The sequence below is a fragment of the Achromobacter sp. GD03932 genome (assembly GCF_029839485.1).
Classification (GTDB): domain Bacteria; phylum Pseudomonadota; class Gammaproteobacteria; order Burkholderiales; family Burkholderiaceae_B; genus Achromobacter; species Achromobacter bronchisepticus_A.
Map to the genome: position 1 here is coordinate 1 of NZ_JAOCAT010000041.1, position 53,123 is coordinate 53,123.

Sequence of the window (53,123 nt, forward strand, 5' to 3'; positions counted from 1 at the left end):
TCATAGGGTTTGCCGGCCGCGGCGCGGGCCGCGGCCGGCGGATGGCGGTCGGCCAGAAAACGCCGGGCCGCGTCATCCAGCATGCGCTGGTCTTCGGTCGGATGCAGATCCATGAGGTTCAAGCCTTGGGCAGGCCGAGCATCTGCTCGGCAATGATATTGCGCTGGATTTCGGAGGTGCCGGCCAATATGGTTTCGGCGCGCGACCACAGGTAGGCGTGCGTCAGTTCGGCGGCATGCGCGTCGCTCGCGTCGTCCGCCAGGCAGGCATCCTCGCCCAGCAGTTGCAGCGACAGTTCCAGCAGCCGCTGATGCGCCTCGCTCCAATGGATCTTGGTGGACGACCCCTCCGGCCCCGGCGGATCGCCGCGCATCGCGCCCGCCAGCGCGCGCTGCGACTTCAGCGCCAGCACGTGGCTGTCGGCCGCAAGCCGCGCCCACTGATGGCGCACCGCGGCCGAAGACGCCGGCACGTGGCCGTAGGCATCGGCGCGCAACGCCAGTTCGCGCACCTGGCGCAGTTCCTGCGCGAAGCGCACCAGCCGCGGGATGAAGTAGGTGCCGCGCTCGAAGCTGGCCGCGGCCATGGCGATCTTCCAGCCCTGGTTCGGCGCGCCCAAGAGGCAGTCTTCAGGCACGAACACATCCTCGAAGAACACCTCGCAGAATTCGGCCTCGCCCGTGATCTGCCGGATGGGCTCGACCCGCACGCCCGCGCTGCGCATGTCGACCAGCAGGAAGCTCAGCCCCTTGTGCTTGGGCGCCTGCGCATCGGTGCGCGCCAGCACGAAGCACCACTGCGCACGGTCGGCGAACGAGGTCCAGATCTTGTGGCCGTTCAAGCGATAGCCGCCCGGCGCAGCCTCCGCCCGCGTGCGCACCGCCGCCAGGTCGGAACCTGCGCCCGGTTCCGAATAACCCTGGCACCAGACCTCGCGGTTCGACAGGATGCCGGGCAGAAAGCGGCGCTTCTGCGCCTCGGTGCCGAAATGCAGCAGGGTCGGCGCCAGGATGCCGTGCCCGATCAGGTTCACGCCCAGCGGCGCGCCGCAGCGCGCGTGCTCTTCGTGGAACACCGCCTGCCGCGACAGCGGCAGGGCGCGCCCCCCGTGCTCCTTGGGCCAGCCCAAACCGGACCAGCCGTTGGCGCACAGGGTGTCTTCCCATGCCCGCCGGAAATCGAGGCTGCGCGGCTCGGCCCCGCCCGGCCAGTCCTTGACGAAACCGGCGTAGGCCACTGCCAGCCAGCCGCGCAGGTCCAGGCGGAACGCCTCGTCTTCCCGCGCGGCGCTTTCCAACTGCGTCATGCCATTACTCCAGGCGGATGTTCGAATCGCGCGCGACCTTGGCCCAGGTGGTCACGTCCTGGCGGATGAAAGCGGCGAAGGTCTTGGGGTCGCTGCCGATGATGTCCAGCCCCAGGCCCGTGAACTGCGCCTTGACGTCGGGCTGTTGCAGGATCTGCGCCAGGTTGCTGTAGATCTTGTCCACCACCGGCTGCGGCGTGCGCGCCGGCGCCACCAGGCCCAGCCAGGGCATGGCCGAATAGCCCGGCAGGCCCGAAGCCGCGACGGTCGGCAGGTCCGGCACCGAGGCCGAGGGCTGGGCGGTGGTCACGGCCAGCACGCGCAGCTTGCCGTCCTTCACAAAGGGCCCGGACGAGGCCCAGGCGTCGAACATGACCTGCAGGCGGCCCGCCACCAGATCGTTGAGCGCCGGCGCGCTGCCCTTGTACGGGATATGCGTCATCTGCACGCCCGCCATGCTGTTGAAGAGTTCGGCCTCCAGGTGGGTCGAACTGCCCGTTCCGACCGAGCCGTAGCTGACCTTGCCCGGATTCGCCTTCAGGTAGGCGATCAGCTCGCCCACGTTCTTGGCCGGCACCGAGGGATGGACTTCCAGCACGTGCACCACCGAGGCCACCTGGCTGATGGGCGCGAAGTCCTTGATCGGGTCGTAGTTCACCTTGGCGTAGATGCTGGGCGCGATGCCCAGCGACGACGCCGCCATCAGCAAGGTATAGCCGTCGGGCTCGGCGCGCGAGACGTAGTCGGACGCGATCATGGTGCCGCCGCCCGGCTTGTTTTCCACGATTACCGGCTGGCCCAGCTTGCCGCTGAGCTTTTCCGCCAGCAGGCGGCTCATGATGTCGGTCGCGCCGCCGGGCGAGAACGGCACCACGATGCGTATCGGGCGGTTGGGATAGCTGTCCTGGGCCATGGCCGGACCCGTGACGCCGATGCAAGCCAGCGCGACGCCGGCCAATATTTTCTTCATCATGCTTGTCTCCTCCTGGGATGGATTGCGCGCTAGGCGCTACGGGTTGCGGGCAGGATCAGCGCGTCCAGTACTGCAACGCCCTGTCCCGCCTCTCTGATCAGCAATGGATTGACTTCGATTTCCGCCACATGCGCGGGCGCGGCAAGCAAGGCATTGCCCACGGCCACGATGCTGTGGCACGCGGCCGCCACGTCGGCCCGGGGCTTGCCGCGATAACCGTCCAGCAACGCGTAGGCCTTGAGTTCCCGCAGCATTTGCAGCGCAATATCCTCGTCCACCGGCAACAGGCGGTGGCTGGTGTCCTGGTACAGCTCGGTCAGCACGCCGCCCAGCCCCACGGTCAGCACCGGGCCGAAGACAGGATCGCGCGTGGCGCCGACGATGATCTCGGCCACGCCGCGTTCCATCTTCTGCACCATCACGCCGTCGATGCGCGCGCCCGGCTGCGCCGCGGCCGCCGCCCGCGTCACCTCGCCGTACGCGCGGCGCACCGCGTCGGCGTCGGACAGGTTCAGCGCCACGCCTCCCGCCTCGGTCTTGTGCGCGATGTCGGCGCTCAGTACCTTCAAGGCCACCGGATATCCGGCCGCCCGCGCCTGCGCCACGGCGTCATCCGCGTTCGCGGCCACGTTGACCCGCGCTTGCGGCAGTCCGAAAGCAGCCACGTATCCGCGCGCATCCGCTTCATTGCAGGGCAAGGCCGGCACCGCTGGCGCGTCCAGTTGCGGCGCCGCCGCGATGCGCTTGACGCCGCGCGCCTCGCACCACAGCAGGTAAGGCGCCAGGGCCGCGACCGCGAGACCCAAGTCCTCGAACACGGCCACCTCGGCATCGCGCAAGGCTGCGCGGCTCTGGGCCAGGCCGGTGTCGATGGCGACGAACAGGCGCTGGTGCCGGCGCGACACGTCCGTCAGCGCGTCGGCCATGCGGTCCAGCATGTAGCCGGGCGCATAGACGACGACGGCGTCGATCGCATCGGTGGTGGCCAGCGCTTCCAGCACGGTGTGCACGAACGCGGGATCGTTGACCACGTTGCCGGTCACGTCCACCGGATTGCCGACCATGCCGTAGTCGGGAATCCCGCCGCGCAGCACCGCCTGCAGTTCCGGCGGCAGATCGGGCAGGTCCAGCCCCGCGCCGATGAACTTGTCCGCCAGGATCGCACCCAGCGCGCCCGACATGGTCAGCACCGCGACGCGCTTGCCCGCCATGCGGTGGCGCAGCGTGGCCAGGCTGGCCAGATGCGCCATCTGCGCGAAATCGGTGGCCTCGATCACATTCAATTGGCGGAAGGCCGCCCCGTACACGCGCCGGTCCCCGGCCAGCGCCGAGGTATGCGACTGCACCGCCTGCGCGCCCTTGTCCGTGGTGCCGGCCTTCAGCGCAATCAGCAGCTTGCCCTGGCGCTCCAGCTCGCGGCAGGCGCGCTTGAAGCGGTCGCCGTCGCGCAGCTGCTCGATATAGCCCAGCACGATTTCCGTCTGCGGATCCGCCGCCAGGTATTCCAGGTACTGCGAGAAATCCAGGCAGGCTTCGTTGCCGGTATTGATGAAATGCGAGAACGGCAGGTCCAGCCGGCGCGCGATCGCGTACACCGCCGCGCACACGTTGCCGCTCTGCGTCAGCAGGCTGACCTTGCCCGGCCCCGTCTGCGCCGGCGCGGTCTTGAAGACCGAGGCGAACGCCGTGTAGGCCTGCGTGTTCAGATTGGCGAAGCCCATGCAATTCGGACCGGCCACGGCCATGCCGCTTTCCGCCACGAATGCCTCCAGCTCGTCCTGCAGGCGCGCGCCCTCGCCGCCCGCTTCGGCAAATCCCGCCGCGTAGACGATGGCGGCGCGCACGCCCTTTGCGTGGCAACGGCGCAGCATGGGCGTGACGTCCGCCGCCGCGATGGCCAGCACCGCGAGGTCCACGGGCTCGGGCAGGGACTCGATGTCGGGCCAGCAGCGGCGGCCGAACACTTCCTGGTACTTGGGATTCACGGGATAGATGCCGCCCGCGTAGCCGAAGCGCGTCAGCAGGTCCAGCGGCATGCCGCCGATGCGTCCGGCGTCGGCGCTGGCGCCGATCATCGCGATGGAGCGCGGGTTGAGCAAAGGGTCCAGAGAGAGGGTCATGCGGCTTCACCCTTCTTGTTGCGCTGGATGGCCTGGGCCAAGCCGCGGTCGCGCACGGCCTGGAACTCTTCGCTCATGTGCGACAGCTGGTGCGTATCGAAATGCGCCGACAGGGCGGTGCGGAAACCCTGCGCGTCCGCGGTACGGTTCAACGAGCGCTTGATAAGACGCAGGCCGAAAGGCGGCGCCTGGGCGATGCGCTGCGCCAGCGCCAGGGTCGCGGCGTCCAGCTCGGACTCGGGCACCACGCGGTTCACCATGCCGATGCGCAGCGCTTCCTGCGCATCCACCTTTTCGCCGGTGTAGAGCATTTCCTTCGCCTTGCGCAGCCCCATGACCCAGGGATGGATCAAGACCTCGGTGGCGGCGGCCGCCAACGTGTGACCGACGGGATCGGAAAAGTACGCCGTGTCGGAACACACCACCAGATCGCACATGTTCGCAATCATGAAACCACCCGCCACGCAGGCGCCCTGCACTTGCGCCACCGTCGGCTTGGGAAAGTCCCAGATGCGCATGCAATAGCCGTAGTAGCGGCGCGACTCGTAATCCCAGCGCTCCTCCACCGTGAAATCGGCGCGCTTGGCCTGGGCTTCCTTCAGGTCATGGCCCGCGGAAAAGTGCGCGCCGCGGCCGGCCAGCACCACGACCCGCACCGAGTCGTCCTGTTCGGCGCGCGTCAACGCGTCATCCAGCTCGTCCAGCATTTGCTGGCTTTGGGCATTGCGCGCGGATTCGCGCGCCAGGCTGATGCGGCATACCGAGTCGTGCCGCTCGACGGCCAGGGTGGCGTATTCCATGGTCTCCTCATCCTTGTTCTGCCGCGCCTTGAGAGGCGGCGCGGTCGACTGGATTGAATTAACGCACCTTGAATCCTAAAATACAAAATATTCGATCACTATTTCCCATATTATGAACAACAGCGGTTCTACAGGCGGTACCCAGAGCATGCGGCGCGCCCTGGGCCTGCTGCGCGTACTGGCGCAGCACCAGGAAGACGGCATAGACCTGCAGGGCGTCATGGCCGAGGCCGGGCTGGAACGCTCCACCGCGCACCGCCTGCTCAGCTGCCTGCTGGAAGAACAATTCGCCGAGCGCGACGCCAAGACCCGGCGCTACCGCCTGGGCGTGGATTCCATGCAATTGGGATTCGCGGCGCTGCGGCGCACGCCGCTCCTGGACGCGTTGCGTCCGTTCGCGCAAAAGCTCGCGCGCCTGTCGGGCGACACGGTGTTCCTGGTGATACGCCAGGGCGACTACGCCCTGTGCCTGCTGCGCGAGGCTGGCTCATTCCCCGTCAAGGTATTCACCATCGACCAGGGGGAGCGGCGTCTTTTGGGCGTGGGCGCGGGCGGCCTGGCGCTGATGGCCGCCCTGTCCGACGAGGAAATCGCCGCGCTGTACGCGCGGCACTCCGCCGCCTACGCGCAGATCGGCGCATCCAGCGCCGGCTTGATGAAATCGGTCAGGCAGGCGCGCGCAGCGGGCTATTCGGAAATCGTGGACACCATCACGCCCGGCGTGTCGGGCGTGGGCGTGGCATTCCGGGTGTCGGAACTGACCTGGGTGGCATTCAGCTTCGGCGCGATCAGCAGCCGGCTGGACGCGCCGCGGCGGGCGCAGATGGGCGCGCTGCTGCGCGCCGAGTGCCAGGCGTGGGCCCAGGATTACCTGGAAAAATAAAGCCCCCTCGCGCAGCGAGGGGGCTGACTAGCGACTGGGCGCCCCAAGGCGCCCCCTGCCGCTTCAGATCCGTTCGAAGATGGCGGCAATGCCCTGGCCGCCGCCGATGCACATGGTGACCAGCGCATAGCGCCCGCCCACGCGCTGCAGTTCGTGCAGCGCCTTGACGGTGATGATCGCGCCGGTGGCGCCGATGGGGTGGCCCAGGCCGATGCCGCTGCCGTTGGGGTTCACCTTGGCCGGATCCAGCTTCAGCTCGCGCGACACGGCGCAGGCTTGCGCCGCGAACGCTTCGTTGGCTTCGATCACGTCCAGCTGGTCCACCGTCAGGCCGGCGCGCTTGAGCGCGGCCTGCGTGGCCGGCACCGGACCGATGCCCATGATGTTGGGGTCCACGCCCGCGTGGGCGTAGGCCACCAGGCGCGCCAGCGGCTTGACGCCGCGCTTGGCCGCGACCGAGGCGTTCATCAGCACCACGGCGCCCGCGCCGTCGTTCAGGCCCGAGGCGTTGCCCGCCGTGACCGTGCCGTTTTCCTTCTGGAACACCGGCTTCAAGCCCGCGAGGTTTTCTGCCGTAACGTCGCGGCGCACGTGTTCGTCAGTGTCGAACACCACTTCGCCCTTGCGCGACTTCATCACCACCGGCACGATCTGGTCGCGGAAGTAGCCCGCGTCGATGGCGGCCGCGGCGCGGCGATGCGATTCCGCCGCCACGGCGTCCTGGTCCTGGCGGCTGATGCCGAACTTGGCCGCCACGTTCTCGGCGGTGACGCCCATGTGCATGCGGCCGAACGGATCCGACAGCGCGCCGGTCATCATGTCCAGCATGACGCTGTCGCCCATGCGCGCGCCCCAGCGCTGCGCCGGCGCGATGTAGGGTGCGCGGCTCATGCTTTCAGCGCCTGCGCCGATGGCGATTTCGGCGTCACCCAGCATGATGGTCTGCGCGGCGGACACGATGGCCTGCAGGCCCGAACCGCAAAGGCGGTTGACGTTGAAAGCGGGGGTTTCCTTGGCGATGCCGGCGTTCATGGCCGCCACGCGCGACAGGTACATGTCGCGCGGCTCGGTGTTGATAACGTGGCCCACGGCGACGTGGCCGACCTCGTCGCCCTTGACGGCGGCGCGTTCCAGCGCGGCCTTGATGACGGTGGCGCCCAGGTCGCAGGGCGGCACGTCTTTCAGCGCGCCCCCGAAATCGCCGATGGCGGTACGGACTGCGGAAGCGACGATGACTTCATTCATGGTGTTTCCTCCTTGTAATGCGTTCCATCATACCGCCGCCGTCTTGTGCCCGGGGCATGCGCGGCCTGAACGCCCGATACCGAAGGGATAGCACCAATACCCCCATTGATACGAACTTCATATCATCCATGCCCAACGCCATCCGGAGCGCCCCCATGGATTTCCGTCATCTGCAGCAGTTCCTGGTCCTGGCCGAAACGCTGAATTTCCACCGCGCGGCCGAAAAACTGCACATGTCGCAGCCGCCCCTGTCCGTCTCGATACGCAAGCTCGAAGAGATGGTGGGCGTGCCGCTGTTCCTGCGCGGCCGCCAGGGCGTGAAACTCACCGAGGCGGGCCTGGCCGCGCTGGACGAGGCGCGCCGCGCCCTGTTCCACGCCGAGCAGTTCCGGCAGGCGGCGCGCGCCGGCGCCGCGGGCGAAGGCGGCACCGTGCGCATCGGTTTCGTGGGGTCGGCCACGCACGGCGTGCTGCCGCGCATTCTGCCGCAGTACCGGCAACGCTATCCCGGCGTCACCGTGGTGCTGCGCGAAGCCACTTCCATACGCATCATGCAGGAACTCGAAGAAGACACGCTGGAGATCGGCATCGTGCGCGTGCCGGTGGCGATGGGATCGAACGTGCGGCTCGCGCCGCTGACGACCGAGAACTTCGCGCTGGCCGTGCCCAAGACGCATCCGCTGGCGCGGCGCGGCCGCATCCGCCTGGCGGACCTGGCCGACGAAGCCTTCATCATGTACACCGCCACCGAGGCTGCCGGCCTGCGCATGGCCGCCATCAACGCCTGCCAGCTGCGCGGCTTCACACCCCGCATCACGCAGGAAGCGGTGCAGGTACAGACGCTGCTCAGCCTGGTGGAAAGCGGCCTGGGCGTGGCCCTGGTGCCCGCGGGCGGGCGGCGCCTGCCCGGCACCAACGTCGTCTACAAGACGCTGGCCGATTTTCCCGCGGATGCAACGATCGGCATTTCGATGGCATGGAACCCCGCGACCGAACGCAGCGCCACGCGCAACCTGCGCGAAATGGCCAGCCAGGCGTTCCGGGACAAGAATGCGAAATAAGCGCGCCGCTTGCGGCAACACGGCCGCCAGGCTTAGGATGGAGCATGGGTTTTATCCTCACCAGCGATCCGGGAGCGCATCGTGAAGACAGTTGCTGAGATACTCAGGGAAAAAGCCAATCATTCCGTCGTGACGGTTTCACCAGACGCGTCGGTTTTCGAAGCCGTCAAAATCATGGCGGAACGCAGCATCGGCGCCGTGGTGGTGGTCCAGGGCGACGCGGTGCTGGGCATGCTGACCGAGCGCGACTACGCCCGCAAGATCGTGCTGCAGGACCGCTCCTCGCGCACCACGAAAGTGCGCGACATCATGACCGATTCCGTCTATTACGTCAGCCGCGCGGACACGCGCGAACACTGCATGGCAATGATGACGGAGCGCCACTTCCGTCATCTGCCTGTCATCGAGGACGGCAAGCTGGTCGGCCTGCTTTCCATCGGCGACCTGGTCAAGGACGTGATGAGCGAACAGAAGTTCATCATCCACGAGCTCGAACGCTACATCACCGGCGAACGCGGCTGACGCCGCGCGGTCCAAGCGACGGACTCGCGGCTAGCCCGCCGCGAGCGCCTTGAAGGCCGGCACGATCAAGCCCATGCCGGCCGCCAGCAACAGCACGAACACCATGCGCTTGACGGTCTTCATCGAGCCGGCCGTGCTGTAACGGCGCGCCACCCAGGTGACGCCGATCACAATCGGCAAGGCCAGCAGGCTCAACCAGAACGACGAGGCCATGAAGGCCCCCTGCCCGGTCACGAGCGCCAGGCGCACGATCGCATTGAGCGAAAACAGAATCAGCAGGCTGTTGCGGATGGCGGCCAGCGGCAGGGGCTGGCGGTACAGGTGATAGACCATGGGCGGCCCCGCGCTGGAAAACAGTCCGCCGAGCACGCCCGAAATCGCGCCGAAGAACACGAACGAACCGCGCGAGGACACATGCGACAGCGGCTGCGCGCGGGCGATCAGCAGCACCGCGCAGCCCAGGATGGTGCAGCCCAACAGCAATTGCAGCAGCACGCCCATGGAGCCGCTGATCCAGGCCAGCGCGGCCACCCCCGCCCCCACGCCGACCAGGCTGCTGGCCATCGCGGGCCGCATCAGCGACCAGTTCACCTGCGGCTTGGCGCGCGCCAGCGTCACGGCCGCGTTCACCAGCGACAGCACGCTGACCACGTTGGCCACTTCGGATACGGAAGCCAGCTGGAACACGCCCGACAGGCCCAACAGCACCAGCCCGAAGGCGAAGCCCGTCATGGTCTGCGCATAGGTGGCGAGCGCCACGCAGGCGAGAAACAGCAAATATTGGGAAATGCTCATGCTAATGGGAGAGCCTGACCTGCCTCGGCTCTGCCCGGGGCGGCGCGTTGCGCGGCGCGGGAGCGGATCGACGGGGAACAGCGTTAGGGGTTTCGGATCGGTTTTTTCCGCCGGCGATCATAGCACCGGGACGCTCGGCCACACACTTTGTCACAACTGGATGCGCTCGTGCACCATGACTGGCGCGCCCTGCCGCTATCCTTGCCGCCCTGTAAATCCCTTGCGCCTTGCTCCCGCCGCGCCGTCCGCCGCGCCGTCTGGATACGGCGCGCACGGCTGCGAGAATGACGCCCAAACAGACCACGATCAACACGGTGACGCTGACCTGCTCGACCTGCGGCAGCGCCCAATTCACCAAGCTGGACACCAACGAATACCGCTGCAGCCATTGCCATGCGGTCACGCTGGTCGAAGACAACGTCGCCCAGCGGCTGGAGAAGATCCTGCGCGGGATGCAGCAGCCGGCTCCCAAGCCGCAGCTCGGTCCGCGCGCCATCGCGGCGATCGCGGTCGCCGTCGCCGCCGTGTTCGTGGTCCCGCTGGTTGCCTCCATGCTCGGTTCCAAGCCGACCATCACGCGGCAGCCGCCGGCGCCGCCTCCCATCGACGCGTCGCTGGTCAAGCTGACGGACGTGCAGGAGATCCGGGTCCGCGACCGCACGCAGCTGGTCATGATCATGCGCAACGAGACCGGCAAGAAGATCGACGTGCCGCGCGTCACGGCCTCATTCTTCCAGGGCGACCTGTCGCTGCCGTCGAACTCCGGCTCGGCGCCGGCGCGTTCGCTGCAGCCGGGCGAGTACACGCCCGTCATCATCTCCACCCCCAGCCAGGCCTATAGCCGCTATACGCTGCAGGTCTCGCAGCCGACGCTGGCGCGGGACAAGAACAACGACGTGGCCGCCAGCAAGATACAGCTGGTGCGCAACGACGGCACATATCGCCTGGTCGGTCTCTTGAAGAACAACGGCGCCACCGCCGCCAACAGCAGCCAGATCACGGTGATGCTGTACGGCGAGGATGGCAAGCTGATCGGCACCGGCAATGGCTACGGCGCCGCCAGCCCGCTGGCACCAAACGCGCTGACCTCCTTCGACGTGCGCTGCGAGATGCTGGCCGAGGGCCGGGTCGCCTCCTACGATTACATGGTGCAAAGCGAAAGCCACGCCACCTCGCCAGGCGCGTCCAAGGAGGAAGCGCTCCCCAGCCGCATCGTGCGCGTCAGCCCGGCCGACGCTCGAATCATCGAACACGTGCGCCTGACCACCGAGGAGCTGCTGGATCCGGACTTCGCCCTGTTCGACGCCAGCGCGCTCAAGCTGTCCGCGCCGCGCCGCCTGCTCGACGAGATCGAGCGTCCGGTCCTGTATGCCGAACTGGTCAACACCAGCGACCAGTTCGTCGCCCTGTCGCCCAAGGCCAACATCGCGGTGTTCGATGGTTCCAACCGGCTGGACCTGCGCCAGGCCTGGAGCCTGCCGGCGCGCCTGTACCCCGGCGAACGCGTGCCGGTGGCACTGACCGGCCGCGTCGACCGCTACACCGAGGTCAAGACCGACTGGCTGCCCGCCAAGCGCGCCGCGCTGCCCGGCCCCCGCCCCAAGCTGGCGATCACGGTCGAGAACACCGAGGCCCAGGTCGGCACCGGCACCCTGAACTTCAGCTACCGCTTCCGCTACAAGTACGTGACCGTGCACGGCCGCGTGCGCAACGACAGCCAGGCCGAGGTCGAGAACGTCAAGGTCTGGATCAGCCTGTACGACGCCCAGGACAAGCTGACCGGCGCGGTTTTCCAGGAATTGCGGCTGCCCAGGCTCAAGCCGGAGGAAAGCGCGCCGTTCCAGGTCGACGTCAAGCAGTACGGCGGCAATTTCGCGCGGGTGGGCGTGGTGTACGACGCCGGGCCGCGCTAGGCCGCTCTGACGGAACGCTCCCGGCCGGCGCCGCCCGCCGGCCTTCCCGGCGCCGCCCCGGGCGCACCGGCCCGTCGCCCTTAAGCAACAGCTATGGACCCAAGTCTTATATAAGATATAAGACATTTGCTTGCGTCCCCCTGTTCCCTCTACAATTCGGCGAACAACCCTTCTTCCAACCCGACTTTGAGCAGGCCTCACATGCTGGATAATTACCGCCAACACGTTGCCGAACGCGCGGCTCTGGGGATCCCCCCGCTGCCCCTTACGGCCAAACAAACCGCTGAACTGATCGAACTGCTCAAGAACCCGCCCGCTGGCGAAGAGCAGAACCTGGTCGACCTGCTGACCCACCGCGTGCCGGCCGGCGTGGACGACGCCGCCAAGGTCAAGGCTTCGTACCTGGCCGCCGTGGCCCTGGGCAAGGAAGCTTGTGCGCTGATCAGCCGCGCCAAGGCGACTGAACTGCTCGGCACGATGCTGGGCGGCTACAACATTGGCCCGCTGGTCGACCTGCTGGACGACGCTGAAATCGGCACCATCGCCGCCGATGCGCTGAAGAAGACCCTGCTGATGTTCGACGCCTTCCACGACGTGAAGGAAAAGGCGGACAAGGGCAACGCCAACGCCAAGTCCGTGATGCAGAGCTGGGCCGACGCCGAATGGTTCACCAGCCGTCCGGAACTGCCGCAAAGCCTGACCATCACCGTCTTCAAGGTGCCCGGCGAAACCAACACCGACGACCTGTCGCCGGCTCCCGACGCCACCACCCGCCCCGACATCCCGATGCACGCCCTGGCGATGCTGAAGAACAAGCGCGACGGCGCCGCGTTCGAACCGGAAGAAGACGGCAAGCGCGGCCCGGTCAAGTTCATCGAATCCCTGAAGGAAAAGGGCCACCTGGTCGCCTACGTCGGCGACGTGGTCGGCACGGGTTCGTCGCGCAAGTCGGCCACCAACTCGGTGCTGTGGTTCACCGGCGAAGACATCCCCTTCGTGCCGAACAAGCGTTTCGGCGGCGTGTGCCTGGGCAACAAGATCGCCCCGATCTTCTACAACACCATGGAAGACGCCGGCGCCCTGCCGATCGAACTCGACGTTTCCAAGATGGAAATGGGCGATGTGGTCGAACTGCGCCCCTATGAAGGCAAGGCATTGAAGAACGGCGAAGTCATCGCCGAATTCGAAGTGAAGTCCGACGTGCTGTTCGACGAAGTGCGCGCCGGCGGCCGCATTCCGCTGATCATCGGCCGCGGCCTGACCGCCAAGGCGCGCGAAGCGCTGGGCCTGCCGGCCTCGACGCTGTTCCGCCTGCCCAAGGACCCGGCCGACACCGGCAAGGGTTACACGCTGGCCCAGAAGATGGTCGGCCGCGCCTGCGGCCTGGCCGAAGGCAAGGGCATCCGCCCGGGCACCTACTGCGAACCGAAGATGACCTCGGTCGGCAGCCAGGACACCACCGGCCCCATGACCCGCGACGAGCTGAAGGACCTGGCCTGCCTGGGCTTCTCGGCCGACCTGGTGATGCAGTCGTTCTGCCACACCGCCGCCTACCCGAAGCCCGTGGACGTCAAGACGCACCACACGCTGCCTGAATTCATCAGCACCCGCGGCGGCGTGTCGCTGCGTCCGGGCGACGGCGTGATCCACTCCTGGCTGAACCGCATGCTGCTGCCCGACACCGTCGGCACCGGCGGCGACTCGCACACCCGCTTCCCCATCGGCATCTCGTTCCCGGCCGGCTCGGGCCTGGTCGCCTTTGCCGCCGCCACCGGCGTGATGCCGCTGGACATGCCGGAATCGGTGCTGGTCCGCTTCAAGGGCAAGCTGCAACCCGGCGTGACCCTGCGCGACCTGGTCAACGCGATCCCGCTGTACGCCATCAAGCAAGGCCTGCTGACGGTGGCCAAGCAAGGCAAGAAGAACATCTTCTCCGGCCGCATCCTGGAAATCGAAGGCCTGCCCGACCTGAAGGTCGAACAAGCCTTTGAACTGTCGGACGCTTCCGCCGAACGTTCGGCCGCCGGCTGCTCGGTGCGCCTGAACAAGGAACCGATCATCGAGTACATCAACAGCAACATCGTGATGCTGAAGTGGATGATCGCCAACGGCTACGAAGACGAGCGCACGCTGGGCCGCCGCATCAAGGCCATGGAAGCCTGGCTGGCCGACCCCAAGCTGCTGGAGCCGGACGCCGACGCCGAATACGCCGCCGTGATCGAGATCGACCTGGCCGACGTGCACGAACCCATCGTGGCCTGCCCGAACGACCCCGACGACGTGAAGACGCTGTCGGAAGTCGCCGGCGCCAAGATCGACGAAGTGTTCATCGGCAGCTGCATGACCAACATCGGCCACTTCCGCGCAGCCTCCAAGCTGCTGGAAGGCAAGCGCGACATCCCGGTCAAGCTGTGGGTCGCTCCCCCGACCAAGATGGACGCCACCCAGCTGACCGAGGAAGGCCACTACGGCGTGTTCGGCACCGCCGGCGCCCGTACGGAAATGCCGGGCTGCTCGCTGTGCATGGGCAACCAGGCGCAGGTGCGCGAAGGCGCGACCGTCATGTCGACCAGCACCCGCAACTTCCCCAACCGCCTGGGCAAGAACACCAACGTGTACCTGGGTTCGGCCGAACTGGCCGCCATCTGCTCGAAGCTGGGCCGCATCCCGACCAAGGACGAGTACATGGCCGACATGGGCGTCATCAACAAGAGCGGCGACCAGATCTACCAGTACCTGAACTTCGACAAGATCGCGGACTACAAGGACGTGGCTGACGTCATCGAAGTCTAAGCATCGGGCACAGCAGCCTGGCTGCATCGCCTGCAAGACGGCCCCGGAGCAATCCGGGGCCGTTTTTCTTTGCCTGGCGCATGCGGCACAGGTCTGAAAATTTCAGGGACGGAACTTTTTCTGCGATACGTTTTCATACAATCGCGGTAACTTGTGACATCCGCCCCCCACCCCTGCCCCGATCTCCGGAGGAAGACCGCCAATGACCCGGCTTTTGCTGCCGCCGCTGCTATTGCTGGCGCTCGCCGGCTGCGCCACCGCGCCGCCCTCGAATCCCGAGAACATCTGCGCCATCTTTCGCGAAAAGCCGGACTGGCACGATGCCGCCTTGAAGGTGCAGAAGAAATGGGGTGCGCCCGTGCCGGTGCCCATGGCCATGATGTACCAGGAATCGTCCTTCAAGCATGACGCGGTGCCGCCGCGCTACTACTTCCTGGGCTTCATCCCCTGGGGCCGCGTCAGTTCCGCCTACGGCTACGCCCAGGTCAAGGACGAGACCTGGGACGATTACAAGAAAGATGCGGGAGGCTGGGGTTCCAGCCGCGACGACTTCGCCGACGCGCTGGATTTCATGGGCTGGTACATGAACAAGACCCAGCGCATCAACGGCGTGTCCAAGTCCGACGCCTACGGCCAGTACCTGAACTACCACGAGGGCTGGACCGGCTACCGCAACCGCAGCTATGACCGCAAGGCCTGGCTCAAGACCGTATCGCAGAAGGTGCAGGCGCGGGCCCAGAAGTTCGCCGCGCAGTACAAGAGCTGCGAGAGCGATCTCACGCGCGGCGGCTGGTTCTGGTGAACGCCGCCGCCTGAACTCAGAAGTCCATGCTCGCGCTGAGCGAGAAGGTACGCGGTCCGCCCAGCACCAGATAGCCGTTGCCGGGATATCCGCCCACCGACGACCAGTAGTTGCGGTTGGCGATGTTGTCCACGCGGGCGCGCAGCGTCACGACGTGGCCGTCCACGTCCATCATGTAGCGCAGGCCCGCATCGAAGCGGGTCCAGCCCGGCACCTTGAGCGTGTTGGCGTCGTCCGCGTAGGACGCGCCGGTATAGACCACGCGGCCGTCCACCGCCAGGCCCGGCACGCCGGGAATGTCCCATTCCACGCCCATGTTGGCCTGGAAGCGCGGCACGCCGATCACGCGGTTGCCGTCGATGGACGGGTTGCCGGTGGAGCGCTGCGTGGCATCCAGCCAGGTCAGGCCGCCCAAGAGGCGCACGCTCTTGATGGGTTCGCCGTACATCGTGAGTTCGACGCCCTGGTGGCGGTCCTTGCCCGAGGTCGTCAGCTCGTTGCTGGCGTTATACATGGCGCGCGGCTTGTCGGTGGAGAACAAGGCCAATCCTGCCCCCATGCCATCTCCCTCGTACTTCGCGCCGATTTCCTTCTGCTTGGAGACAAACGGCGGCAGGCTCTGGCCGGCGTTGGGCACCGGCTTGCCGCCGGCATTGGCCGGAGCGGTCGGCCCCGCGACCAGCGCCTCGATGTAGTTCGCGTACAGCGAAACGCTGGGCGCGACCTTGACGACCAGCCCCGCGGCGGGCGAATTGTGGCTGGCGTCGTACGCGCCGTTTTCCTTGCCGGTGTTGTACGCGTAGTCGCGTTGCGACAGCCGCTGATGGCGGATGCCGGCCGTGAGCAGCACCTTGTCGTCCAGGAACGACAACGTGTCGCCGATGGCGTAGCTGCTCAGGCGGGTGCGGCCTTGCAGCGCCGGATCGTCCAGGTCATTGCCGCGCAGCGCGGTGGCGCTGAATGGCGGCTTGTCATACGAAATCGGGTTGTAGATGTTGGTGGGATACGTGTTCTGCCAGTCCATCACATAGGCATTTTTCTTCTTCAGGTCGAAGAAGGATGCCGACACGACGAACTCGTGGCCCACCGGCCCCGTGCGCAGTTTGCCGCGCAGGCCCAGTTCGCCCGTGTTCACGCTGTCTTCGCGGGTATTGTCAAAGCGGTAGAAGGTGCCCGCGCCCGTGCTGCCGTTGGTCAGCGTGACGTTGCCCAGCGAATTTGCTTCGTCGCTGCGGCGCATGCCAAAGGCCGCATAGGCGGTCAGCTTGTCGCTGAAATCATGTTCGCCGCGCACGGTACCGAAAACATCGCGCTCGTTCGAGTACGACCAGGGCTGCGCATAGTTGGAGCTGGCGTCGGGCGCGTCCGGCACCTTGGTGACGCCGGCGCCCAGCGTCACGTTGGGCCGCGCGCGCTTGAGCTTGTTCTCCTGCCAGCCGATGTCGGCAGACAAGCGCGTATCGGCCGAACGCCAATCCAGGCCCAGCGATACCAGGCTGGTGCGCGAATGTTCATCGTCGATGCCGGTGTCGCCGCTGCGCTGCGCGGCGTTCAAGCGGATGCCGGTGCTATCGCCAGGGCCAAAGCGCCGGGCGATGTCGGTGGACAACTGGAACTGCCCGCCGCTGGACACTCCGGTGGTGACGCGGGTCAACGGTTCGTTCGGCGCGCGCTTGGGTACCAGGTTGATCACCCCGCCGATGCCGCCGCCGCCGGGAGCCGCGCCCGTCAGGAAGGTGGAGGCTCCACGCAGGACTTCCACGCGCTCGAACAGTTCGGTGGCGATGTACTGGCGCGGCAGCAGGCTGTAGAGGCCGTTATAGGCCACGTCGTCCGAACCCAGGATGAAGCCGCGGATGAAGTACGACTCCTGGAAGTTGCCGAAACCGCGCGCCACGCGCACGCCCGGGTCGTTCTGCAGCACGTCGCCCACGCTGCGGGCCTGACGGTCCTGGATCAGTTCATTGGTATAGCTGGTGATGCTGAACGGCGTGTCCATGATGTCTTGGGTGCCGAACAGGCCGATGCGGCCGCCGCGCGCAACCTGTCCGCCGGCGAAGGGCTCGGCCAGGCCGCCGGCCGAGGCATCGGCGCTGGCCTCGACCTTGATGGCGTCCATGGAAACGACGGAGCCGGCCTGATCGGACGCGGATTGGGCTTGGACAACGGGGAGATAGCACGGCAGCGCGGCGGCCATGCAGGCAAGAGTTCGGATTTTCATGTCGGGAAGTTCGCAGGCAGAGATCAAAATCCCGATGGGGTCACGCGCGCACTAAGAATTACGGATGCGTCTGGAATGTGCCGGAAGGCCGGGGCCTTGCCGGGCCGGCTGCACCAAAGGGGACTGGAATTACTGAGCGCCCCATTCTACGACAAACGGAATCATTCTCATTTATGTTACTTTTTGTTTGAGAGTGTCCGTTGCCCGGGCGCCACAGCTGCAGCGTGCGGCGCCCTCCTCTTTCCGGCGGGTTTATCGGCCGCCCGCGCGAGGATCGTAGTCCGCCGCCGCCATGGGTTCCAGCGGATACAGCGGCCGCGCGCGCCTGCGGAATTCGAACAGCGACCAGTCTGAGCTGGTCACGCCAGGGCTGTCGCATTCGACCAGCGCCTGGGAGATCGGCACGAACACCGGGCGGCAGTACATGCGCGACTTCACCAGCACGTAACGGGCGCGGGACGGATCCAGTCCCAGGCTCTGGAACACGCCCAGATCCCAGGGTTCGTGGGTCTGTTCGGTCAGCACCAGTTGCGCAGCGCCTATGTCCAGCACCGCGCTGCGGCCCATGCAGGCCAGTTGCCCGGTATAGGTGGGACCGGTGATCACGTACTCGCCATTGCTGAGCGCGCGCACGGTGCCGCGCAGCGTGACGGGCTGCGCCGCCCGGCCGATCTCGCCGATGGCGCGCTTGTTGCCCACCGGCAGCTCGACGGTGGCGCCGACGCCGGCGCGGGTCAGCTCGGCCACGGCTTCGGGGTCGCAAAACAGCCCGGCCTGAATCCCTTCCAATCCGGCATCCAGCGCAGCCATCAGCACGTCCAGGGTGTCGCAGGTACCGCCGCTCATGCAGTTGTCGCCATGGTCCAGCAGCAGCACCGGCTTGCTTGCGCCTTCGGCCAGGACCTTGGCGCGCGCCAGCGACTCGGCCAGCGGCTCGCTGTCGTAGAAGAAGCCGTCGCGCTGTTCCCAGATCAGGGCGGCGATCTCGCCCGCCACGCGCTCCGCCTCGGCGCGGTCGCCGTCGGCCACCACGACCACGCTGACGCAGGGATGCGGGATGTCGGCCAAACCGAAGCCCGCCAGCACCGATACGCCCAGCGTCCCCGCGGCCTCGGCCTGGCACGCCGCTGCGACGGCTGCGCGCATGGCGCCTTCGGCCGTGTTGCTGCGCAGGGAATGCGACACCAGCGGCAGACGCCGCCATGCCATGACCGGCTTGCACCCGCCGTCCATGCCCGCAAGCAGCAGCCTGCCGGCGTGCTCGCCGGTTTCGTACATGTCGATGTGGGGATAGGTCTTGAAGCTGACGATGACGTCGGCGTTGTCCATCATCTTCTGCGTGACGTTGCCGTGCAGGTCCAGCGCCACGGCTACCGGCACGTCCGGCGCGGCGGCGCGCAGCCGTTCGAGCAGGTCGCCCTCGCCGTCGTCGGTGGTCTCCACCGCCATGGCGCCATGCAGGTCCAGCAGGATGACGTCGCAGCCCCGGGCGGCGGCCACGATGCGGTCGCATAGCTCGGCATAGGCTTGGCCGTCGACGCGGCCGCTGGGATAGGCGGTGGCCGACACCGGCGTGACCAGCTCGGCGCCGCGCGCTTCGGCCAGGTCGATGAACGCCGACATCGCGGTGCGCTTGCCCTTGTTCTCCTCATAGGCCGCCGCATCGTAGGCGGGGCCGCCGTTGCCGAAGGCGGATAGCGGCGTCGGCACCGGCGAGAAGGTGTTGGTCTCGTGATTCAGCCTCGCGATCAGCGCCTTCATTGCGCGCCCCCATCAGAAAACTGGATATGCCCGCAACAGCGCAACATGGCATGCAGCAGCACATTGCAGCCCGCCTCCAGATGCTCGGGCTGCGCGTCCTCGATCTCGTTGTGGCTGATGCCGTCCTTGCACGGCACGAAGATCATGGCGGTGGGCGCCACCCGCGCCATGTAGACGGCGTCATGGCCCGCGCCGCTGATCACGTCCAGCGCATCCAGGCCCAGCGTGCGCGCGCCGTCGCGGATGGCCTGCACCAGCCGGGGCTCGAAGGGCTGCGGCGGGAAGTACACGACCTCCTTGCTGTCGACCTGGAAGCGGCCCGGCTCGGCCAGTTCCTCGCAGGCGCGCGCAAATGCCGCGGCCATGCTGTCCAGCGTGGCATCGTCGGCGGCGCGCAGGTCCACGGTAAGCGCCACGCGGCCCGGGATCACGTTGCGCGAGTTCGGGAAGCTGTCGATGCAGCCCACCGTGCCGCGGCCATGCGGCGCATGCTCCAGTGCAATCCGGTTGACCTCCAGCACCAGCCTGGACGCGGTCAGCAAGGCGTCGCGGCGCAGTTCCATCGGCGTGGGCCCGGCATGCGCCTCCTGGCCGGTGATGGCGACGTCGTACCAGCGCTGCCCCAGGGCGCCCTGCACCGAACCGATGGTGATGCCGCGGTCTTCCAGGATGGGGCCCTGCTCGATGTGCGCCTCGAAGTAGGCGCTGACATCGCCGGGCCGCGCCGGCTCCGGCCCGGCATAGCCGATGGCGCGCAGCGCTTCGTCCACGCTGACGCCGTCGCGGTCGCGCGCGGCCAGCGCGTGCTCCAGCGTGAACGCGCCGGCGTACACGCCGGAACCCATCATCACGGGCACGAAGCGCGAGCCTTCCTCATTGGTCCACACCACCACTTCCAGCGGCGCTTCGGTGGCGATGCCGCGCTCGTGCAGCGTGCGCAGGACCTCGATGCCTGCAAGCACCCCATAATTGCCGTCGAATTTTCCGCCGGTGGGCTGGGTGTCGATATGGCTGCCGGTCATCACGGCGGGCAAGTCATCGCGCAGGCCGGGGCGGCGCATGAAGATGTTGCCGATGGCGTCCACGCGCACGCTGCAGCCCAGCTCCCGGGCCCAGGCGCAGACCAGGTCGCGGCCCTGCCGGTCCAGTTCGCTCAGCGCCAGCCGGCACACCCCGCCCTTGTCGGTGGCGCCGATGCGGGCCAGCTCCATCAGCGAATTCCAGAGGCGGCTGCCGTCGATGCGGATGCCGCTGACGGCCTCCAGTGCGTTCATTTCCATGGTGTTTCCCTTGCTTCGGTTGCGCGGCGCGGGCGGTCCCTAGACGCCCACGCCCAGGTATCGGTCCTTCACGTTTTCGTCCGCCATGAAGTCTGCGTTGCTGCCTTCGTAGACGATGGATCCCTGCTCGATGATGAAATGGCGGTCGGCCAGCTGGGTGCAGACTTCCAGGTTCTGCTCCACCAGCAGGATGGTGACGCCGGCCTGCTTGATGGACTTGATCTGCGCCACGATCTCCTCGACGATCACCGGCGCCAGGCCTTCGACCGGCTCGTCCAGCATCAGCACGCGCGGATGGTTCATCAGCGCGCGCCCGATGGCCAGCATCTGCTGTTCGCCGCCGGACAACTGGCCGCCGCCGTTCTTGCGGCGCTCCTTCAGGCGGGGAAAGATGCGGTAGATGTCTTCCAGCTGCCAGGGCGAATCGCGGCGCATGCCCAGCTTGAGATTTTCCTCGACCGTCAGCAGCTTGAAGATGCCGCGGTGCTCGGGCACCAGGCAGACCCCCATGGACGCGATCCTGTGCGCCGGCAGCCCGGCGATGTCGCGCCCGCCGTAGCGCACCGAGCCCCCCTTGGGCGCGATCACGCCGGCGATGGTCTTGAGCGTGGTCGACTTGCCGGCGCCGTTGCGCCCCAGCAGCGTCACCACCTGGCCCTGCGGCAATTCGAGCGACACACCTTGCAGGATATGGCTCTTGCCGTAAAAGCTGTGTACGGCGTCGACATGCAGCATCATGCCCGGCCTCCCGTGATCATGTTGCCCAGGTACGCGGCGCGCACCCGCTCGTCGCTGCGGATCGCGGCAGGCGTGCCCTCGACCAGCACGCGGCCCTGCTGCATCACCGTGATCGTGTCGGAGATATCCATCACGATGTTCATGTTGTGCTCGATCAGCACCACCGTGTGATCGTCGCGCAGGCTGCGGATCAGGCGTTTCATCTCATCCAGGTCGTCCACCCCCATGCCGGAGGTGGGCTCGTCCAGGAAGATCGCGCGCGGCCTGGCGGCCAGCGCCATGCCCACTTCCAGCCGCCGCTGCTGGCCGTGCGACAGCGCGCCCGCCGCCACCTGGGCCAGCCGCGACAGGCCCAGGCGCTCCAGCGCCGCGTCGACAACCTCACGCTGCGCCCGCGGGCCCGTGGGCGGATGCCAGCAGTCGAAGGCGCCGGCGCGATGCGCGCCCTGAGCCGCCAGCCGCAGGTTTTCCCGCACCGACAGGTTGGCGAACAGGCTGGTGACCTGGAAGGAGCGCGCGATGCCGCGCTGCACCCGTTGATAATCGGCTTCCTGCGTCACGTCATGGCCGTCGAACACGATGCTGCCCTCGCTGGTGCGCAAGGTGCCTGTCAGCGTATGGAACAGCGTGGTCTTGCCGGCGCCGTTCGGGCCGATGACGGAATGCACCGTGCGCGGCTGCACCTGCAGATCCACCCCATGCAGGGCCACGAACTTGCCGAAGCGCTTGACGATGCCCCTGGCCTGCAGCAGCGGCGCGGAATGTTGCGGATTCATGCGCGTCCCTCCTTGGCGGCCGGCTCGGCGCCGGCAGGCTTGCGCCGCAGCGCCAGCCAGATGCGTTCTCCCAGCCCCCACAAGCCCTTCTGCATGAACAGGCTGACCGCGATCAGCAGAAAGCCCAGCAGCATCAGCCAGCGCGGCCACAAGGTGGAAAGCCAGTCCGCGAACAGCACGTAGAAGGCCGCCCCCAGCACGGAAGCGAACAGGTTGCCGGTGCCGCCGATGACCGTCATGACCAGGATCATCTCGCTACTGTGGTATTCGATGCTGGACAGCGGCGCGATGCCGGTCATCATTGCCAGGAAGGCGCCCGCCAACGCGGTCACGGCGCCCGAGATCGCGAAGGCCGACAACTTGAAGAGGCGCACGTTGTAGCCCACCGCCATGGCGCGCGCCTCGTTGTCGCGGATCGCCAGCAGCGTGCGGCCGAACACCGAGTTGGTCACGCGCAGCAGCAGCCAGAATATCGCCAGGAAGCACACCGCCACGAAGGCGTAGAACTGCCAGGGCGTCGCCAGCGGCATGAGCTGCAGGCCCGCCACCGACAGCGCCGGACGCGGCACGTCCAGCAGGCCATTGTCGCCCCCGGTCAGGTCAGGCAGGCTGTACGCCAGGAAATAGAACATCTGCGCGAAGGCCAGCGTCAGCATCACGAAGTAGGTGCCGCGCTGGCGTATCGCGAACCAGCCCACCAGCGTCGCGCCCAGCGCGCCCACCGCCATCGCCGCCAGCAACGCCAGCGGCATCGGCAGGCCGGTGCGCGTCAACAGGATGCCGACGGCATAGCTGCCCAGGCCGAAGAAGATGCCCTGGCCGAACGACAGCAGCCCGGTGAAGCCCAGCAGCAGATTGCAGCCCAGCACCGCCAACGCGTAGATCAGCACTTCCGTGGCCAGCGAGCCCGACTGCATGCACAGCGGCAACAGCAGCACCACCGCCAGCGCCAACAGCAATTGGGCATGAGATTTCAAGCGCGTCATCATCCTCTCCCCATCAGGCCGTGGGGACGCAGCAGCAGCACCGCCGCCATCGCCACATAGATCATCAGCCGCGCGCCTTCCGGCCACAGCGTGCTCATCACGCTCTGCACCACGCCGATCAAGAGGCCGCCGACCAGCGCGCCGAAGAAGCTGCCCATGCCGCCCACCACCACGATGACGAAGGCGATACCCAGAGCCTCGATGCCCATGAACGGCTCGACGCCGCGGATCGGCGCGGCCAGCACCCCGGCCAGCGCGGCGGTCGCCGCGCCCAGCGCGAACACCAGGCTGAACATGCGGAACACGTTGATGCCCAGCATGGACACCATCTCGGTGGATTCGCTGCCGGCCCGCACCGCGCTGCCCAGCCGCGTGCCTTCCAGCACGTACCAGAGCAGCAGCGAGAAGACGGCGGTGAAACCGATCACGAACAAGCGGTATTTGGGATAGATGAAGCTGCCCCACATGACCACGCCCTGCAGGGCCGAAGGCGCGGCGACGTTGTCGCCTATCGGCCCCCAGATCACGATGACCAGTTCCTGCAGGACCAGCGCCAGCCCGACGGTGATCAGGATATGGAATTCATGCGCCTGCGCGTAGACGTGGCGCAACAGCGCTTTCTCCAGGACCCAGGCGCCGGCGCCCACCAGCAGCGGCACGATGGCCAGCGCGAGCCAGAAATTCAGGCCCCACTGGATGGCCTGGAAACAGAAGTAGGCGCCCAGCAGATAGAACGCCCCGTGGGCGAAGTTCACGAAGCGCAACAGACCGAAGACGATGGACAGGCCGACTGCCAGAAGGAAGTACAGCATGCCTACCCCGATCCCATTGATGATCTGGAGGAGATAGACGTTCATGGGTATGCCCGATGGAGGTAACGGAAGGCCGCGGGGCGCGCGGCGGCCGCGGACGCAACGCGCCCACGGCCGCCCGCCTCAGGGGCGGGCTACAGCTTGCAGCCGGTTTCCGCGGGCGGCAGGAAGGAGCGGCCGCTATGCACGATCTCGGCGTAATCGTCCTTGTCCTTCATGTCCTTCTTGGCGCGGCCTTTGAGCAGGTAGTAATTCTTCAGGACCTGGTGGTCTTCCTTGCGGATTTCCTCCTTGCCCGTCAGGCCTTCGTAGGCCATGCCCTCCATGACGGCAATCACCTTGGCCGGGTCGGCGCTGCCGGCCTTGACAATGGCGTCCAGCATGATGCGGGTGCAGATGTAGGAGCCTGCCAGGCTGTAGTTGGGATTGGCGCGCGTCTTGTCGCGGGACAGCTGCACCAGTTCCTTGTTGAGCGGCGAGTCGATGCCGTGCCAGTACTGCGCGCCGAAGTACACGCCTTCGCACAGGTCGGCGCCCAGGCCCTCGAATTGCTCCAGGCCCGAAGCCCAGGCCACCAGGATGGTGCAGTTCTGCTTCATGCCGAAGCTGACGGCCTGGCGCAGCGTGTCCGAGGACTGCGAGCCGAAGTTCAGGATCAGCAGCACGTCCGGCTTGGCGGCCATGGCGTTGGTGAGATAGCCGCTGAACTCCTTCTCGGTCAGCGAGTGGTAGCTGTTGCCCACATGCTCGATGCCCTTTTCCTTGAAGATCGCCTTGGCCGCGCTGAGCAGGCCGTCGCCGAATACGTATTGCGGCGTGATGGTGTACCAGCGCTTGGCGTTGGGCAGCTTTTCAAGCAGGGGACGCACGGTCTGCTCGATGGCGCCGAAAGTGGGCACGGACCAGCGGAAGGTGGCCCGGTTGCAGTCCTTGCCCGTGATTTCGTCCGCGCCCGCCGTGGTGATGAAGACGCCGCCGGCGCGTTCCACTTCCTTGCCCATGGCCAGGGCTTCGGACGACAGGATGCCGCCGGCGAAGAATTTGACGCCCTTCTGTTGCGAGACTTCCTGGACCTTGCGCACCGCCGTGGCCGGCTTGCCCTCGGTGTCCAGCACGGTATAGGCCAGTGGCCGGTCGAGCGCGCGGCCATACTGCTCCAGCGCCAGTTTCATGCCCAGGTCGGCGTATTTGCCATTGGCGGCAAAGGCGCCCGACATGGGCACCGGACACCCGAACTGTATGGCGTCGGCTTGCGCCAGCGCGGACCGGGCGGTCCAGAGTGATCCAGGCACGGCGCCAAGCGCGGCCAATTTCAGCAGGTTGCGGCGATTCAAGATGGTTCTCCCTGGCTGCCGCTGGCGGTGCCGCGGCATATTGACGATGTCGAGCGCGCACCATGCGCGTCCCCATTCCGACTCTGTCTGCTCCAAGCTCCCGTGCCAGGGCTGCCGCCGCGTGGGCGTACTCGCAAGTCCTGGCCTCATGCCTATACTGCGACTACCATCCTATTTATCATGATAAATAGGATTATTATCATGATCAGTTTGGCGAGCCGGATCTGTCAATAGAAGGCGCATCAGGTATAACCCGGGGTCCGCGCAGAACCCGCCCGGGGCATGCCCCGCGCACACCACGCAGCAACGGAGGAACGCAATGGCGTTCAACAGTCACGACCTACAAGCCGCGGGCGCGTCGAGTCCGCCCAAGCGCAGCGACCTGGTCGCCGAAGAGATCAAGCGGTTGATCACGGCCAAGAACCTGTTGCCCGGCGACAAGCTGCCGCGCGAGAGCGAGCTGCAAAGCATGTTCTCGGTCAGCAAGAGCACCATGCGCGAAGCGCTCAAGTCGCTGGAGGTGCAGGGCTTGGTCAAGGTCAGCACCGGGCCGGGCGGCGGCGGCACCGTGGTCGAGGTGCCGCTGGACCGCACTTTCCAGCTGATGCAGAACTACCTGTTCTTCAAGGAAGTGCGGATCGAGGACATCTACCAGGTGCGCAAGCTGCTGGAGCCTGAGCTCGCCGCCAGCGCCGTGCCGTTCCTGACGGAGGCGCATTTCGCTGCGCTGGAGGAGAACATCGCCTGCTGCGACCCGTCGGCCGAGCACGTCGATGACCCGCTGGCCCAGCGTCAGGAAGAAATCAATTTCCACGACATCTTCGCGGCGGCCTGCCCCAATCCGTTCCTGCGCTTCAGCTGCGAGATGACCAATGAAATGATCCGGCAGCTGACCGTGTTCGACAACGAGATGCCGCTGTCCGAGCAGCAGCGTTTCGGCAGCGCCAACACGGGCTTTCACCGCAAGATCCTGGCCGCGGCGCGCGAGCGCGACGTCGAAAAGGTGCGCGACTTGATGAGCGAACACATGCAGGACGCGATGCGTTCGGTCAAGCGCATGCACGGCAAGCTCGAAGGCCGGCTGATCCTGGATTCAGAGATGTCCCGGCGCAATGTCACGCGCAAGGCGCGCCGCGGCGGCAAGAAGGCCTGACGGCGCCGGCGGCCAGGCGGCGTGGGCCGGCCGGCCGTTGCCGCCTCAGTCCAGCTTGATGTGATTGGCCTCGATCACCGCGCCCCAGCGCTGGCGGTCTTCCTGCACGTAGGCATCGATTTCTGCCTGGCTGCGGGGCGCCTGGATCACCAGACCCAGCGGCTCGAAGCGACCGCGAAACGCCGGATCCTTCAGCACCTTGTCCAGCGCCGCCTGCAAGCGCTGCGCCTCGGCCTGCGGCACGGCGCGCGGCACGGCCAGGCCGAACCATGTGGCGGCGCGGAATCCCGGAAAGCCGCTTTCCGCCACGGTCGGCACCTCCGGCAGCACGGCCAGGCGCTCGCCGGTCGTGACGGCCAGCGCCTTGATCTTGCGTTCCCGCACCAGCGGCAGCGAGGTGCTGATCACGTCCACCATGAGCTGCGTGTCATTGCCCATCAGCGAGGTCAGGGCCGGCGCGCTGCCGTTGTACGGAATATGCGCCACGTCCATGCCCGTGCGCGATTTCAGCAGTTCGGTCGCCAACTGCAGCGGATTGCCTATGCCCACGGAGGCGTAGTTCAGTTTGCCGGGCCGAGCCTTGGCATAGGCGACGAACTCGGCCAGCGTACCCGCTGGGACCTCGTTGTTCGCCACCACCACCAGCGGCAACTCGGCGGCGATGCCGAACACGCGGAAGTCGCGCGCGGCGTCATAGGCGATGCGCTGGTAGAGCATGGGATTGAGCACCATGCTGGCATTGCTGGCGAGGAAAACCGTGTATCCGTCCGGCGCCGACCTGGCCACCTGGGTCGCCGCGACCATGGTATTGGCGCCGGGCTTGTTCTCCACCACCACGGTTTGCCCGAGGTCGCGCGACATGCCTTCGGCCAGCACCCGCGACAACTGGTCCGCGGAGCCGCCCGGCGTGTAGGGCACGACCAATTTGATCGGTTTGTCCGGAAATGCCGCCAGCGCGGCGGCCGGAGCCGCGAGCGCGACGATCGCCGCGGTCGCGATGCGACGCAGCCTGAGGTTCAGCCTGATTGCCATGCCTGTCTCCCTTGTGGGTTTTGTTATGGCGGCGATACGCCGCCCTGCTATACCTGGCGCTGCCTGCCCGCCCAGAATTCGGCGCGCAGCCGGCGCTTGGCGATCTTGCCGTTGTCGTCGCGCGGCAACTCCGACCGCAGTTGCAATTCGCGCGGCACCTTGTAGCGTGCGATTCGCTCCCCCAGCCATTGCGTCAGCGTCTCGGGATCGGGCGAGGCGCCCGCCGCGGGCTGCACCAGCGCCATCAACCTCTCTCCGTACTCGTCGTCAGGCACGCCGAACACCGCGCAATCCGCCACGCCCGGATACTGCATCAGCTGATGCTCGACCTCGGCCGGATAGATGTTCACGCCGCCCGAGATCACCAGGTCCGATTCGCGGTCGCACACGTAGAGATAGCCGTCCGCGTCCAGATAGCCCAGGTCGCCCAGGCCGATGAGTCCGTCCTTCTCCACGTCGGCGCGGGCCTGCGGGTTGTTGCGATAGGTGAAGTCCGCGTAGGCCGGCTGGCGCACGTGGATACGGCCGACCTGGCCCGCCGCGCAGGGCGAGCCGTCTTCGGCATAGATCCTGACCTGCGCGCCGCCGATGGGCCGGCCGGCGCTGCCGGGGCGGGCGAGCGCTTCGTGCGAATCGATGACCGTGACCATGCCCGCCTCGCTCGACGCATAGGTTTCATGGATGACGGGACCCAGCCATTCGATCATGGCGCGCTTGATTTCCGGCGCGCAGGGCGCGCCGGTCGAGGCCACGAAGCGCAGCGACGACAGGTCATGCGCGGCGCGGGTGGCGGCGTCCAGCCTCAAGAGGCGCACGTACATGATGGGCACCAGATACACCGTATCGATGCGATGCGCCTCGATCAGGCGCAGGACTTCCACCGGATCGAACCTGTCCGTCAGCACGAAGGTCTCGCAGACCCGCAAGGCGACCTGCGCGAATACGCTGGGCGCGCTGTGGTAGATCGGCGCGGGCAGCAGCGCGCGCGATCCTGGACGCAGGCCGTAGGCCGCCTCCACCACCGCTTCGACCTGTTCCAGGTGGCGCGCCAGATGTTCCAGCGGGAACGGCGCGCGCACCACGCCTTTGGGCCGGCCGGTGGTGCCCGAGGTATAGGCCATGTGGCCGCGCGGCGCCACGCGCGGGCCGTCGTAGGGCTGCTGGCTGTCACGCCAGGCGTCGTAGTCCGCATGACCGCACTGCGACGCGCCGGGACCGGCCAGCAGCACCGGCAGACTGGCGGGCAACGCATCGCGCAGCGGCAACCACAGATCAGCATGGGCGATCAGCAGGCGGGCGCCGCTGTCTTCGATGAGGAATGCCGCTTCCGCCGCGGTGAAGTGCCAGTTGATCGGGCAGTAGTAGCAGCCCAGCCGCTTGCAGGCCTGGATGATCTCCAGATAAGGCAGGCCGTTGCGCAGCAGCACGGCGATCACATCGCCTTCGCGCACGCCCATTGCCGCCAGGCCGGCGGCGACCTGTACGCCGCGCGCGGCCAGCGCCGCGCCCGACAAGTGTTGGCCGCCCGCGTGGATCGTGCTGTCCGTCATGCGCCCCCCGTGCTGCGCTGCGCCTTGTCCTGCGCGGTGCGCGCTTCGATGGCCTGGCGCGCGGCGGCCCAGTCCGCGTCGCTCCATTCGGCGTATTGCTTGAAGTAGGCGCCGTTGGCCAGATAGTCGCCGCCGTCCAGCGCAATGGTCTGGCCGTTGATCCAGTCATAGCCCGGACTCAGCAGGAACGCCGCCAGCTCGCCGATGTCATGCCCCGTGCCCAGGCGCCGCATCGGATTCTGTTGCGTCTGCGCATCCGCGCCCGAATCCTTGGGCCGCAGCCGCGCGCTGGCCCCTTCGGTCGGAATCACGCCCGGCGCGATGGCGTTCAGCCGGATGCCGTGGCGGCCCCATTCGATGGCCAGCGACTTGGTCATGGCGTCTATGCCGGCCTTGGACATGGCCGAGGGCACCACGAAGGGCGAACCGGTCCAGACCCAGGTCACCACGATGGACAGCACGGCTCCGCCCGTGCCTTGGGCGATCCAGCGCTTGCCGACGGCCTGGGTCGTGTAGAAGGTGCCGCGGAACACCGTGTCGGCGATGGCGTTGAAGCCGCGCGGCGACAGTTTCTCGGTGGGACTGATGAAATTGCCCGCGGCGTTGTTGATGAGGCCGGTCAGCGGACCATGCCCGGTCCAGATGGCGTCGACCGCGGCGTCCACGGCCTCGGCATCCCGGATATCCACCGCCTGGACGTGGACCTCGGCGCCGTAACGTGCGCGCAGCCCGGCGGCGGCTTCTTCCAGCACCGCGGCGCGGCGTCCCCACAGGTGCAGCGCAGCGCCCAGCGACGCCAGGCGCTCGGCCATGGCATAGCCCAGGCCGGTGCCGCCCCCGGTGACGAGGATGCGCTCGCCGCGGAACAGATCGGCGCGGAACATGGTTTGCGGGACGGTCCCGCCGGGCTGGTTTTGGGGCATGGCCTGGTCTCCTTGGTGATGGAGGCCAGAATATCAACCGCCGCCACGCCGCGACAATCCCGCAGCTTGCGTAAACTATGTTTCCTCACAGTCAACAATAGGACCGCGCATGCCCGCCCTGCCCGCGCTGGACCTCAACCTGATACAGCTGTTCGTGACCATCGTCGATGCCGGCACGCTGAGCGAGGCGGCGGTGCGCCACGGCGTGACCCGGTCGCATGTAAGCCGCAACCTGCAGAAACTGGAACGCGCCTTCGGCGCCCAGCTCATCCGCCGCAGCACCCGGCGGCTGGAGCTGACGCAGCAAGGCTCGGTGCTGTACGAGCACGGTGCGCGCATGGCGCGCGAGGTCGAATCCGCCCGCCATGCGCTGCAAAAGCTCGGCACCGAGCCTGCGGGCCACGTCCGGCTGAGCATTCCCACCGGCCTGGGAGAACTGGACCAATTGCGCCCGCTGCTGGTGAGCTTCGCCCTGCGCCATCCTGCGCTGACGCTGCGCGTGCTGTTCTCGAACCGGGTGAGCGACCTGATTTCGTCGGAAATCGACGTGGCGCTGCGGGTGATGACGACGCCGCCGCAGGATTACGTGGCACGCGCGCTGGGCGACGTGAAATGGGTGCTGTGCGCGGCGCCTTCCTATCTGCAGCAGTTTGGCCCGCCCGCCCATCCGCGCGACCTCGGCCGCCTGCACTTCCTGGGTCCGCCCGACCCCAGGCCCCAGGTCACGCTGCGGCTGCGCCGCAAGGACCAGCTGCATGAGGCCAAGCTCGCGCCGCGGCTGCAATCGGAGTATTTCCCGTTCCTGGCGCAAGCCGCCCGCGCCGGCGCGGGCGTGGCGCTGCTGCCGGCCTACGTGGTGCACGAGGATCTTGCCGCGGGACGACTGACGCCGGTGCTGCCGGCCTACCAGGCCATGGGGCCAGGCGACAAGCTGTTCATCCTGACCACGCCCAACCCCTACCCCTCGACCGCACAGCGCGCGGTGGTCGATTTCCTGCGTACCGAACTGACCGTGCTGCTGCGCGATTTTCTTGCGTAGACCCGCGTCGCCTCGCTGGGCCGCAACATGCGCGTAGGACTTTCTTGATAAAAGAGGCTTGCGACCCGCGCACGCCTCGGCCAGAGTATCGGTTTGGGCCAACGACCGCCCGCCCCTGATTGCAGTAGGGGAACTTTGGCGGTTCGCTCAAGTCTTATATAAGATATAAGACATACGGCCGCGCAGGCATCAGTCTCACATAGAATGACAAATGCGCAAAAACGCCAGAAAATGCCGGCTTCAACCGGGCAAAACCACGGAGTCCATCATGCCGCACAACACCCTAGACACCCTCAAGAATTTCAAGATCGGCAATAAATCCTGTCAGTACTATTCGCTGCCGGCGCTGGGCAAGTCCCTCGGCATCGACGTGCAGCGGCTCCCGGTTTCGATCCGCATCGTGCTGGAATCCGTGCTGCGCAACTGCGACGGCAAGAAGGTCACCGAAGAGCACGTCAAGCAGTTGGCCAACTGGCAGGCCAATGCCCGCCGCGAAGACGAAATTCCGTTCGTGGTGGCCCGCGTGGTGCTGCAGGACTTCACCGGCGTGCCGCTGCTGGCCGACATCGCGGCCATGCGTTCCGTGGCCGACAAGATGGGCAAGAGCCCCAAGAGCATCGAGCCGCTGGTGCCGGTGGACCTGGTGGTGGACCACTCGGTCATGATCGACTACTTCGGCACCAAGAATGCGCTGGACCTGAACATGAAGCTGGAATTCAAGCGCAATCAAGAGCGCTACCAGTTCATGAAGTGGGGCATGCAGGCGTTCGACACCTTTGGCGTCGTGCCTCCGGGCTTCGGCATCGTCCACCAGGTCAACCTGGAATACCTGGCGCGCGGCGTGCACCTGGACAAGAAGAACAACGTCTACTACCCGGATTCCCTGGTGGGCACCGACAGCCACACCACCATGATCAACGGCATCGGCGTGGTGGGCTGGGGCGTGGGCGGCATCGAAGCCGAGGCCGGCATGCTGGGCCAGCCCGTGTACTTCCTGACCCCCGACGTGGTCGGCGTGGAACTCAAGGGCAAGCTGCGCGGCGGCGTCACGGCCACCGACCTGGTGCTGACCATCACTGAAATGCTGCGCCGCGAGAAGGTGGTGGGCAAGTTCGTCGAATTCTGCGGCGAAGGCACCGCCAGCCTGTCCGTGGCCGAACGCGCCACCATCGGCAACATGGCGCCGGAGTACGGCGCCACCATGGGCTTCTTCCCGGTCGACGAGCGCACCATCGACTACTTCCGCGGCACCGGCCGCACGGAAGACGAAATCGCCGCCTTCGAGGCCTACTTCAAGGCCCAGAAGATGTTCGGCGTGCCCAAGGCGAAGGACATCAATTTCACCAAGCTGCTGACGCTGGACCTGTCCACCGTCGCGCCGTCGCTGGCAGGTCCGAAGCGCCCGCAAGACCGCATCGAGATCGGCAACGTCAAGAACACCTTCATCGACCTGTACTCCAAGCCGGTCGCTGAAAACGGCTTCAATCAGCCGGCCGAAAAGCTGGAGCAGACCTTCACCACCAGCGCCGGCACCAAGGTCAAGAACGGCGACGTCCTGATTGCCGCCATCACGTCCTGCACCAACACCTCCAACCCCAGCGTGCTGCTGGCGGCCGGCCTGCTGGCCAAGAAGGCGGTGGAAGCCGGCATGACCGTGCCCAAGCACATCAAGACTTCGCTAGCCCCGGGATCGCGCGTGGTCACCGAATACCTGACCAAGACGGGCCTCTTGCCCTACCTGGAAAAGCTGGGCTTCGACGTGGCCGCCTACGGCTGCACGACCTGCATCGGCAACGCCGGCGACCTGACCCCGGACCTGAACGAGGCCATCACCGGCAACGACCTGATCTGCTCGGCCGTGCTCTCGGGCAACCGCAACTTCGAGGCCCGCATCCACCCGAACATCAAGGCCAACTTCCTGGCCTCGCCCCCGCTGGTCGTGGCCTACGCCCTGGCCGGCACGGTCACGCGCGACCTGATGACCGAGCCCGTGGGCCGCGGCAAGAACGGCGACGTGTGGCTGGGCGACATTTGGCCGACCACCGAGGAAATCGAATCGCTGCTGAAGTACGCCCTGGATCCCAAGGCGTTCGAGGCCAACTACGGCCAGGTCAAGAGCAACCCGGGCAAGCTCTGGGAGAACATCAAGGGCGTTACCGGCGACACCTACAACTGGCCTGATTCCACCTACATCGCCGAACCGCCCTTCTTTGACGGCTTCGGCATGACGCCGGGCGCGATGCCGACGGTCAAGAACGCCCGTGCGCTGGGCGTGTTCGGCGACTCGGTCACGACCGACCACATCTCGCCGGCCGGCTCCATCAAGGAAACCTCGCCCGCGGGCAAGTGGCTGAAGGAAAACGGCGTCATGAAGGCCGACTTCAACAGCTATGGCTCGCGCCGCGGCAACCACGAGATCATGATGCGCGGCACCTTCGCCAACGTGCGCATCAAGAACCTCATGATTCCGGCGCTGCCGGACGGCAGCCGCTTCGAGGGCGGCGACACCCTGTTCCAGCCCACCGGCGAACAGATGTCCATCTATGACGCGGCCATGAAGTACGTCGGCGCGGGCACCCCCACCGTGGTGTTCGGCGGCGAAGAGTACGGCACCGGCTCGTCACGCGACTGGGCGGCCAAGGGCACCCAGCTTCTGGGCGTGAAGGCCGTGATCACCCGCAGCTTCGAACGCATCCACCGCAGCAACCTGGTCGGCATGGGCGTGCTGCCCCTGCAGTTCAAGGGCTCGGACAGCGTGCAGTCGCTGGGCATCACCGGCGAGGAAACCTACGACATTTCCGGCCTGGAAAACGGCATCAAGCCGATGCAGGACGTGACGCTGACGATCACCCGCAAGGACGGTTCGAAGCAGGACGTGACGGTGCTGCTGCGCATCGACACCCCGATCGAGGTGGACTACTACCAGCACGGCGGCATCCTGCCTTTCGTGCTGCGCCAGCTGCTGGCTGCCTGATCGCCTGACCGGCAAGGCAATGGCCCGGGAACCGCGAGGTTCCCGGGCCATTTTCATTGCGGCCGCGCTTCGAATCAGTCCGCGAACTCGTAGGCGTCCATTGCCAGCGCGCCGTACGAGATTTCATCGGTCAGGCGCTGAAAACCGGTTCCGCCCGCTCCCAGCGCCACGTACAGGGGCATCAGGTGGTCGTCGTGCGGATGAGCCTGCGACGCGCCTGGCGCCTGAGCCTGCCAATCCAGCAGCGCCGGCAAGTCATGGCCGCCCAGCTTGTCCGCGTACCACTGCTGGAAGGCCGGCACGTAGGGCAGCGCGGGCGCGTCCTGCGGCATGCGCACGTGGCGCAGGTTGTGCGTCAGCGAACCCGAGCCGATGACCAGGATGTCCTCGTCCCGCAGCCGGGCCAGCGCGCGGCCCAGCTCCAGCTGGCCAGCCGCATCCCGCCCCATGTCCAGCGACAGCTGCACCACTGGCACGTCCGCTTCCGGATAGAGGTAGCGCAGCGGCACCCAGGCGCCATGGTCCAGCGGGCGACGCGGATCCAGGTCGGCCGCGATGCCCGATTCGGCCAGCAGGGTTTGCACCCGCGCCGCCAGTTCCGGCGAGCCGGGGGCCGCGTACTGCAATTGATAGAGTTCCGGCGGAAAACCGCCGAAATCGTGCCAGGCCACCTGGCGGTCGCGGGTGGACAGCGCCAGACCCTCGCCCATCCAGTGCGGCGACACGACCAGGATGCCCTTGGGCTTGCGGCCCTGCGCGGCGCTCCAGGCGGCAAGCGCCGGGCCGGTCTGTCCAGGCTCGACGGCGAGCATGGGGGATCCATGGGATACGAAAAGCGTAGGCCAACGCATGGCGGCGCCTCCTGATATTGAGTAGATGAGGGTATTTTCCGCCGTTTCTTCCCAGCAATAAACCACCTTGATTGGCATTATCTGTTGCTGCTTTAGCATCAATAAATTTGTACCGCCATGGCTGGCGCGCCTCACGGGGGGCTGCGCGCCGCCGTCCGCGCCGGGCGTTAAACTACACAGTTGCACACTTACTGGACGCTCCCCGAAGTTATGGCCCGATCCCGCAGCCAATCCGCTCCCCGCCTCACCCGTGACGCCGCCAAACTGGTCGCGCTTGCCCAGGCGCTCAACCGCTCGGGCAGCCGCCTCGAAGACGTGTTCTGGGAGAACCAGCTTGGCGTAGCGATTCCGAAGCTGCTCAAGGCGGGGCAGGACGCCCCCCTGGAAGCGGCCCTGGACCACCTCGCCCAGAACGACGTGGGCGCATACGAGATCCTGATCGAACAGGCCGAAACCCTGTCCGAATCGATGAAGATCGAGAAAAATGGCGTCCACTACGACATTTTGCTGGTCGTGGCCCCCATCGTCGCCTGGACCCGCTACGCCATTCCGACCGGCCCGATCGCCGCCGGCGCGCAACAGGCCCTGCTGGCGCAGTTGCATGGGCATGTCCTGTCCAGCAAGGCCCGCAGCTCGCTGATGCCGGTGTTGGTCAGCGTGGACCAGATGCCCCGCACCTTCTCCGAAACCTGGCAATGGCTGCAGCGCCTGGGCACCCAGGCGTTGGGCGCCGAAACCGCCAAGCCCGCCTTGAACACCGAGACCGAGACGGCCAACATGCTGGCCGATACGCGCTATATCGTGGCGGCCGTCGCGGTACCCGAAGGCGAGCCGATCTTCCGCTGGCAGGAACAGCTGGGCGAAGCCGACGCCAGCCGCGACGCCTGCCAGGAACAATGGGCGGCGCAGGCCCAACCGACCCTGGCCAACCTGCTGCCGGGCTGCGGTTTCGAAGCCCTGCTGCCCGACGCCTACTATGTCAGCAACCGCGAAGCCGACCGGCGGGTGCGCCCCTTGTCCCTGCGCGCGGCGGTCAGCTGGCTCGAAGGCGCGGTCAGCCTGGAGGCCTCCCAGTTGCGGGCGGTGGTGGCCGGCTGCGGCGAAAGCCGCATCGACGAGTACCGCATCGGCTTCACCGCGCGCAGCAGCAACGACGTGTACTACGGCTGCGTCTGGCCGCTGTACGGGCGCGAGGAAGACCTGCCGTCCGACGAAGGCCAGCCCGACGTGGTGGACGAGATCGCCGCCCTGCTCAAGGAATACGGCGTCACCGAAGTGCGCCGCATCCCTGGCGTGCTGCCTCCCGAGTACTGTGAAGACTGCGGCGCGCCCTACTTCCCGAATCCGCTGGGCGAATTGGTGCATGCCGAACTGCCCGAGGACGCGGAGGCCTCGCCGGCCAAGTTCCACTAGGCCGCCATGCAAGCGGACATCTTCTGCCGGGTCGTCGACAACTATGGCGACATTGGCGTTTGCTGGCGCCTGGCGCGCCGGCTGGCGCACGGCCGCGGCTGGGATGTGCGCCTGTGGGTCGACGACCTGGCCAGCTTCGCCCGCATCCAGCCCGGGATTGCCACGGACAGCCCGCTCCAGCAACTGGCGGGCGTCGACATCGTGCGTTGGTCCGAATCGCCGGATCCGGCGCTGGCCGCGCGGGACGTGGTGATCGAGGCATTCGCTTGCGACCCACCCGAGGCATTCCTGGAAAGCATGCGGCGCGTGCATCCGGCTTGGATCAACCTGGAATACCTGAGCGCCGAATCCTGGGTGGAAAGCTGCCATGGCCTGCCCTCGCAGCGGCCGGACGGACTGATCAAGCACTTTTTCTTTCCCGGCTTCACCCAGGCCACCGGCGGGCTGCTGCGCGAGCCGGGCCTGTCGGCCGAGCGCGACGCCCTGCAGGCATCGCCGCAAGACCAGGAAACCTTCCTGCGGACGCTGGGCGTGCCGCAGGATCTGCTGTTGCGCCGCCGCGACGGTGCGCGCACCGTGTCCCTGTTTTGCTATCCGACTGCGCCGATCACGGCGCTGGCCGGGGCCCTGGCGGCCGACCCGCGCCCCAGTCTGCTGCTTGCCCCCGAAGGCGTAGCCCCCGGACTGGAAGCCGCCTGCGCGGCGCCGGGCGCGCCGTCGGTGGCCCGCCTGCCCTTCGTGGCGCAGCCCGATTTCGACCGGCTGCTGTGGTGCTGCGACCTGAATTTCGTGCGGGGCGAGGACTCCTTCGTCCGCGCCGCCTGGGCCGCGCGCCCGCTGGTCTGGCAGATCTATCCCCAGGACGAAAACGTGCACCTGGAGAAACTGGAAGCCTGGCTGGCACGCTATCCGGCCCCCGAAACCGCCCAGGCGCTGATCCGGGCCTGGAACCACCCGGAAACGGGCGCAACCGCAGCGGCGCTGTCCGCCGCCCTGGCGCCGGCCGCCTGGGCGGACTGGGCCGCCGCCGCGCGGGCCTGGGACGCCAGCCAGGCCGCGCTGCCGGATCTTGCCGAAAATCTGGCTGATTTTTGCGCAGACTTGGCCAAGAAACGTTAGAATAGAGAGTTTTCCGAGCGCCCTGTATTTGTCGGGCCTCAACTATGACGCCTCCCGGGGTGTGCATGAAGCCGCTGTCTGCGGCGGCTTTTTGCAAGCACGGCGAGTGCACCCATCACCCCCGGAGTTTTATCGATGAAAACCGCTCAGGAATTGCGAGTCGGCAACGTGGTCATGGTCGGCAAGGATCCCCTCGTGGTCCAGAAGGCCGAATACAACAAGTCCGGCCGTAACGCCGCTGTTGTGAAGCTGAAGTTCAAGAACCTGTTGACCGCCTCGGCCAGCGAATCGGTCTACAAGGCCGACGAAAAGTTCGAAGTCGTCCAGCTCGACCGCAAGGAGTGCACCTACTCCTACTTCGGCGACCCGATGTACGTCTTCATGGACGAAGAGTACAACCAGTACGAAATCGAAGCCGAAAGCATGGGCGACGCCCTGAACTACCTGGAAGAAGCGATGCCCGTGGAAGTGGTCTTCTACGACGGCCGCGCCATTTCGGTTGAACTGCCCACGACCCTCGTGCGCGAAATCACCTACACCGAACCCGCCGTGCGTGGCGATACCTCGGGCAAGGTGACCAAGCCCGCCAAGATCAACACCGGCTACGAACTGAACGTGCCGCTGTTCTGCGCCATCGGCGACAAGATCGAAATCGACACCCGCACGAACGAATACCGCAGCCGCGTCAACAACTGATCCGGCAAGCAGGCAAGAAAAAGCCAGACCTTCGGGTCTGGCTTTTTTTATTGCCGCGGCGCGCTGGCGTTACTGCAGCCGCTCGTCGTCCAGGAAATCCGGCACCGCCATGACGTCGATGCCATCCTCGGCCAGCGATTCGCGTTCTTCCGGCGTGGCCGTGCCGCGGATCGGGCGGTCGTCGGCATCGCCTTCGTGGATGCGGCGCGCCTCTTCGGCGAAGCGCGGTCCGACGTTTTCGGTGTTGCGCAGCAAGGCGCGCACCTGGCGCATGACGACCGCCTGCAATGCGGCCATTTTTTCCGCATCGGAGGCATTGGCCGGCAGCTGGGGCTGGGCGGCGGGCGCGTGCAAATGGGCGACGTTCAGGCGCGGCGCGGACAGCCGCTTGGTGATGCTGGCCGAACCGCAAACCGGGCACGTGACGAGGCCACGCGCCTGTTGCGCGTCATAGTCTTCGTGCGAACCGAACCAGCCCTCGAAAATGTGGCTGTGTTCGCACTGGAGGTCGAAAACTTTAAGTGCCATGGCGTCTATATGGGGTGCAACTCCCAGAATACAAGAAAGCGCCGGCGACAGGCGCTTAGCCCCTGCGAGCGCAACACCTATTCCCGGCTGGCCAACACAAAGCGGGCCCGCAGGCCCGCTTCTGCGCATGCCCGAAGGTTACTTGCCGCGGTTCTGGGCCGCCGGGTTCCCTACTTGCGCCTGCTGCGCCTGCAAGGCGTCGATCTGGCGTTGCAGGTCGCGCAGCTGCTGGCGCACGTCCTTCTGCTGGTCGGCCAGCGCCGTGGCTTCCTGGCGCGACTGCTCCTGGCGCACAGCGACCTGCTCTTCCTGCTGCAGGCGCACCGCGCGATCGGCCTGCAGGGTGCTCAGTTCGGCGCTGCGGCTGGCCAGCAGCTTCTCGGCGTGCGCGTACTCGGCCTGCATCTTGATGCGCTTGATGTCCACCTCGGCCAGTTCGGCGGATTGGGCGACGAAGGCACGGTAGGTGGCTTCGGCCTGCTTGTCCGACTTGGTCTTCACCACGCGCCAGAAGTCCTTTTGCTGGAACAAGGCGACGTAATAGGTCAGGTCGTCCGGCTTGAACAGCAGGCTGGCGCCGTAGGTGCCGTTGTAGGCCGTGCGCAGCTCCGACACCTGGCGGCTTTGGATCAGGCTTTGCAGCTCCGACAGCGTGGATGCGGGACGCGCGGCTGGCGGCGGCGCGGGGGGAGTCACGGGCGTGGAAGCCGCCTGCGTGTCCTCGACCTGTTTAACCGTGGCCCGGGGCGCTTCGGATTGTGCGCTGGCGCAAGCGGCCAGGCCGGACAGGGCCGTGCCCAGCAGCGCCATGCGGACGGCGCCACGGATAATCTGGACGTTCATGCCTTCCCCAAAAAAATCGTTGCGGAACTATAGCAATTTATTTCGGCCAGGACAGATACGCTTACATGCGCCGGCCGCGCGACTGTCGCCCCCTACGGGGCATTCCCTATTGCGTGTTCACATCGCCGTCTCGGCAATGCCATCGGCAGGCTCGCCCTGACCTGCTCCCAGCTGCAGCTTGCGCATTTTTTCCCACAACACCTTGCGGCTGATGCCCAGCGTGTGGGCGGTATCCTGGCGGCGCCAGCCATTGGCGTCCAGCGCCGCCAGCACGCGTTCGCGTTCGGCGCGCTCGGCGTCGGTGAAAGCGGCGGGCTCGACCCGAGCGGCGGCCGAAGCGGCGGCCGAGCGCAGCGGCTCGGCCAATTGGTCGAAGATGCGTTCGATGCGCGCCTGGTCCCAGACCTGGCGCTGGCGCCGCACAATCGCGACGCGCTCAGCCACGTTGGACAGTTCACGCACATTGCCCTCGTAGCGCGTGCGCGAAACACGTTCCAGCAGCCATTGCGGCGCTTCGTCCTCCACGCCCTGGCGTTGCAGCAAGGCGCGGAAGATCGCCGCCTTTTCCTGCGGGCCGCGCTGTTCCAGGTTGGGAATGCGCAGTTCGATCACCGCCAGCCGGTAGTACAGGTCCGCGCGGAACTCGTCTTGCCCCACCAGCACGCGCAAATCCTTGTTGGTCGCGGCGACCAGGCGGAAGTCCACCGGCACTTCCACGGTCGAGCCCAGCCGCGTCACCGTGTTCTGCTCCAGGACCCGCAAGAGCTTGACCTGCTGGTACAGCGGCAGGTCGCCGATTTCGTCCAGGAACAGCGTGCCGCCGTTGGCCTGCTCGAAATACCCCTTGTGCGCGCCGATCGCGCCGGTGAACGCGCCCTTGGCATGGCCGAAGAAATGCGCCTCGAACAGGCCCTCGGGGATGGCGCCGCAGTTGACCGCCACAAAGGGGCCGTCGAACCAGGCGGCCTGCTCATGCAACAGGCGCGCGATGCGTTCCTTGCCCACGCCGGTTTCACCATGGATCAGCACGTTGCTGCGGCAGTCGGCGTACATGTCGGCTTCCGCCAGCAGGTCCTGCATGGTCGCGGAAACGGCGATCAGCGGCTGCTCGCGCCGGGGCGCGGCGCGGTTGAGCTGGTCCAGCGTGCCCAGCAGCTCATACAGCAGCTTGCGCAGGTCCGCGGTGGTGAAGGTCAGCGGCAACGTGTAGGAGTATTCCGGCGGGTAGTAGCGCGGATCGCGTCCGCGCGCCTCTGCGGCCACCCAGATGACCGGCAGACCTTGCGCCGCCAGCCAGTCGTAGCCGCTGAAGCGCTTGTCGCCCATCACCGACACCGACACCAGGGCCACGGCCGGCCGCGCCAGGTCACGCGGCGGCGGAAACGCGGTGCCGGCGTCCGCGCGCAGCAGCGACACGTCCATGCCCGCCAGGCAACGTTCGGCCCGGCTGGCAATGTCGGAGGTGCCTTCCCAGACGTACACGTCGAATTCTTCGCGCGCGAAATTCTGGCTCATCGCTTGGACCATGCGGGAATGGAAGAGATAGGGGTCACGGGCTTCATCGTCAATACACCAGGCGGGGTTTGCCGCAATCCACGGAAATCAGCGATACGTCGGTCTGCCCCACGCTCAGGCCGAGCGCATTGAGCAGCTGCTGCAGCACCACGGACAACGAACTCAGCAAGGGATCCAGCAGCACCATGACGACCGACAGCACGCCGCCTACCTGCCCGCTGCCGTTCAAGGCCAGCGTGCCGACCGCGTTGACACGGCACTGCCGGATCGCGTCGGGCACCAGCGCCAGGGCGCAGGTCACATCGCTGAGCGGGGCAAACAAGAGCGAATTCAGGATGCCGCCGACCAGTTGCAGCGTACCGCCCAATACCCCCGTCAAGCCGCCCGTGGTCAGGCGCGTGCCGAGCTGGTCCATCGCCGTCTTGGACCACTGCATGTCATTGACGACCTTGGAGATGGTCTTGCCAGCGTTGTTCTTGTCTCCGCCCACCAACTGCGTCGCCAGATCGGTGCGCTGCTTTTCTGTCAGCGGCGTGCCGTTGTTGAACAAGTCCCCCAGGATGCCTCCGATCAGCGCGTCCGTCAGGTTGGCGGCCAGTTTGGAGAGGTCCAGGTTGGTGGCATTGACGGTGGCGGTGGCGTTGGGCGATGGCGGCGCGGTCAGCGTCACCGACACGGGCGCGGAGGAACTGAACACCGGCAACGTGACCCGGGCGCTGAGCGGCAGTATGCCCAGCACGTTCAGTACCTGATAGCGGTCGACGGAGCCGAATGCGCTGGGCTCGCAGCGGTTCGTGAGCGATTGGAAGTTTTTGGATTTGATGTCGGTATTGGACTCCATGCCCGGAAAGCGTCCCAGGCAGACGCTGGCCGCGGCCGACGTCACGTCGATCACCGCCTGGTTTTCGGCCAAGGGGGCCTCGCACAGTTTGCGCAGCGTACCCGTGGATTGCGCCACGTCGATGATGATGGGCAGATCGACCTTGGTGTTCAGGGTGTTGGCCAGCAAGGGCCCGACCAGCGGGATGTTGCTGGTGTTGATGCGCAGATACACGCGGATGCCGGCGCTGACGGCCTGCACGCCCACGCCGCCGACAGCCACTGCAGGCGGCTCGACGATGCGCACCCCCGCATCCAGGCCCAGCAGCGGCACGCTCAGCCCCAGATTGATCAGATTGCTGCCATTGGCGATGACCAGCCCGGTCTCCAGGATGTTGAGCGCATTGACCTGGGCCTGCAAGGCGGCGCTGGGGTCGCCGCCCACCACATCCAGATTCAGCACGCCGCCGTCTCCAAACAGCTTCACAGGCAGGTTCAGCGGCATCAGGTCCAACACCGTGTTGATGGCTCCGCTCAGCAGCCCGACATCGGCATTGGCGGTTTTCTGCTTGTCGATGAGGCTCAGCGTGGCGCGCAGGAGCTGTCCCAGGGTCAGGTTGTTCAGCGCAGTCAATTGCTCGGGCGTGCCCACGCCCGCCGCCACCGACAGCGGCAGGCCCAGCGCCTCCAGCAGGCCGGCCGGCGTAATCCCGACATTGGCCAGGCCGGCGGCGTCCAGCACGTCCAGCTGCGTGGGCGAGGCCCCCGCCGTGGCCAGTAGCTGCGACAGCAGGCCGCCGCGTTCCAGGCGCAATAGCCGCGATCCCACCGAGAAGGCTGCCACAGGCTGCGTGTTGGTCGCCACCGCCGCGACCGACGCCGTGACGCCGCCCACGCCGGGGATGAGATTGGCCAGCTGCTTGCGCGCCGCCACCCGCACGGCGTTATAGGCCTGCCCGCCGGCCGCATCGAAGACGTGCATGCCGGAGGGGTCGGAACGCGTCGGATCCCATACCTTGCATTCCACCGTGAAATCGGCGGCCGTGAACGCGTCCAGGATGTTCGGCACATTGGCCAGCGCGGAAGCCCGGCCGGCGGCGGCGGCCCGGGTGCAATCCGCACTGGAGCCCAGGCTCAGCACCTGGACTGCCGACAGCGCCGCCAGGTCCGCCGCCTTCTGCATTTCGCGCTTCATGTAGAAGCCGTAGCCGAGCTGCAGCACGCCGAGCAGCACCACCCCCACCATCACCGCGAAGACGACGGCGACGGTCATGCTGCCGCGTTGCCGCGACGGCGGGGAAGGATGTGGACGGCCGGCTGACATGCTCTTGCGACTCCATACCCGCACGCGGCGGGGAACAGCAACGCTCCGAACCTATTGGACGTTGGGGATTTCCACATTCCGGTCGAACCACACGGGAATGGGATGCTTGAAGCTCTCCAGGTAGCGGTTCCAGGCCGCCGTGGACACCGGCCCCAGCACGGGCAAGGCATTGCCAGCGCGCCGCCCGTCGGCCTGCGCCGCCAGCAGGCCGCGCGTCACGTCGCCAAAGCCCTCTTGCGCCGCCGGCGCGGCGGCAGGCGCTTGCGGCAGCGGCGTCTGCACCTGCTGCACCACGGCCCGCTCCGGCATGGGGGCCGCGGACGCGGGTTCCGGCGCCGACGCGGCGGCGGGCGCCTGGGCGGGCGGCGCGCTGCTCGCGGCGCCCGACATGCTGCCCGTCAGCGGCGCATTGGATTGCGCCAGCGCGGCCGCGGGCGCCTGCGCCGCAAGCGCGCAGGCCAGGATGAACAAGGCGTGATGGGTCGATGGGGACATGGCAGTCTTCCTTAAAACGGAGTTAGCGCACGATGGGCCCGTTGCCCAGGCCGTCCATCAAGGGGCTCATCAACGGCATGACGGCCTGTTCGCCGCTGGACACCCGGGTGGCAGGCGCAAGGGAAGCGCCCGGCGCCAGGGCCAACTGGCCGCGGATCTCGGCGGCCAGGCGCAGAACCTGTCCGCGCGCCTCTTCGCCCAGCTGCGCCCGCTCCATCAGGCGCTGGGCCTTGAGCGGATCCCCCTCCACCAGCAGCAGCACCGCCAGGTTCGCCAGCACCTTGCCGCTTTCCGGCGTCAATTCGGCCGCCTGCCCCAAGGGCACGCGCGCGCCCGCCGGATCGCCCGCGCGCAGACGCGCATAGCCCAGGTCGCCCAGGATGCGCGCGTCCATGGGCGCCAGCTTGGCCGCCCGCGAGAAGTAATCGGCCGCCTGATCGAACTGCCCGCGCGAACCGGCGATCAGGCCCAGGCCATGCCAGCCCTCGGCCGCCTGGTCGGTGGCGGTCAGCGCGCGATAGGCCTGTTCGCTCAGCGCCGCCTGCCCGGTCTGGCGCAGCGCCTCGGCGCGCAGCACGGCCACGCGCGCGTCATTGCCGTACTTCTGCTGATAGCCGTCGATGTAGGCGAGCGACGCGAAATAGCGTTCCTGGCGTTGCGACTCGACGATCATGGACAGCATCATCTCGGGTTCCTTGGGCCGGCTCTTGCTCTGGGCCTCGTCTTCTTTCTGCCGCAGCAGCGCCTGTTCCTGCTGTTGTTGCTGGATCAGTTGCCAGGCGGATTCCGCGTTGTTGGTCTTGCATCCGCTCAAACCCGCGCCCGCCGCCAGCACCGTGGCGACGAGCGCCCAGCGCCATGCGCGCGAGCTGTTTTCCGTTGCGCCGTTCATTACATCCCCCCCATGCGCGACAAGCCGCGCAACACCGCGATAAAACCGGCCCCGCCCGTCACGATCAACAGCGCGGGCAATAGCGTCACGATCATGACCCCGGTCATCTTGACCGTGGTCTTGCCCACCTTCTCCTTCAGCTCCAGGCGCCGCTTGTCGCGCAGGCGTTCGCCGAAGCGGTTCAAGGGCTCCTGCACCGCGCCGCCGTGCTGGTCCACCTGCGCGATCAGGCGGCAGATGGCGGACAGGTCGTCGTTGTCGAAACCCGTGGCCATCCTGGCCAGCGATTGTTCGCGCGTGCGGCCACGCACATAGAGTTCGGACGCCAGCCGCAATTCGAATGACAGCACCGGCAGCACCTGGCCGAACTCCTTGACCAGCACCTGCAGGCTCTGGTCGATCGACAGGCCCACGCCCTGCAACAGGCGCAGCAAGTCGATCAGCAAGGGCAGCTCATCGGCCGCCTGCCGGCGGCGGCGCGCCAGGCGCCGCTGCACGATCCATTTGGGCAGCATGTAGCCGACCGCGAAGGCCACGAAGGCCGCGAAGGCCGCGACCAAGGCGCCCAGCGGCATATCCGGCAGATGCTTGTGCCAGTCCAGCACGACCGCCGCCACGGGCAGCAGAATCGCCAGCCCGAACCGGATCAGGACGAAGCGCGAGCGCGCGGTGCCGGGGTCGGCATAGCCGGCCATGTCCACCAGCTTGCGGTCCTCGGCGGCCAACAGCGCGTCGGCCAGCCGGCCCTCGCTCAGGCGCTTGCCGAACGTGTCGGCCGCCCGCGCGGCCGCCGCCAGCCTGCCCTGCCCGCCTTCGTTGCGCGCGGCCGCCGGCGCCTTCGCGCCGTCGCGCGCGGCCAGCGCCTGATCCACCACCTGACGGCTGCGGCCCTGGCTGCGCAAGCGCCGCGCCATGCCCAGGCCCAGCACCACCAGGCCGGCCGCCACCAGCATCAGCGCCATCGCCAGCACGGTGGAAGCGTTCCAGGATTGCAGGATGTGCATGCGCCCCCCCCGGTCAGATGGCCTTGGCCATGCGATAGAGCCAATAGCAGCCGCCGATCTGCAGGCAGACCGCGGTCAGCAGCATCCTGAAGCCTTGCGGGTCTTGCCACAGCCCCATGAACAGGTTGTTGTTGGCGACGATGATGAAGCCCGCGATGCCCACGGGCAGCAAGGCCAGAATCCAGGCCGACAAGCGGACCTCGGCCGAGCTGGCGGTCAGTTCATTGCGCGCCTGCGCCACGTCGCGCATGAAGGCCGCCATGCGTTCCAGCACCTGGTCGCTGCGGCCGCCAAACCGCAGGGCCAGCGACACCACCGCCGCCACCATGTACAGCTCCTTCAACCCATACAGGCGCGACACGTGCGCCAAGGCCGCATCCAGCTCCTTGGAGCGGCTCAGGCTGGCCGCCGTCTCCACCACTTCGCGCAAGGGCTCGTCGGCTGCTGCGGCGGCGGTCTGGAAGGCGGCGCCCATGCTGTTGCCGATGGTAAGCAGGCGCACGATGTTGTCCAGGAACGCAGGCAGCTGCGAGATCATGCGCCGCTGGCGCTTGTCGGCCCGCAGCCACAGCAGGAAGTAGGCGAACACGGCCAGCAGCAGGAAGCTCACTGCGCCGGAAAGCGCCCCCAGGAAGATCCACGCCAACGCCGCACCGACCACGACGGGAAGCGCGATGCGCACATACAAGCCCGCGCTTTGCCGCAGGCCGGCCAGGCGCAGCAAGCGGTCCCAGCCGGAAAACCCGCTGCGGAACTGACGCGAGCTCTCGGCGAAAGGCGCGTCGGCGGCGGCCGCGTCGCGGCCCCGCTGCAACTGGCTTTCCAGAAAGGCGGAGCTGGCCGCCCGGCGGGCGCTGCGGTCGGCGTGGCGCCACAGCAGCGCCGCCGCGATGGCCAGCACCGCGGCCAGGCTTGCAAGGACCAGGGCTTCGGGCATCAGCGCCTCCTGCTCCAGAATCCGCCGCTCCCGCCATCGCGGTCGTCCGGCGGGTTGTCGTTGGCGCGCGCCTCGTTGCGCAGCTTGGCCAGCTTGGGCGTGTGAGGATGGATGCCGAGCCAGTTCCAGCGATCCTTCTCCTCGCCGTCCGGCGTCGCATAGGATTCGTGGCGATAGAGTTCCTGCGTGGAGATCACGTTGTCGCCCATGCCTGTGATCTCGGTCACCGACAGCACACGGCGCTTGCCGTTGGACAGGCGGCCGATCTGTACGATGAAGTCCAGCGCGCTGGCTATCTGCCTGCGCAAGCTGTCCTCGCTGCCCTGGAAGCCGGCGAATCCGGCCAGCATCTCGATCCGGTACAGGCATTCGCGCGGGGAGTTCGCGTGGATGGTCGCCATGGAACCCTCGTGCCCGGTGTTCATGGCCTGCAGCATGTCCATGACCTCGGCGCCGCGCACTTCGCCCACCACCACGCGGTCCGGCCGCATGCGCAGGCTGTTGCGGATCAGCTCCCGGATGCTGACCGCGCCGCTGCCGTCAAAACCGCCCTGGCGCGACTCCAGCCGCACCACGTGAGGATGGTTGAGCGACAGTTCGGCGGTGTCCTCGACCGTTACCACGCGCTCCGTTTCCGGGATGAAGAACGCCAGCGCGTTCAGCAGCGAGGTCTTGCCCGAGCTGGTGCCGCCGGACACCAGGATATTGCAGCGGTTCTTCACCGCCTCGTTCAGCAGCCGGTAGATCTCTTCGTCGAAGCTGCCCAGGGTCAGCAGGTCCGCGGGTTTGAGCGGATCCTGGCGGAACTTGCGGATCGACACCATGGGGCCGTCCACCGCCAACGGTTCGATCACCACGTTCAGGCGGCCGCCGTCGGGCAGGCGCGCGTCCACCATGGGGCTGGACTCGTCGAGCCGCCGGCCGATCGGGGCCAGGATGCGGCGCACGATGCGCAGCACGTGCTGGTTGTCGGTGAAGCGCAGCGTCTCGCGGGCCAGCACGCCGCGCCGCGAAACGAAGACATTGTCATAGCCGTTGATCAGGATATCCTCCACGGCCGGGTCCGCCAGCAAATCCTCCAGGGGACCCAGGCCGGCCAGTTCCTTGGTCAGCGCTTCGGCAATGGCGCGCATTTCCCCTTCGTTGATCGGCACCCGGCGCAGGCGCACGAAGCTCGCGACCTCGATGTCCACGAATTCCTGGATCGCCGACCTGGCCCAGCGGCCGAACTCCGCGCCCAGTTCTTCGATGCGGGACAGCAGGTGCTCGTAGGCCGCCGTCTTCACTTCCTGGTAGCGGTCCGACGCCGAAAAGCCTTTGTCGCCATCGCCGCCGAACTCTATCGTCGCTGTCATGATCATGTCGGATCCCGTAGCCGTCCGTCTGTCTGTCCGTCAACCGACCACCATGCGGCGGTGCACGCCTGGCAGCCAGGTGGCCAGCCAGCCTGCCCGCCCGCCAGGCGCGTTCTCTTCGGCGCACAGGCGTTCCGCCAGCGCCTGCACCGCCCGCACGTAGACATCGCGTTCGGCCTCTTCGTGCAGCAGATGGCCGCGGTTCGTGCACACCATCAGCGGCAGCGTGCGGTCCGGCAGCGTGCCCACCAGTTCCAGCTGGAAGCGTTCGGCGATCTGCTGCGCCGTCATGCCGTAGCGTTCGTCATAACGGTTGACGATCAGGCCCAGGCTGCGCCGGTCCACGTGCTGTTGTTCCAGCTCCTGCAGCACGCCGGCCAGCGACACCAGCGCGCCGACGCTCTGGTCGGTCACGATCCAATTCAGCTGCGAGGCGCGCGCCAACCCCGACACGAATTCAGGGTTGCTGAAACCGCCCGCATCGGCCACCACGACCGAGAAGTGCTGGCGCATGCGCTCGAACACCAGCAGCGAATCCGACTGCGACACGTCGCGCATCTGGCCCAGATCGCGCGGCAGCGACAGCACGCTCAAGCCGTTGGCCGTATGCGCCATGGCCGACCCCAGCAGCGTCGAGTCGAGGCGGCGCAGGTTGCGGGCCGCCTCGGCGAAATCGAAGTCGCCGCCGATGTTCAGGTAGAGCTGGCAATCGCCTATGGGCCAGCCCAGGTCCATCAACGCAACGCGGCTGGACAGGGGTAGCGGTTCGCCGGCGGGCTTGGGCGTCTTGGCGCCGCTCGTGGCTGCGCGCTGGCCGTGCGCGAGCTTCAAGCGGTCCTGCACCATCCCCGCCATATGCACGGCCAAGGTGCTGGTCCCCACGCCGGGCCGCGCACCCAGCAGCACGACGCTGCGGCGCGTGCCGTCCATGCGGCCGTCGGATGGCCGGTCGAGCAGGCGCAGCACCACCTCCTTGATCTCCTGCGGCGCCACCGAGGGATCGACGAAATCGCTGACGCCTGCCCGCAAGGCGGCGATCGCCCCCTCCGGCTGGCTCAGGAAGCCGACCGCCACGCGCGGCAACGTCGGCGCGATGCGGGCCAGCAAGCGAGCCAGTTCGGCGGACTTGAACAGTTTGCCGGGTTCGTCGTCGCTCAGTGTGAAGTCCAGGAACACCACCTGCGGCGCAATCTCCGTCAGGCGCCGCGCCAATTCCTCGATGCGCGGCGCTTCCTGGGTCAGCATCCCCAGGTCGCCCAAGGCCTGTCCCAACTGTGCGGCAACCGCGTTGCCCTGGGAGCAGAACAGGAACCGCGTGCCGTTTTGCAGGCCCACCCATTCGCTGGCATGTGTCTTCATATTGCTCACCGTGAAAAGCCCGGCATCTGCTGGCCGCCCACCGGGCCGGTCAGGTAATAGCCCCAAGCATTGAACGCCGTATCCGTTTGCTCCTGCTTGGCTCCCGGCAGCGGCAGGGCCACGCCGCGCGCGATGGGGCGCACCAGGCGCGGCGTCACGACGATGACCAGCTCGGTGTCCTCTTGGGAATAGTCGACGCTGCGGAAAAAGGAGCCGATGATGGGCAGGTCGCCCAGCATGGGCACCTTGTTGACCATGGCCTTGGTCTGGCGCGATACCAGGCCGCTGATCACGAAGCTTTCGCCATCGCCCAGTTCCACCGTGGTGTCGGCGCGGCGCGTGCGCAGGGCGGGAATGATGGTGCTGGTATCCGCGCTGGTATTGATGGCGATGCCGTTGGTGTAGTCGAGTTCGCTGGCCTCGGGCGCGACCTTCAGCGAGATGCGGTCGCGCGACAGCACCGTGGGCGTGACGGTCAGGCCGATGCCAAAGGGCTTGAAGGTCACGTTGACCGTGCCCAGGCCGCCGGCCTGCGGAATCGGCAATTCGCCGCCAGCCAGGAAGCTGGCGCTCTGCCCCGTCAAGGCCACCAGGGTCGGCTCGGCCAGGACACGGGCCATGCCGTTGGTTTGCAGCAGCCGCAGCCGCGCCGAAAAATTGTTGGAGTCGTAAAACAACGAAAAGCCGGATGCCAGCGCGCCGCCCAGGCTGGCCGGCATGGTGGAGCTGCCGCCGCTCCAGGGGCCGTTGCTGGCCGTGAAGCTGATGCCGGCCGCCTTCATCACCGAACGCGACACTTCCACGACCTTCACTTCCACCTGCACCACCCCGCCGCTGCCGGCGGTGGACATGTCCACCACGTTTTTTTCCCCGCCGACGGCGGATGCCGCCATGGTGGCCGACGCGATCTGCCCCAGCTGCGATTCGGCGTGTCCCGACACCACGGCATGGCCGTCGGCGATGTCCACGTTGGCGCCGCCGCCCAGGCCGCGGCTCGCCAAGGCGCCCTGCACGCTGCCGCCGACGCGGACGTTCCATATCTGCGGCGTCGCATTGTTGCCGATCCATACCTGCAGTTGCGTGGTGCCGGCTTTCTTGCCATAGAGCAGCACCGAGCCCGCGCGCTTGCCGGAGGCGGGCAATACCTTCACGTCCGCCACATCCGGGTCGCCGATGGCGATGCGCGTGGGCGCGCCGCCATCCAGCATGAGAGTCTGCTGCCCCTTCACCGCCATCGAGATGTCGCGGACCGGCGCGCTCGCGCCGGCCGCGGGCGCCGCGATCTGAGCCAGGCTGAGACCTGCGTGCGCCATCGCCGCCGCAGCCGACAGCAGGCAGATCATGGTGGTGCGCTGATGTTTCTTCATAGTGCTGGACCCGATGATGGAATAAGTCCGGCTGCGGTCAGCGCCTGGTCCGCCCGCAGCCCCGTTCAATAGCGCACGCGCTCGGATTTCTCTCCTCGGATGATTTCCACTGTCCGGCCGCCGCCGGAACCCTGGGGCCGGCTGGCGGCGCGGGTGGCGGGCGCCAACGCCGCGGCCGTCGTGCCGTCCAGTTGCACCAGACTCTCGCCGGCGTAGGCGCGGTTCGGTCCCGTCAGCAGCGACTCGCGCTGCGCGGGGGTCAGGTCGGTGCGCACCGGCAGCACCGTGCCGCGCCGGGCGAACAACTGCGCATCGGGCATGCTGTCGTCGCCCACCGGGCGCAAGGCCAACTGCAGGCGGCCGGCGCGGCTGGCCAGCATCAGCTCATTGACGCGTTCGACCGGCACGGCCAGCACCGCGGTGCGCGCCGGCTGACCAGGCCCCCCTTGCTGCAGCGCCGACTTTTCATCCGGGCCTTCCACCGTAGCCCTGCCATACGCCAGCACGCGCACCTGCGACTGCAGCAGGCGGGCCTGGCCGACGGCGACTTCAGCGCTTTTTTCGATCATGAAGAACACGTCCACCATGTCGCCAGGGACGATACGATTGCCGCCGCCGATCACTTCGTCCACCGCGATGGCGACGGCGCGCTCGCCCGGCTTGAGCTGGCGCGCCAGGCCTTGCGTCAGCAGGCTGGGCAAAATCGGATCGCCTGCGGCGATGTCGACCTTCGTCACCGCGCCCTCCAGCGGCGCGACGTCGGCAAACCCGCCGGACAGCGCGACCTGCCACTGCGCCACCGTCAGCATTCTTGCGCCGTCGATGCGCGAACCGGCTGGGATCGGCTCTCGGGCCACCACCACCGGATGGAGTTTGAGCGGTTCCGCGGGCGCCGCCGCGACAGGCGCAGGCGTCACGCTGGGCGGAGGACTCGCGGGCGCCGAGGCCAGCCGCCAGGCCACGAAGGCCAGCACCAGGCCCGCCACCAGCAACATGCCCGCGATGATTTTGCTCAGACTGCTCATGGTGTCCCCTGCGATATCTGCACGACAGCCTGCGAATGCAATCTGTTGGGTATCCAGTTCCGGTTCGCGCCCGGCAATGCCGTGATCAGCCCCCGCACGGTCTCCAATAGCGGCCAGGACTGTGTGTTGTAGGTCATGGCGACAGTGGCGCAATCGGCCGGCCTGCCACCTGCCCCCGTCCACGCACAGGGCGCGCGCGTGGCGCTGCACAGCACCGCGGAGCCGGCCGAAAACGTACCCATCGCCGCCAGACAGGCCGCCGCAGGCACATCGGCCTGACCACTGAAGCGGGCATAGACGGCCGCGCGCGCGCCATCGGCCGCGGCGGCGGCCAACTGCTGCTGCATCCAGAACAGCGCGCCGAACCCGACCACGCCGCAAATGAAGAGCAGCAGCAGGGTGAGCGTCAACGAAAACTCCAACGCCGCGATGCCGCGCTGGCGCTTGCGTGGCGTCTGGCTCCCAGGGCGTTGCGCATGGGCTCGCATCTCAGCCTCCCCCGCCCAAGGCATTGCCCAGATGCACCGTGGCGCGCGCGCTCAGCACGCTGGAGGCCGGCATCAGCGCGGCCTGCAGGAGCGGCACCGAAGGGATGAGCGGATGGGCGCCATATGCGTAGGACACGTAGACTTCGATCTGATCCTGCGCCAGGGGCATGCCGCTGCAGGCGCCGCCGGCCGCGCTGCTGAGCGCGCCCGCGCTGCTGCAGACCGCCACCTGGACCGGCGCGGCGGACATCGTGCTGATCCACTCCGCCTGGTACAGCGCCGAATCGCGGCCGGCGTTGGCCCGCGCCGTCAGCGACGCGGAACCCGCCTGCCACTGCAGGACCTTGCGGGCGCCATCCTGTGCGGCCAAGGTCACGGAATGCTGCGCGGCGACCACCAGGGAATACGTCAGGATCCCGTAAAACACCAGGAAGAACACCACGAATACCAAGGCGAACTCCACGGAATAAGAACCGCGATGCCGGCGGCGAGCCCCAGATACGCGGCATAGGGAATCTGGCGCGCCCGGTTGCTCAACGCCCAGACCCGGGACACCGCCAGATACAGCAGGCCATGCAAGCCGGCCAGCACGCTGGCCAGCGCCAGCGTCGCCATCAGCGGCGCGAAGCCCAGCAGCAGTCCGAGCACGGCAATGGCCTTGATATCCCCCGCCCCCATGAGACGCCTGCGCCACAGCGGCAGGAACGGCGCCGCGGCCAAAAAACCGGCCAGCGCCATCAACCATCCCGACCATCGCGGCGGATAGGCCCAGCCGGGCGCCAGCAAGGCTGCCAGCAGCCATAGCAATTGGCCCGCAAGTCCCGCGATGATCAGCCGGTTGGGGACGCGGCGATAGCGCAGATCGGCGTGGATCAGCGCCAGAATCCAGCATGCGAACAACAGCCACCACAGCACTACCCCTGGATACAAGGCTGGACCTTCTGAAAAAACGGATACGACGATGGGCGCGCCCGATAGGCGCGGACTCCTTCAATCAAGCGATGCCATGTTGCGGGTACGCGCCGCGGCGGCGGGGAACACGCCGCCGCCACGGCGCGGACGGGTTGCGGCTCAGGTCGGAGGCGGGGTAGTGGTACCGGTCTTGGCGTTGTCCAGCTTGGTGCCAAGTTCCTCGAACATGCCCTTCAAGGACCCGGTAAACGCCCCCACCGCGACAATGAGGGCTACCGCCACCATTCCCGCGATCAGCCCGTACTCCAGGGCGGTGATGCCGTCTTCGTCATTCCAGAACTGCGCAAGTGTCGCTTTCATGTCGAGCTCCATGGGTCTCGATTGATGAC

General features: G+C 67.1%; 46 protein-coding genes. 12 read left to right on the forward strand and 34 right to left on the reverse strand.

The genetic code is table 11. The annotated features are described in order from the left end of the window. Window positions 1-118: 118 nt before the first annotated feature. From N5C88_RS27985 to N5C88_RS28000, 4 genes are read right to left on the reverse strand one after another with little or no spacing between them, the layout of a single operon-like run. A complete protein-coding gene (locus N5C88_RS27985; RefSeq protein ID WP_280016652.1) occupies window positions 119-1,306 on the reverse strand; it encodes an acyl-CoA dehydrogenase family protein in 1,188 nt (395 codons plus the stop codon). A 4-nt stretch (window positions 1,307-1,310) separates the two neighbouring features. Next, a complete protein-coding gene (locus tag N5C88_RS27990; protein ID WP_280016653.1) occupies window positions 1,311-2,279 on the reverse strand; it encodes a tripartite tricarboxylate transporter substrate binding protein in 969 nt (322 codons plus the stop codon). A gap of 29 nt (window positions 2,280-2,308) precedes the next feature. Beyond that, window positions 2,309-4,399, reverse strand: a complete 2,091-nt coding sequence (locus tag N5C88_RS27995; protein WP_280016654.1) for an acetate--CoA ligase family protein — start codon at window positions 4,397-4,399, stop codon at window positions 2,309-2,311. Continuing rightward, window positions 4,396-5,199 (reverse strand): enoyl-CoA hydratase, encoded by an 804-nt coding sequence (locus tag N5C88_RS28000; RefSeq protein ID WP_118932534.1) that lies wholly within the window; start codon window positions 5,197-5,199, stop codon window positions 4,396-4,398. The genes N5C88_RS27995 and N5C88_RS28000 overlap by 4 nt, the downstream gene beginning before the upstream one ends. Window positions 5,200-5,347: 148 nt before the next feature. Here N5C88_RS28000 and N5C88_RS28005 point away from each other — a divergent pair, with 148 nt between their 5' ends. After that, window positions 5,348-6,082, forward strand: coding sequence for an IclR family transcriptional regulator (locus N5C88_RS28005; RefSeq protein ID WP_223283363.1), 735 nt, complete (start codon window positions 5,348-5,350; stop codon window positions 6,080-6,082). A gap of 63 nt (window positions 6,083-6,145) precedes the next feature. Here N5C88_RS28005 and bktB read toward each other — a convergent pair whose 3' ends face one another. Further along, window positions 6,146-7,327 (reverse strand): beta-ketothiolase BktB, encoded by a 1,182-nt coding sequence (gene bktB, locus N5C88_RS28010; protein ID WP_054452951.1) that lies wholly within the window; start codon window positions 7,325-7,327, stop codon window positions 6,146-6,148. A 155-nt stretch (window positions 7,328-7,482) separates the two neighbouring features. Between bktB and N5C88_RS28015 the strand changes: the two genes are divergently transcribed. Both N5C88_RS28015 and N5C88_RS28020 read left to right on the forward strand, forming a co-directional pair. Further along, window positions 7,483-8,388: a LysR family transcriptional regulator gene (locus N5C88_RS28015; protein ID WP_059372321.1), complete on the forward strand. Its 906-nt coding sequence runs from the start codon at window positions 7,483-7,485 to the stop codon at window positions 8,386-8,388. An 81-nt stretch (window positions 8,389-8,469) separates the two neighbouring features. Beyond that, entirely contained in the window at window positions 8,470-8,910 is a 441-nt protein-coding gene (locus N5C88_RS28020; RefSeq protein WP_059372318.1) for a CBS domain-containing protein, read from the forward strand. A gap of 30 nt (window positions 8,911-8,940) precedes the next feature. Here the strand turns inward: N5C88_RS28020 and N5C88_RS28025 are convergent, their stop codons facing one another. Next, entirely contained in the window at window positions 8,941-9,705 is a 765-nt protein-coding gene (locus N5C88_RS28025) for a sulfite exporter TauE/SafE family protein (RefSeq protein ID WP_059372315.1), read from the reverse strand. 284 nt (window positions 9,706-9,989) lie between these two features. On the opposite strand from N5C88_RS28025, the gene N5C88_RS28030 reads away from it, so the two are divergent. The 3 genes from N5C88_RS28030 (at window position 9,990) to N5C88_RS28040 (ending at window position 15,213) form a co-directional block, all read left to right on the forward strand. Beyond that, complete coding sequence (locus N5C88_RS28030) at window positions 9,990-11,618, forward strand: FxLYD domain-containing protein (protein ID WP_251882061.1); 1,629 nt, start codon at window positions 9,990-9,992, stop codon at window positions 11,616-11,618. 201 nt (window positions 11,619-11,819) lie between these two features. Further along, window positions 11,820-14,411, forward strand: a complete 2,592-nt coding sequence (gene acnB / locus N5C88_RS28035) for a bifunctional aconitate hydratase 2/2-methylisocitrate dehydratase (RefSeq protein ID WP_118932535.1) — start codon at window positions 11,820-11,822, stop codon at window positions 14,409-14,411. A 202-nt stretch (window positions 14,412-14,613) separates the two neighbouring features. Next, the gene (locus N5C88_RS28040) at window positions 14,614-15,213 is read left to right on the forward strand and encodes a hypothetical protein (protein WP_054452962.1); all 600 of its coding nucleotides are present in this window, start codon (window positions 14,614-14,616) and stop codon (window positions 15,211-15,213) included. Window positions 15,214-15,229: 16 nt separating this feature from the next. On the opposite strand, the gene N5C88_RS28045 is transcribed toward N5C88_RS28040, so the two are convergent. The 8 genes from N5C88_RS28045 to N5C88_RS28080 form a co-directional block, all read right to left on the reverse strand. Further along, the gene (locus tag N5C88_RS28045; RefSeq protein WP_280016655.1) at window positions 15,230-17,434 is read right to left on the reverse strand and encodes a TonB-dependent receptor; all 2,205 of its coding nucleotides are present in this window, start codon (window positions 17,432-17,434) and stop codon (window positions 15,230-15,232) included. A 252-nt stretch (window positions 17,435-17,686) separates the two neighbouring features. After that, complete coding sequence (locus tag N5C88_RS28050) at window positions 17,687-19,195, reverse strand: M81 family metallopeptidase (RefSeq protein WP_280016656.1); 1,509 nt, start codon at window positions 19,193-19,195, stop codon at window positions 17,687-17,689. Continuing rightward, entirely contained in the window at window positions 19,192-20,475 is a 1,284-nt protein-coding gene (locus N5C88_RS28055) for a Zn-dependent hydrolase (protein WP_280016657.1), read from the reverse strand. Before N5C88_RS28055 ends, N5C88_RS28050 begins: the two co-directional genes overlap by 4 nt. A 39-nt stretch (window positions 20,476-20,514) precedes the next feature. Next, on the reverse strand, window positions 20,515-21,213 hold the full coding sequence (locus tag N5C88_RS28060) for an ABC transporter ATP-binding protein (RefSeq protein WP_280016658.1): 699 nt from the start codon (window positions 21,211-21,213) through the stop codon (window positions 20,515-20,517). Then, window positions 21,210-21,989: an ABC transporter ATP-binding protein gene (locus N5C88_RS28065; RefSeq protein WP_059372302.1), complete on the reverse strand. Its 780-nt coding sequence runs from the start codon at window positions 21,987-21,989 to the stop codon at window positions 21,210-21,212. The genes N5C88_RS28060 and N5C88_RS28065 overlap by 4 nt, the downstream gene beginning before the upstream one ends. Then, entirely contained in the window at window positions 21,986-22,975 is a 990-nt protein-coding gene (locus N5C88_RS28070) for a branched-chain amino acid ABC transporter permease (protein ID WP_118932547.1), read from the reverse strand. The genes N5C88_RS28065 and N5C88_RS28070 overlap by 4 nt, the downstream gene beginning before the upstream one ends. Next, window positions 22,975-23,832, reverse strand: a complete 858-nt coding sequence (locus N5C88_RS28075; protein ID WP_059372296.1) for a branched-chain amino acid ABC transporter permease — start codon at window positions 23,830-23,832, stop codon at window positions 22,975-22,977. Before N5C88_RS28075 ends, N5C88_RS28070 begins: the two co-directional genes overlap by 1 nt. 89 nt (window positions 23,833-23,921) lie before the next feature. After that, window positions 23,922-25,121, reverse strand: coding sequence for an ABC transporter substrate-binding protein (locus N5C88_RS28080; protein WP_059372294.1), 1,200 nt, complete (start codon window positions 25,119-25,121; stop codon window positions 23,922-23,924). A 319-nt stretch (window positions 25,122-25,440) separates the two neighbouring features. Here N5C88_RS28080 and N5C88_RS28085 point away from each other — a divergent pair, with 319 nt between their 5' ends. Then, window positions 25,441-26,274, forward strand: a complete 834-nt coding sequence (locus N5C88_RS28085) for an FCD domain-containing protein (protein ID WP_251882047.1) — start codon at window positions 25,441-25,443, stop codon at window positions 26,272-26,274. A gap of 45 nt (window positions 26,275-26,319) precedes the next feature. Here N5C88_RS28085 and N5C88_RS28090 read toward each other — a convergent pair whose 3' ends face one another. From N5C88_RS28090 to N5C88_RS28100, 3 genes are read right to left on the reverse strand one after another with little or no spacing between them, the layout of a single operon-like run. After that, entirely contained in the window at window positions 26,320-27,306 is a 987-nt protein-coding gene (locus N5C88_RS28090; RefSeq protein WP_059372289.1) for a tripartite tricarboxylate transporter substrate binding protein, read from the reverse strand. Between the two features lie 47 nt (window positions 27,307-27,353). After that, window positions 27,354-28,856 (reverse strand): AMP-binding protein, encoded by a 1,503-nt coding sequence (locus N5C88_RS28095; RefSeq protein WP_280016659.1) that lies wholly within the window; start codon window positions 28,854-28,856, stop codon window positions 27,354-27,356. Next, a complete protein-coding gene (locus tag N5C88_RS28100) occupies window positions 28,853-29,740 on the reverse strand; it encodes an SDR family oxidoreductase (RefSeq protein ID WP_054453670.1) in 888 nt (295 codons plus the stop codon). Before N5C88_RS28100 ends, N5C88_RS28095 begins: the two co-directional genes overlap by 4 nt. Window positions 29,741-29,888: 148 nt before the next feature. Between N5C88_RS28100 and N5C88_RS28105 the strand changes: the two genes are divergently transcribed. Further along, the gene (locus N5C88_RS28105; protein WP_118932540.1) at window positions 29,889-30,818 is read left to right on the forward strand and encodes a LysR family transcriptional regulator; all 930 of its coding nucleotides are present in this window, start codon (window positions 29,889-29,891) and stop codon (window positions 30,816-30,818) included. Between the two features lie 268 nt (window positions 30,819-31,086). Continuing rightward, the gene (gene acnA, locus N5C88_RS28110) at window positions 31,087-33,792 is read left to right on the forward strand and encodes an aconitate hydratase AcnA (protein WP_059372277.1); all 2,706 of its coding nucleotides are present in this window, start codon (window positions 31,087-31,089) and stop codon (window positions 33,790-33,792) included. A 74-nt stretch (window positions 33,793-33,866) separates the two neighbouring features. Here the strand turns inward: acnA and N5C88_RS28115 are convergent, their stop codons facing one another. Further along, complete coding sequence (locus N5C88_RS28115; RefSeq protein ID WP_251882042.1) at window positions 33,867-34,643, reverse strand: class III extradiol ring-cleavage dioxygenase; 777 nt, start codon at window positions 34,641-34,643, stop codon at window positions 33,867-33,869. Window positions 34,644-34,853: 210 nt separating this feature from the next. Here N5C88_RS28115 and N5C88_RS28120 point away from each other — a divergent pair, with 210 nt between their 5' ends. The 3 genes from N5C88_RS28120 (at window position 34,854) to efp (ending at window position 37,871) form a co-directional block, all read left to right on the forward strand. Further along, complete coding sequence (locus N5C88_RS28120) at window positions 34,854-36,056, forward strand: DUF2863 family protein (RefSeq protein ID WP_059372273.1); 1,203 nt, start codon at window positions 34,854-34,856, stop codon at window positions 36,054-36,056. A 6-nt stretch (window positions 36,057-36,062) separates the two neighbouring features. Beyond that, on the forward strand, window positions 36,063-37,175 hold the full coding sequence (gene earP / locus N5C88_RS28125; RefSeq protein WP_280016660.1) for an elongation factor P maturation arginine rhamnosyltransferase EarP: 1,113 nt from the start codon (window positions 36,063-36,065) through the stop codon (window positions 37,173-37,175). A gap of 135 nt (window positions 37,176-37,310) precedes the next feature. Beyond that, window positions 37,311-37,871: an elongation factor P gene (gene efp / locus N5C88_RS28130; RefSeq protein WP_006225610.1), complete on the forward strand. Its 561-nt coding sequence runs from the start codon at window positions 37,311-37,313 to the stop codon at window positions 37,869-37,871. Window positions 37,872-37,940: 69 nt separating this feature from the next. Here efp and N5C88_RS28135 read toward each other — a convergent pair whose 3' ends face one another. The 16 genes from N5C88_RS28135 to N5C88_RS28210 all read right to left on the reverse strand — a co-directional run bounded on the left by N5C88_RS28135 (window position 37,941) and on the right by N5C88_RS28210 (window position 53,094). Next, a complete protein-coding gene (locus N5C88_RS28135; RefSeq protein ID WP_059372268.1) occupies window positions 37,941-38,399 on the reverse strand; it encodes a DUF1178 family protein in 459 nt (152 codons plus the stop codon). 138 nt (window positions 38,400-38,537) lie between these two features. Then, window positions 38,538-39,242 (reverse strand): DUF2968 domain-containing protein, encoded by a 705-nt coding sequence (locus N5C88_RS28140; protein WP_059372265.1) that lies wholly within the window; start codon window positions 39,240-39,242, stop codon window positions 38,538-38,540. A gap of 117 nt (window positions 39,243-39,359) precedes the next feature. Continuing rightward, complete coding sequence (locus N5C88_RS28145) at window positions 39,360-40,757, reverse strand: sigma-54 dependent transcriptional regulator (RefSeq protein WP_280016661.1); 1,398 nt, start codon at window positions 40,755-40,757, stop codon at window positions 39,360-39,362. Between the two features lie 49 nt (window positions 40,758-40,806). Next, the gene (locus tag N5C88_RS28150; RefSeq protein ID WP_280016662.1) at window positions 40,807-42,849 is read right to left on the reverse strand and encodes a pilus assembly protein TadG-related protein; all 2,043 of its coding nucleotides are present in this window, start codon (window positions 42,847-42,849) and stop codon (window positions 40,807-40,809) included. A 102-nt stretch (window positions 42,850-42,951) separates the two neighbouring features. Further along, window positions 42,952-43,395: a DUF3613 domain-containing protein gene (locus tag N5C88_RS28155; protein WP_280016663.1), complete on the reverse strand. Its 444-nt coding sequence runs from the start codon at window positions 43,393-43,395 to the stop codon at window positions 42,952-42,954. Window positions 43,396-43,417: 22 nt separating this feature from the next. After that, the gene (locus tag N5C88_RS28160; RefSeq protein ID WP_280016664.1) at window positions 43,418-44,287 is read right to left on the reverse strand and encodes a tetratricopeptide repeat protein; all 870 of its coding nucleotides are present in this window, start codon (window positions 44,285-44,287) and stop codon (window positions 43,418-43,420) included. Beyond that, on the reverse strand, window positions 44,287-45,291 hold the full coding sequence (locus tag N5C88_RS28165) for a type II secretion system F family protein (protein ID WP_280016665.1): 1,005 nt from the start codon (window positions 45,289-45,291) through the stop codon (window positions 44,287-44,289). Before N5C88_RS28165 ends, N5C88_RS28160 begins: the two co-directional genes overlap by 1 nt. 13 nt (window positions 45,292-45,304) lie before the next feature. Next, window positions 45,305-46,228, reverse strand: coding sequence for a type II secretion system F family protein (locus tag N5C88_RS28170; protein WP_059372255.1), 924 nt, complete (start codon window positions 46,226-46,228; stop codon window positions 45,305-45,307). After that, window positions 46,228-47,589 carry a CpaF family protein gene (locus tag N5C88_RS28175; RefSeq protein ID WP_118935012.1) on the reverse strand — a complete coding sequence of 454 codons (1,362 nt, stop codon included), beginning with the start codon at window positions 47,587-47,589 and terminating at the stop codon, window positions 46,228-46,230. Before N5C88_RS28175 ends, N5C88_RS28170 begins: the two co-directional genes overlap by 1 nt. Window positions 47,590-47,622: 33 nt before the next feature. After that, a complete protein-coding gene (locus N5C88_RS28180; protein ID WP_280016666.1) occupies window positions 47,623-48,951 on the reverse strand; it encodes a pilus assembly protein CpaE in 1,329 nt (442 codons plus the stop codon). Then, window positions 48,948-50,255 carry a type II and III secretion system protein family protein gene (locus N5C88_RS28185; RefSeq protein WP_059372833.1) on the reverse strand — a complete coding sequence of 436 codons (1,308 nt, stop codon included), beginning with the start codon at window positions 50,253-50,255 and terminating at the stop codon, window positions 48,948-48,950. Before N5C88_RS28185 ends, N5C88_RS28180 begins: the two co-directional genes overlap by 4 nt. A 119-nt stretch (window positions 50,256-50,374) precedes the next feature. Next, window positions 50,375-51,334: a Flp pilus assembly protein CpaB gene (gene cpaB, locus N5C88_RS28190; RefSeq protein WP_118935006.1), complete on the reverse strand. Its 960-nt coding sequence runs from the start codon at window positions 51,332-51,334 to the stop codon at window positions 50,375-50,377. Continuing rightward, window positions 51,331-51,846, reverse strand: coding sequence for a TadE/TadG family type IV pilus assembly protein (locus N5C88_RS28195; RefSeq protein WP_347881413.1), 516 nt, complete (start codon window positions 51,844-51,846; stop codon window positions 51,331-51,333). The genes cpaB and N5C88_RS28195 overlap by 4 nt, the downstream gene beginning before the upstream one ends. Then, window positions 51,824-52,285 (reverse strand): TadE/TadG family type IV pilus assembly protein, encoded by a 462-nt coding sequence (locus tag N5C88_RS28200; protein WP_280016668.1) that lies wholly within the window; start codon window positions 52,283-52,285, stop codon window positions 51,824-51,826. Before N5C88_RS28200 ends, N5C88_RS28195 begins: the two co-directional genes overlap by 23 nt. Continuing rightward, window positions 52,231-52,752 (reverse strand): A24 family peptidase, encoded by a 522-nt coding sequence (locus tag N5C88_RS28205; RefSeq protein ID WP_118935002.1) that lies wholly within the window; start codon window positions 52,750-52,752, stop codon window positions 52,231-52,233. The genes N5C88_RS28200 and N5C88_RS28205 overlap by 55 nt, the downstream gene beginning before the upstream one ends. A gap of 141 nt (window positions 52,753-52,893) precedes the next feature. Then, window positions 52,894-53,094 carry a Flp family type IVb pilin gene (locus N5C88_RS28210; RefSeq protein ID WP_054453678.1) on the reverse strand — a complete coding sequence of 67 codons (201 nt, stop codon included), beginning with the start codon at window positions 53,092-53,094 and terminating at the stop codon, window positions 52,894-52,896. Between the last annotated feature and the right edge of the window lie 29 nt (window positions 53,095-53,123).

Excerpts from the sequence above, each read along its gene's own strand:
- N5C88_RS27985 (WP_280016652.1), bottom strand. The coding sequence starts at position 1,306 with ATGACGCAGTTGGAAAGCGCCGCGCGGGAAGACGAGGCGTTCCGCCTG.
- N5C88_RS27990 (WP_280016653.1), bottom strand. The coding sequence starts at position 2,279 with ATGATGAAGAAAATATTGGCCGGCGTCGCGCTGGCTTGCATCGGCGTC.
- N5C88_RS27995 (WP_280016654.1), bottom strand. The coding sequence starts at position 4,399 with ATGACCCTCTCTCTGGACCCTTTGCTCAACCCGCGCTCCATCGCGATG.
- N5C88_RS28000 (WP_118932534.1), bottom strand. The coding sequence starts at position 5,199 with ATGGAATACGCCACCCTGGCCGTCGAGCGGCACGACTCGGTATGCCGC.
- N5C88_RS28005 (WP_223283363.1), top strand. The coding sequence starts at position 5,348 with ATGCGGCGCGCCCTGGGCCTGCTGCGCGTACTGGCGCAGCACCAGGAA.
- bktB (WP_054452951.1), bottom strand. The coding sequence starts at position 7,327 with ATGAATGAAGTCATCGTCGCTTCCGCAGTCCGTACCGCCATCGGCGAT.
- N5C88_RS28015 (WP_059372321.1), top strand. The coding sequence starts at position 7,483 with ATGGATTTCCGTCATCTGCAGCAGTTCCTGGTCCTGGCCGAAACGCTG.
- N5C88_RS28025 (WP_059372315.1), bottom strand. The coding sequence starts at position 9,705 with ATGAGCATTTCCCAATATTTGCTGTTTCTCGCCTGCGTGGCGCTCGCC.
- N5C88_RS28030 (WP_251882061.1), top strand. The coding sequence starts at position 9,990 with ATGACGCCCAAACAGACCACGATCAACACGGTGACGCTGACCTGCTCG.
- acnB (WP_118932535.1), top strand. The coding sequence starts at position 11,820 with ATGCTGGATAATTACCGCCAACACGTTGCCGAACGCGCGGCTCTGGGG.
- N5C88_RS28040 (WP_054452962.1), top strand. The coding sequence starts at position 14,614 with ATGACCCGGCTTTTGCTGCCGCCGCTGCTATTGCTGGCGCTCGCCGGC.
- N5C88_RS28045 (WP_280016655.1), bottom strand. The coding sequence starts at position 17,434 with ATGAAAATCCGAACTCTTGCCTGCATGGCCGCCGCGCTGCCGTGCTAT.
- N5C88_RS28050 (WP_280016656.1), bottom strand. The coding sequence starts at position 19,195 with ATGAAGGCGCTGATCGCGAGGCTGAATCACGAGACCAACACCTTCTCG.
- N5C88_RS28055 (WP_280016657.1), bottom strand. The coding sequence starts at position 20,475 with ATGGAAATGAACGCACTGGAGGCCGTCAGCGGCATCCGCATCGACGGC.
- N5C88_RS28060 (WP_280016658.1), bottom strand. The coding sequence starts at position 21,213 with ATGATGCTGCATGTCGACGCCGTACACAGCTTTTACGGCAAGAGCCAT.
- N5C88_RS28065 (WP_059372302.1), bottom strand. The coding sequence starts at position 21,989 with ATGAATCCGCAACATTCCGCGCCGCTGCTGCAGGCCAGGGGCATCGTC.
- N5C88_RS28070 (WP_118932547.1), bottom strand. The coding sequence starts at position 22,975 with ATGACGCGCTTGAAATCTCATGCCCAATTGCTGTTGGCGCTGGCGGTG.
- N5C88_RS28075 (WP_059372296.1), bottom strand. The coding sequence starts at position 23,832 with ATGAACGTCTATCTCCTCCAGATCATCAATGGGATCGGGGTAGGCATG.
- N5C88_RS28085 (WP_251882047.1), top strand. The coding sequence starts at position 25,441 with ATGGCGTTCAACAGTCACGACCTACAAGCCGCGGGCGCGTCGAGTCCG.
- N5C88_RS28090 (WP_059372289.1), bottom strand. The coding sequence starts at position 27,306 with ATGGCAATCAGGCTGAACCTCAGGCTGCGTCGCATCGCGACCGCGGCG.
- N5C88_RS28095 (WP_280016659.1), bottom strand. The coding sequence starts at position 28,856 with ATGACGGACAGCACGATCCACGCGGGCGGCCAACACTTGTCGGGCGCG.
- N5C88_RS28100 (WP_054453670.1), bottom strand. The coding sequence starts at position 29,740 with ATGTTCCGCGCCGATCTGTTCCGCGGCGAGCGCATCCTCGTCACCGGG.
- N5C88_RS28105 (WP_118932540.1), top strand. The coding sequence starts at position 29,889 with ATGCCCGCCCTGCCCGCGCTGGACCTCAACCTGATACAGCTGTTCGTG.
- acnA (WP_059372277.1), top strand. The coding sequence starts at position 31,087 with ATGCCGCACAACACCCTAGACACCCTCAAGAATTTCAAGATCGGCAAT.
- N5C88_RS28115 (WP_251882042.1), bottom strand. The coding sequence starts at position 34,643 with ATGCGTTGGCCTACGCTTTTCGTATCCCATGGATCCCCCATGCTCGCC.
- N5C88_RS28120 (WP_059372273.1), top strand. The coding sequence starts at position 34,854 with ATGGCCCGATCCCGCAGCCAATCCGCTCCCCGCCTCACCCGTGACGCC.
- earP (WP_280016660.1), top strand. The coding sequence starts at position 36,063 with ATGCAAGCGGACATCTTCTGCCGGGTCGTCGACAACTATGGCGACATT.
- efp (WP_006225610.1), top strand. The coding sequence starts at position 37,311 with ATGAAAACCGCTCAGGAATTGCGAGTCGGCAACGTGGTCATGGTCGGC.
- N5C88_RS28135 (WP_059372268.1), bottom strand. The coding sequence starts at position 38,399 with ATGGCACTTAAAGTTTTCGACCTCCAGTGCGAACACAGCCACATTTTC.
- N5C88_RS28140 (WP_059372265.1), bottom strand. The coding sequence starts at position 39,242 with ATGAACGTCCAGATTATCCGTGGCGCCGTCCGCATGGCGCTGCTGGGC.
- N5C88_RS28145 (WP_280016661.1), bottom strand. The coding sequence starts at position 40,757 with ATGAGCCAGAATTTCGCGCGCGAAGAATTCGACGTGTACGTCTGGGAA.
- N5C88_RS28150 (WP_280016662.1), bottom strand. The coding sequence starts at position 42,849 with ATGACCGTCGCCGTCGTCTTCGCGGTGATGGTGGGGGTGGTGCTGCTC.
- N5C88_RS28155 (WP_280016663.1), bottom strand. The coding sequence starts at position 43,395 with ATGTCCCCATCGACCCATCACGCCTTGTTCATCCTGGCCTGCGCGCTT.
- N5C88_RS28160 (WP_280016664.1), bottom strand. The coding sequence starts at position 44,287 with ATGAACGGCGCAACGGAAAACAGCTCGCGCGCATGGCGCTGGGCGCTC.
- N5C88_RS28165 (WP_280016665.1), bottom strand. The coding sequence starts at position 45,291 with ATGCACATCCTGCAATCCTGGAACGCTTCCACCGTGCTGGCGATGGCG.
- N5C88_RS28170 (WP_059372255.1), bottom strand. The coding sequence starts at position 46,228 with ATGCCCGAAGCCCTGGTCCTTGCAAGCCTGGCCGCGGTGCTGGCCATC.
- N5C88_RS28175 (WP_118935012.1), bottom strand. The coding sequence starts at position 47,589 with ATGATCATGACAGCGACGATAGAGTTCGGCGGCGATGGCGACAAAGGC.
- N5C88_RS28185 (WP_059372833.1), bottom strand. The coding sequence starts at position 50,255 with ATGGCGCACGCAGGTCTCAGCCTGGCTCAGATCGCGGCGCCCGCGGCC.
- cpaB (WP_118935006.1), bottom strand. The coding sequence starts at position 51,334 with ATGAGCAGTCTGAGCAAAATCATCGCGGGCATGTTGCTGGTGGCGGGC.
- N5C88_RS28195 (WP_347881413.1), bottom strand. The coding sequence starts at position 51,846 with ATGCCTTGGGCGGGGGAGGCTGAGATGCGAGCCCATGCGCAACGCCCT.
- N5C88_RS28210 (WP_054453678.1), bottom strand. The coding sequence starts at position 53,094 with ATGAAAGCGACACTTGCGCAGTTCTGGAATGACGAAGACGGCATCACC.